The 57,671-nt window shown below is 48.5% G+C and carries 59 protein-coding genes and 2 other annotated features (2 of these 61 only partly in view); of the genes, 4 read left to right on the forward strand and 55 right to left on the reverse strand.

Features of this window, described 5'->3' with window-relative positions; all coding sequences use genetic code 11:
• The 6 genes from C7R91_RS18815 to C7R91_RS18840 form a co-directional block, all read right to left on the reverse strand.
• Positions 1 to 1,070, reverse strand: the 5' portion of a protein-coding gene (locus tag C7R91_RS18815; protein ID WP_083995164.1) for a LysM peptidoglycan-binding domain-containing protein. The gene continues 574 nt to the left of window position 1, outside the view; 1,070 of the gene's 1,644 nt are visible here — the first part of the coding sequence; its start codon is at positions 1,068 to 1,070; its stop codon lies off the left edge, out of view.
• Between the two features lie 115 nt (positions 1,071 to 1,185).
• Positions 1,186 to 2,049 (reverse strand): prephenate dehydratase, encoded by an 864-nt coding sequence (gene pheA, locus C7R91_RS18820; RefSeq protein ID WP_047072789.1) that lies wholly within the window; start codon positions 2,047 to 2,049, stop codon positions 1,186 to 1,188.
• Positions 2,050 to 2,071: 22 nt separating this feature from the next.
• Complete coding sequence (gene thrB, locus C7R91_RS18825) at positions 2,072 to 3,001, reverse strand: homoserine kinase (protein ID WP_047072791.1); 930 nt, start codon at positions 2,999 to 3,001, stop codon at positions 2,072 to 2,074.
• Positions 2,998 to 4,080 carry a threonine synthase gene (gene thrC / locus C7R91_RS18830; RefSeq protein WP_047072792.1) on the reverse strand — a complete coding sequence of 361 codons (1,083 nt, stop codon included), beginning with the start codon at positions 4,078 to 4,080 and terminating at the stop codon, positions 2,998 to 3,000. The genes thrB and thrC overlap by 4 nt, the downstream gene beginning before the upstream one ends.
• Positions 4,080 to 5,381 carry a homoserine dehydrogenase gene (locus C7R91_RS18835; protein WP_047072793.1) on the reverse strand — a complete coding sequence of 434 codons (1,302 nt, stop codon included), beginning with the start codon at positions 5,379 to 5,381 and terminating at the stop codon, positions 4,080 to 4,082. Before C7R91_RS18835 ends, thrC begins: the two co-directional genes overlap by 1 nt.
• A gap of 34 nt (positions 5,382 to 5,415) precedes the next feature.
• Positions 5,416 to 5,859, reverse strand: coding sequence for an ACT domain-containing protein (locus C7R91_RS18840; RefSeq protein ID WP_047072794.1), 444 nt, complete (start codon positions 5,857 to 5,859; stop codon positions 5,416 to 5,418).
• 185 nt (positions 5,860 to 6,044) lie between these two features.
• Here C7R91_RS18840 and C7R91_RS29425 point away from each other — a divergent pair, with 185 nt between their 5' ends.
• The gene (locus C7R91_RS29425) at positions 6,045 to 6,197 is read left to right on the forward strand and encodes a hypothetical protein (RefSeq protein ID WP_162837768.1); all 153 of its coding nucleotides are present in this window, start codon (positions 6,045 to 6,047) and stop codon (positions 6,195 to 6,197) included.
• Between the two features lie 59 nt (positions 6,198 to 6,256).
• On the opposite strand, the gene C7R91_RS18845 is transcribed toward C7R91_RS29425, so the two are convergent.
• The 9 genes from C7R91_RS18845 to C7R91_RS18885 form a co-directional block, all read right to left on the reverse strand.
• Positions 6,257 to 7,435, reverse strand: coding sequence for an NAD(P)/FAD-dependent oxidoreductase (locus C7R91_RS18845; protein WP_047072798.1), 1,179 nt, complete (start codon positions 7,433 to 7,435; stop codon positions 6,257 to 6,259).
• A gap of 43 nt (positions 7,436 to 7,478) precedes the next feature.
• Positions 7,479 to 7,934: a helical membrane plugin domain-containing protein gene (locus C7R91_RS18850; RefSeq protein ID WP_047072800.1), complete on the reverse strand. Its 456-nt coding sequence runs from the start codon at positions 7,932 to 7,934 to the stop codon at positions 7,479 to 7,481.
• A gap of 291 nt (positions 7,935 to 8,225) precedes the next feature.
• Complete coding sequence (locus tag C7R91_RS18855; RefSeq protein ID WP_047072802.1) at positions 8,226 to 8,888, reverse strand: PilZ domain-containing protein; 663 nt, start codon at positions 8,886 to 8,888, stop codon at positions 8,226 to 8,228.
• Between the two features lie 8 nt (positions 8,889 to 8,896).
• Complete coding sequence (obgE, locus tag C7R91_RS18860; RefSeq protein WP_047072804.1) at positions 8,897 to 10,174, reverse strand: GTPase ObgE; 1,278 nt, start codon at positions 10,172 to 10,174, stop codon at positions 8,897 to 8,899.
• A 13-nt stretch (positions 10,175 to 10,187) separates the two neighbouring features.
• The gene (locus C7R91_RS18865; RefSeq protein ID WP_047072806.1) at positions 10,188 to 10,772 is read right to left on the reverse strand and encodes a sporulation initiation phosphotransferase B; all 585 of its coding nucleotides are present in this window, start codon (positions 10,770 to 10,772) and stop codon (positions 10,188 to 10,190) included.
• Between the two features lie 201 nt (positions 10,773 to 10,973).
• Complete coding sequence (gene rpmA / locus C7R91_RS18870) at positions 10,974 to 11,267, reverse strand: 50S ribosomal protein L27 (protein WP_005832382.1); 294 nt, start codon at positions 11,265 to 11,267, stop codon at positions 10,974 to 10,976.
• A gap of 7 nt (positions 11,268 to 11,274) precedes the next feature.
• Entirely contained in the window at positions 11,275 to 11,625 is a 351-nt protein-coding gene (locus C7R91_RS18875) for a ribosomal-processing cysteine protease Prp (protein WP_012685564.1), read from the reverse strand.
• Positions 11,626 to 11,638: 13 nt separating this feature from the next.
• A complete protein-coding gene (gene rplU, locus C7R91_RS18880) occupies positions 11,639 to 11,950 on the reverse strand; it encodes a 50S ribosomal protein L21 (RefSeq protein WP_047072807.1) in 312 nt (103 codons plus the stop codon).
• Positions 11,951 to 11,960: 10 nt separating this feature from the next.
• Positions 11,961 to 12,039: a sequence feature (ribosomal protein L21 leader region), on the reverse strand.
• Positions 12,040 to 12,096: 57 nt separating this feature from the next.
• Positions 12,097 to 13,572, reverse strand: a complete 1,476-nt coding sequence (locus C7R91_RS18885; RefSeq protein ID WP_047072809.1) for an Rne/Rng family ribonuclease — start codon at positions 13,570 to 13,572, stop codon at positions 12,097 to 12,099.
• Positions 13,573 to 13,679: 107 nt separating this feature from the next.
• Between C7R91_RS18885 and aac(6')-35 the strand changes: the two genes are divergently transcribed.
• Positions 13,680 to 14,219 (forward strand): aminoglycoside 6'-N-acetyltransferase AAC(6')-35, encoded by a 540-nt coding sequence (gene aac(6')-35 / locus C7R91_RS18890; protein ID WP_047072810.1) that lies wholly within the window; start codon positions 13,680 to 13,682, stop codon positions 14,217 to 14,219.
• 10 nt (positions 14,220 to 14,229) lie between these two features.
• On the opposite strand, the gene C7R91_RS18895 is transcribed toward aac(6')-35, so the two are convergent.
• From C7R91_RS18895 to C7R91_RS19005, 22 genes are all read right to left on the reverse strand, one after another.
• Positions 14,230 to 15,066: a M50 family metallopeptidase gene (locus tag C7R91_RS18895; protein WP_047072813.1), complete on the reverse strand. Its 837-nt coding sequence runs from the start codon at positions 15,064 to 15,066 to the stop codon at positions 14,230 to 14,232.
• Positions 15,059 to 15,844: a M23 family metallopeptidase gene (locus C7R91_RS18900; RefSeq protein ID WP_047072815.1), complete on the reverse strand. Its 786-nt coding sequence runs from the start codon at positions 15,842 to 15,844 to the stop codon at positions 15,059 to 15,061. Before C7R91_RS18900 ends, C7R91_RS18895 begins: the two co-directional genes overlap by 8 nt.
• A 156-nt stretch (positions 15,845 to 16,000) precedes the next feature.
• Positions 16,001 to 16,201 carry a cold-shock protein gene (locus tag C7R91_RS18905; RefSeq protein WP_005832370.1) on the reverse strand — a complete coding sequence of 67 codons (201 nt, stop codon included), beginning with the start codon at positions 16,199 to 16,201 and terminating at the stop codon, positions 16,001 to 16,003.
• A 310-nt stretch (positions 16,202 to 16,511) separates the two neighbouring features.
• Positions 16,512 to 17,642: an FtsW/RodA/SpoVE family cell cycle protein gene (locus tag C7R91_RS18910; protein WP_047072817.1), complete on the reverse strand. Its 1,131-nt coding sequence runs from the start codon at positions 17,640 to 17,642 to the stop codon at positions 16,512 to 16,514.
• Between the two features lie 58 nt (positions 17,643 to 17,700).
• Complete coding sequence (gene minD, locus C7R91_RS18915; RefSeq protein WP_012685557.1) at positions 17,701 to 18,495, reverse strand: septum site-determining protein MinD; 795 nt, start codon at positions 18,493 to 18,495, stop codon at positions 17,701 to 17,703.
• 20 nt (positions 18,496 to 18,515) lie between these two features.
• On the reverse strand, positions 18,516 to 19,193 hold the full coding sequence (minC, locus tag C7R91_RS18920) for a septum site-determining protein MinC (protein ID WP_047072942.1): 678 nt from the start codon (positions 19,191 to 19,193) through the stop codon (positions 18,516 to 18,518).
• A 151-nt stretch (positions 19,194 to 19,344) separates the two neighbouring features.
• The gene (locus C7R91_RS18925; protein WP_047072819.1) at positions 19,345 to 21,777 is read right to left on the reverse strand and encodes a peptidoglycan D,D-transpeptidase FtsI family protein; all 2,433 of its coding nucleotides are present in this window, start codon (positions 21,775 to 21,777) and stop codon (positions 19,345 to 19,347) included.
• 21 nt (positions 21,778 to 21,798) lie between these two features.
• A complete protein-coding gene (gene mreD / locus C7R91_RS18930) occupies positions 21,799 to 22,323 on the reverse strand; it encodes a rod shape-determining protein MreD (protein WP_047072820.1) in 525 nt (174 codons plus the stop codon).
• Positions 22,323 to 23,282: a rod shape-determining protein MreC gene (mreC, locus tag C7R91_RS18935; RefSeq protein WP_047072822.1), complete on the reverse strand. Its 960-nt coding sequence runs from the start codon at positions 23,280 to 23,282 to the stop codon at positions 22,323 to 22,325. The genes mreD and mreC overlap by 1 nt, the downstream gene beginning before the upstream one ends.
• Positions 23,283 to 23,296: 14 nt before the next feature.
• On the reverse strand, positions 23,297 to 24,340 hold the full coding sequence (locus C7R91_RS18940) for a rod shape-determining protein (protein WP_016739188.1): 1,044 nt from the start codon (positions 24,338 to 24,340) through the stop codon (positions 23,297 to 23,299).
• Between the two features lie 156 nt (positions 24,341 to 24,496).
• Positions 24,497 to 25,195, reverse strand: coding sequence for a RadC family protein (gene radC, locus C7R91_RS18945; protein ID WP_047072826.1), 699 nt, complete (start codon positions 25,193 to 25,195; stop codon positions 24,497 to 24,499).
• A gap of 101 nt (positions 25,196 to 25,296) precedes the next feature.
• Positions 25,297 to 25,884, reverse strand: a complete 588-nt coding sequence (locus C7R91_RS18950; protein WP_047072828.1) for a Maf family protein — start codon at positions 25,882 to 25,884, stop codon at positions 25,297 to 25,299.
• A gap of 8 nt (positions 25,885 to 25,892) precedes the next feature.
• On the reverse strand, positions 25,893 to 26,132 hold the full coding sequence (locus tag C7R91_RS18955; protein ID WP_007726664.1) for a DUF4321 domain-containing protein: 240 nt from the start codon (positions 26,130 to 26,132) through the stop codon (positions 25,893 to 25,895).
• A gap of 159 nt (positions 26,133 to 26,291) precedes the next feature.
• Positions 26,292 to 27,584 carry a hypothetical protein gene (locus C7R91_RS18960; protein WP_047072830.1) on the reverse strand — a complete coding sequence of 431 codons (1,293 nt, stop codon included), beginning with the start codon at positions 27,582 to 27,584 and terminating at the stop codon, positions 26,292 to 26,294.
• Positions 27,585 to 27,702: 118 nt separating this feature from the next.
• Positions 27,703 to 28,137 (reverse strand): prepilin peptidase, encoded by a 435-nt coding sequence (locus C7R91_RS18965; protein WP_047072831.1) that lies wholly within the window; start codon positions 28,135 to 28,137, stop codon positions 27,703 to 27,705.
• A 113-nt stretch (positions 28,138 to 28,250) separates the two neighbouring features.
• Positions 28,251 to 29,246, reverse strand: a complete 996-nt coding sequence (locus tag C7R91_RS18970; RefSeq protein WP_047072833.1) for a ketoacyl-ACP synthase III — start codon at positions 29,244 to 29,246, stop codon at positions 28,251 to 28,253.
• Between the two features lie 462 nt (positions 29,247 to 29,708).
• The gene (gene murC, locus C7R91_RS18980; protein ID WP_047072835.1) at positions 29,709 to 31,091 is read right to left on the reverse strand and encodes a UDP-N-acetylmuramate--L-alanine ligase; all 1,383 of its coding nucleotides are present in this window, start codon (positions 31,089 to 31,091) and stop codon (positions 29,709 to 29,711) included.
• A gap of 1 nt (position 31,092) precedes the next feature.
• The gene (locus C7R91_RS18985) at positions 31,093 to 32,466 is read right to left on the reverse strand and encodes a bifunctional folylpolyglutamate synthase/dihydrofolate synthase (protein ID WP_047072836.1); all 1,374 of its coding nucleotides are present in this window, start codon (positions 32,464 to 32,466) and stop codon (positions 31,093 to 31,095) included.
• A 43-nt stretch (positions 32,467 to 32,509) separates the two neighbouring features.
• Entirely contained in the window at positions 32,510 to 35,182 is a 2,673-nt protein-coding gene (locus tag C7R91_RS18990) for a valine--tRNA ligase (RefSeq protein WP_047072838.1), read from the reverse strand.
• Positions 35,183 to 35,239: 57 nt separating this feature from the next.
• Positions 35,240 to 35,481, reverse strand: a binding site (T-box leader).
• Positions 35,482 to 35,539: 58 nt separating this feature from the next.
• Complete coding sequence (locus C7R91_RS18995; protein WP_007726674.1) at positions 35,540 to 35,866, reverse strand: STAS domain-containing protein; 327 nt, start codon at positions 35,864 to 35,866, stop codon at positions 35,540 to 35,542.
• Positions 35,867 to 35,974: 108 nt separating this feature from the next.
• A complete protein-coding gene (locus C7R91_RS19000) occupies positions 35,975 to 37,213 on the reverse strand; it encodes an ATP-binding protein (protein WP_047072843.1) in 1,239 nt (412 codons plus the stop codon).
• A 27-nt stretch (positions 37,214 to 37,240) separates the two neighbouring features.
• Positions 37,241 to 38,443, reverse strand: a complete 1,203-nt coding sequence (locus C7R91_RS19005) for a PP2C family protein-serine/threonine phosphatase (RefSeq protein WP_047072844.1) — start codon at positions 38,441 to 38,443, stop codon at positions 37,241 to 37,243.
• A gap of 250 nt (positions 38,444 to 38,693) precedes the next feature.
• Between C7R91_RS19005 and C7R91_RS19010 the strand changes: the two genes are divergently transcribed.
• Positions 38,694 to 38,876 (forward strand): YszA family small membrane protein, encoded by a 183-nt coding sequence (locus C7R91_RS19010; RefSeq protein WP_047072845.1) that lies wholly within the window; start codon positions 38,694 to 38,696, stop codon positions 38,874 to 38,876.
• Positions 38,877 to 38,915: 39 nt separating this feature from the next.
• Here C7R91_RS19010 and C7R91_RS19015 read toward each other — a convergent pair whose 3' ends face one another.
• From C7R91_RS19015 to C7R91_RS19065, 11 genes are all read right to left on the reverse strand, one after another.
• Positions 38,916 to 39,911: a YutH/CotS family kinase-like spore coat protein gene (locus C7R91_RS19015; protein ID WP_047072846.1), complete on the reverse strand. Its 996-nt coding sequence runs from the start codon at positions 39,909 to 39,911 to the stop codon at positions 38,916 to 38,918.
• Positions 39,898 to 40,896, reverse strand: a complete 999-nt coding sequence (locus C7R91_RS19020; RefSeq protein WP_047072848.1) for a YutH/CotS family kinase-like spore coat protein — start codon at positions 40,894 to 40,896, stop codon at positions 39,898 to 39,900. The genes C7R91_RS19015 and C7R91_RS19020 overlap by 14 nt, the downstream gene beginning before the upstream one ends.
• Positions 40,897 to 40,910: 14 nt before the next feature.
• A complete protein-coding gene (locus tag C7R91_RS19025; RefSeq protein ID WP_047072851.1) occupies positions 40,911 to 42,440 on the reverse strand; it encodes a LysM peptidoglycan-binding domain-containing protein in 1,530 nt (509 codons plus the stop codon).
• 94 nt (positions 42,441 to 42,534) lie between these two features.
• The gene (gene hemY, locus C7R91_RS19030; protein ID WP_047072853.1) at positions 42,535 to 43,944 is read right to left on the reverse strand and encodes a protoporphyrinogen oxidase; all 1,410 of its coding nucleotides are present in this window, start codon (positions 43,942 to 43,944) and stop codon (positions 42,535 to 42,537) included.
• Positions 43,945 to 43,956: 12 nt separating this feature from the next.
• The gene (gene hemH, locus C7R91_RS19035) at positions 43,957 to 44,889 is read right to left on the reverse strand and encodes a ferrochelatase (protein WP_047072855.1); all 933 of its coding nucleotides are present in this window, start codon (positions 44,887 to 44,889) and stop codon (positions 43,957 to 43,959) included.
• A 17-nt stretch (positions 44,890 to 44,906) separates the two neighbouring features.
• Complete coding sequence (gene hemE / locus C7R91_RS19040) at positions 44,907 to 45,944, reverse strand: uroporphyrinogen decarboxylase (protein ID WP_047072857.1); 1,038 nt, start codon at positions 45,942 to 45,944, stop codon at positions 44,907 to 44,909.
• Between the two features lie 138 nt (positions 45,945 to 46,082).
• A complete protein-coding gene (locus C7R91_RS19045) occupies positions 46,083 to 46,931 on the reverse strand; it encodes a DUF4097 family beta strand repeat-containing protein (RefSeq protein WP_047072858.1) in 849 nt (282 codons plus the stop codon).
• A 1-nt stretch (position 46,932) separates the two neighbouring features.
• Positions 46,933 to 47,484 (reverse strand): HAAS signaling domain-containing protein, encoded by a 552-nt coding sequence (locus tag C7R91_RS19050; protein WP_047072861.1) that lies wholly within the window; start codon positions 47,482 to 47,484, stop codon positions 46,933 to 46,935.
• Entirely contained in the window at positions 47,471 to 47,800 is a 330-nt protein-coding gene (locus C7R91_RS19055) for a PadR family transcriptional regulator (RefSeq protein WP_017247513.1), read from the reverse strand. The genes C7R91_RS19050 and C7R91_RS19055 overlap by 14 nt, the downstream gene beginning before the upstream one ends.
• Positions 47,801 to 47,907: 107 nt before the next feature.
• Positions 47,908 to 49,785, reverse strand: coding sequence for a bifunctional metallophosphatase/5'-nucleotidase (locus tag C7R91_RS19060; RefSeq protein WP_047072865.1), 1,878 nt, complete (start codon positions 49,783 to 49,785; stop codon positions 47,908 to 47,910).
• 88 nt (positions 49,786 to 49,873) lie between these two features.
• Positions 49,874 to 50,665, reverse strand: coding sequence for an alpha/beta fold hydrolase (locus C7R91_RS19065; RefSeq protein ID WP_047072866.1), 792 nt, complete (start codon positions 50,663 to 50,665; stop codon positions 49,874 to 49,876).
• Between the two features lie 110 nt (positions 50,666 to 50,775).
• Between C7R91_RS19065 and C7R91_RS19070 the strand changes: the two genes are divergently transcribed.
• Positions 50,776 to 51,456, forward strand: coding sequence for a hypothetical protein (locus C7R91_RS19070; protein ID WP_047072868.1), 681 nt, complete (start codon positions 50,776 to 50,778; stop codon positions 51,454 to 51,456).
• Here C7R91_RS19070 and C7R91_RS19075 read toward each other — a convergent pair.
• From C7R91_RS19075 to C7R91_RS19105, 7 genes are all read right to left on the reverse strand, one after another.
• Entirely contained in the window at positions 51,453 to 52,262 is an 810-nt protein-coding gene (locus C7R91_RS19075) for a hypothetical protein (RefSeq protein WP_236697947.1), read from the reverse strand. The genes C7R91_RS19070 and C7R91_RS19075 overlap by 4 nt on opposite strands.
• A 134-nt stretch (positions 52,263 to 52,396) precedes the next feature.
• Positions 52,397 to 52,873 (reverse strand): GyrI-like domain-containing protein, encoded by a 477-nt coding sequence (locus tag C7R91_RS19080; RefSeq protein WP_047072871.1) that lies wholly within the window; start codon positions 52,871 to 52,873, stop codon positions 52,397 to 52,399.
• Positions 52,874 to 52,998: 125 nt separating this feature from the next.
• Complete coding sequence (gene hemL / locus C7R91_RS19085; protein WP_047072874.1) at positions 52,999 to 54,288, reverse strand: glutamate-1-semialdehyde 2,1-aminomutase; 1,290 nt, start codon at positions 54,286 to 54,288, stop codon at positions 52,999 to 53,001.
• A gap of 7 nt (positions 54,289 to 54,295) precedes the next feature.
• On the reverse strand, positions 54,296 to 55,270 hold the full coding sequence (gene hemB / locus C7R91_RS19090) for a porphobilinogen synthase (protein ID WP_047072875.1): 975 nt from the start codon (positions 55,268 to 55,270) through the stop codon (positions 54,296 to 54,298).
• On the reverse strand, positions 55,254 to 56,066 hold the full coding sequence (locus C7R91_RS19095) for a uroporphyrinogen-III synthase (protein WP_047072876.1): 813 nt from the start codon (positions 56,064 to 56,066) through the stop codon (positions 55,254 to 55,256). The genes hemB and C7R91_RS19095 overlap by 17 nt, the downstream gene beginning before the upstream one ends.
• On the reverse strand, positions 56,063 to 56,992 hold the full coding sequence (gene hemC / locus C7R91_RS19100) for a hydroxymethylbilane synthase (protein WP_047072878.1): 930 nt from the start codon (positions 56,990 to 56,992) through the stop codon (positions 56,063 to 56,065). Before hemC ends, C7R91_RS19095 begins: the two co-directional genes overlap by 4 nt.
• A 24-nt stretch (positions 56,993 to 57,016) precedes the next feature.
• On the reverse strand, positions 57,017 to 57,671 hold the 3' portion of the coding sequence (locus C7R91_RS19105) for a cytochrome C assembly family protein (protein WP_047072880.1). Its footprint extends 164 nt past the window's final position; 655 of the gene's 819 nt are visible here — the last part of the coding sequence; the start codon falls outside the window, past its right edge; the stop codon is at positions 57,017 to 57,019.

Consider the following 57,671-nt stretch of genomic DNA (forward strand, 5'->3'; position numbering starts at 1 on the left):
TGCATCGGCCGCAACGGACTCACCCGTGGCGGTGGATAGTTGGGCTGCATCGGTTGCAACGGACTTACCTGTGGTGGTGGGTAGTTCGGCTGCATCGGTTGTAACGGACTTACCCGTGGCGGTGGATAGTTGGGCTGCATCGGTTGCAATGGACTTACCCGTGGTGGTGGGTAGTTCGGCTGCATCGGTTGCAATGGACTTACCCGTGGTGGAGGATAGTTGGGCTGCATCGGTTGCAACGGACTTACCTGTGGCGGTGGATAATTCGGCTGTTGGCAAGGTGGGCAAGCATATGCTGGCGGTCGTGTAGGCTGTAGTGGCAAGACCTGAGTCGGTGGTCTATATGGAATGTTGGGCACATTTTGATTCGGTGGAATCGCTGGTCGATAAATATACGGACTCACTCTGGTCGGAGGCGGAGTCGGTATGAGTGGACGTATAGGTACAGGCGGAACAGGAGGCAGCACATTTGGCTTGCCTGAAATGTTCGGTGGTTTATACGGTGTTGGCTTTTCAATCGGTTCTGCGGGTTTTTCGATTGGTTTTTCGATTGGCTCTGTGGGTTTTTCAATAGGCTGTGTTGGTGGTGGAGGTGGTAATGTTGGTGGTGCCGTTGGCCTGACTACCTCTGGTGAAACAGAAGGGACTGGTGGTCTTGGCGTTTCTTTGGGAGGTCTAGGCATCTCCTTGGGTGGTCTCGTAGGAATGGGAGCTGGCGGTAGAGTAGGTCTGGTCTCCTCCCTGGATTCGATTTCCACCTCTCCTGATTCTTCCGGCTCAATTGGCCGCCTTTCAATTTGTTGCGGTACCTCCATCTCTTCCTCTTCCGTAATCGGTCTTTCTTTCACATAAGGGGCCGCCTCACTCATTGGATGCGGGGGCGTCGTTCTTTGCGGTGGTCGTGGTCGGACAGGAACTTGTTTCGCCGGAATCTTGATTCTCGCTCCTGGATAAATTGTATCGGGAGTTTTTAATTGACTATTAAGGCGTAACAGTTCTTTGTAATCGACGCCATATCTTTTGGCGATCTTCCACATCGTATCGCCTTTTTGGACGATGTGTATTCTCAATGTTTTTCTCCTCCCTTGCACCAAACTCCCTAACATCGTATGCAGTCATGGGCGTTTTGCTCCTTGGCGCCATTCCTTTGTTGGGAGAGAGTAGAAAAAGAAAAAACCAATCCCTCTAGGAATTGGTCTGATGAATATAAAATGGATACGTCCCGAGCTGACGAACTTGACAACCAATGGCTTCAATCTCCGCAAACGCTCCTGGCAACAAGACATCGTCCATCTTCTGCTCAATGTCGATGACAAAATAATAGCTTCCGAGTGCTTTCTTCGTCGGACGTGATTCAATGCGAGACAAGTTGACCTTCCTCCAAGCAAAAGCAGCCAGCACTTGATACAATGCTCCCGGGAAATCTTCCGGCAGCGTGACCAGTATCGTCGTCTTTTCCTTACGGGAAACCGGCAGATCAAGACTTTCCAGACCGACGAGGACAAATCGCGTGTAGTTATTCGAATAATCTTGAATTTGTTCACGCGCAAATTCCAATGGATAGATCTCTACATTTAATCGAGTACCAACAGCAGCCCACGGCTCTTCTGGGTGCTCACTCACCATTTTTGCAGCCAATGCCGTACTGTTTACCGTTTCGATCGCTGCTTCCGGCAAATTCTCACGCAAAAAGTTGTGGCTTTGTGCAATCGCTTGAGGATGTGACAGCACTCTCGTAATCGCGGACAAAGGCAATGGGTGCTCTCTTTTTGCCACCAGCAGGTTTTGCGTAATCGGCAGTGCGAGCTCCGCCAAAATGGGCAGATCTACTTCGTGAATGAGCCAATCCAGTGTAGAATTGACCGTTCCTTCAATGGAGTTTTCCATTGGTACGACACCATATGCCACTTCCTTTTTGGATACAGCGTCTAGTACTTCAATAATACTTGGGTACGGAACGAAAGACAGCTTTTGTCCGAGCGACAATATCCTCGCTGCTTCTTCGGTAAACGTTCCACGCGGTCCTAGAAAAGCAAGTTTCTTCTCCATGGCTACTCCTATCCACTATAGTCTATCTCTGATGGATTTCTACCTGTACGCCATTTTCGTCCGGTTGCAAGATCATCACGCGGTACGAGATGTCGTGCCCTTTCATCACTCTGTCCACAAATGCACGTAGCTTCTCTAATTTTTCATCCGAAGAGAAGAAACAGAGAATCGTCGGTCCAGCGCCGCTTAAAGCAGCCCCCAGTGCCCCGTGTTCAGTCGCTTTGTCCAGGATTTCGTCCAAGCCAGGTACAAGCTTTGCTCGATACGGCTGATGCAGCCGATCCGACATTGCCCTTCCCATCAGGTCGAGTCTGCCCTGTGCTAGTGCAGCAACTAGCAAACTACTATGACCCACATTATATACAACATCCTCTCTGCTGTACACCTGTGGCAAGACGTTCCGCGCTTTTTCTGTCGACAACATGAATTCTGGGATCACGACGAGAGTTTGCAACCCCGCTGGAGCAGAAAACCGCACATAAGGAATGGGGTCCCCTGGTTTTTCAGGCATCGTCGCAACAATGATGCCGCCAAACATCGAAGCTCCTGCGTTATCCGGATGCCCTTCCAGGCGTGTTGCCTTTTCAAACAATTGCTCACGCGTAAATGGTTCGCCAGCGAGATGGTTGGCCGCTACAAGTGCACCGACAATCGCAGCGGCACTGCTCCCCAATCCTCTCGTCAGGGGGGCCTCACTGGAAGCACGGATCGCGAGCTCAGGAATAGCGAGACCAGCGTCTTGAAACAATCCCGCCGCAACCTTGTAAAGAAGATTGTTTTTGTCCGTCGGTGTTCCTTGTAGCTCCTTGCCCATCATCTCTACTGTCGTATGATCACTGATTTCCATTTCTACGACAGAATACAACTGGAAAGCCATGCCCAGCGCATCGAATCCCGGTCCCAGATTCGCTGTCGTTGCCGGTATGGTTACTTTTACACGCCGTCCATTCATGATACAAATTCTCTCCCACTTTGACGAACCAGCTCCATCACAGCTTCATGTGTCGCCGGAACAGAACGCGGCTCTTCACCTACCAGCTTCAAAGCGATATTAGGATCTTTTAGTCCGTTTCCAGTCAATACGCACACGATCTGGCTGCCAGATTGGAGCCTTCCAGCTTCATGCAGCTTGATAATACCAGCCAGCGATGCTGCCGAGGCAGGCTCACAAAACACACCTTCACTCTTTGCCAGCAAATGATAGGCATGCAAAATTTCTTCGTCCGTTACACTATCGACGAGACCGCTTGATTTCGAAATGGCATTCAAAGCGCCATCCTTGCTCGCCGGGTTGCCAATGCGAATAGCTGTCGCAATCGTTTCAGGGTTGGCTACCGGTTCGCCATGAACCAACGGCGCTGCTCCCGCTGCCTGGAATCCGTACATCTTAGGCAAGCGGCTCGATTTTTTGGCTGCAAAATATTCTTCGAAGCCCTTCCAGTATGCTGTAATGTTACCTGCGTTGCCAACTGGAATGGCCAATATGTCAGGTGCGTCCGTCAACGCATCGCACACTTCAAATGCCGCAGTCTTTTGTCCTTCAATCCGATAAGGGTTTACGGAATTCACCAGTGTAATCGGCTCTTTCGCTGTTATTTCGCGAACGATATCCAGTGCTTCATCAAAATTACCATCAATCGCGATGACTTCTGCACCATAGGCGATAGCCTGTGCCAGCTTGCCCAGTGCGATATTGCCGTTCGGGATCAGGACAATGCAGCGCAATCCTGAGCGTGCCGCATACGCCGCAGCTGCTGCTGATGTATTCCCCGTCGAAGCGCACATGATTGTGTTGCTTCCCTCTTCTACCGCTTTCGCTACAGCCATGACCATGCCTCTATCTTTGAAAGAGCCGGTCGGATTAAGCCCCTCGTATTTGATGTACAGCTCCACCCCCAATTGTTTGGATAGGTTCGGGGCATGGATCAGGGGAGTGTTTCCTTCATGCAAGCTGACCAGCGGAGTTTTTTCTGTAATCGGGAGAAATTCCCGGTAACGTGCCAAGATGCCAGACTGTCGATTAAAAGCCATTATTTGTCTCCCCCTTCTACACGGTAGCAGCTCTGCACAGTTGATACGATATCCATCTGTTCCATGTAAGCCAGGACCGCATCCATGTCACTTTTTGAGGACATGTGTGTAATCATGATAATCTCTGCTTCCCGTCCGTTGTTGAACGGTTGCTGGATGACCTGCTCAAGAGAAATATTTTTGTCAGCCAACAGCTGTGTGATTTGAGCAAGAACACCGCGTTTATCTGCAACTACGATACGCAGGAAGTATTTCGAGAATTTTTCGCTGTCTTCTTTCAGTACTTTTTCTTTGTATGGAGCAACCATTCCGCGTCCATTCACTCCTAGCTTTCTGTTTTTGACGACAGTGACTAGGTCAGACACAACAGCGGTAGCAGTCGGCAATTCACCTGCGCCCGGCCCGTAAAACATCGTTTCTCCTACCGCTTCCCCATGTACGTACACAGCATTAAAGACGCCATTTACGGAAGCGAGTGGATGAGATTTCGGAACCAGAGTCGGCTGCACACTCACCTCAATCGCCTCTTCGTCACGACGAGCCAATCCGAGCAGCTTGATTTCATAGCCCAGTTGCTTGCCATAGGCGATATCTTCCTTGCTCACGGAACTGATCCCTTTTACATCCACATCTTCGAGCTTCATCGGTACACGGAAGCCCAACGTTGCCAGAATCGCCATTTTGCGGGCGGCATCAAAGCCCTCCACATCGGAGGTTGGGTCCTGCTCCGCATAGCCCAGTGCTTGCGCTTCTTTCAATACCTCGCTATATTCTGCGCCCTCTTGACTCATTTTGGTCATGATGTAGTTGGTCGTCCCGTTGACAATCCCCATCATTTTCGCAATACGGTCTGAGGAGAACCCTTCTACTAATGCGCGCAGGATCGGTATTCCACCTGCCACACTTGCCTCGTAGAAAACGTCACAGCCCTTTTCTTGTGCCTTCTCTAAAATTTCTGCTCCGTGCAACGCCATCAGATCTTTGTTGGCTGTTACTACGTGCTTGCCTCGTTCGAGTGCACCCAAAATGTATTCTTTTGCAGGGTGAATGCCGCCAATCACTTCTACGATGACTTCAATTTCTGGATCATCCAAAAGACTAGCAGGGTCAGTGGTCAGCACACCCTCCATGGATGAAATATTGCGAGATTTTTCCGCGTCCTGAACCAGAATACGGGACACCTCAATACTGAGTCCGGTTTGCTTTTGCAAATCCTCCTGATGTGCTTGAATAATGCGTACGACACCAGTCCCGACTGTTCCAAATCCCATTAATCCCAATTTAATGCTCTGCTTCTCCATTTCTCTCTCCCCTGCCTTTTTTTGATTTTTTTGCTTAGCCTCTACCGACGATCATCGCTTTGCGAACGCCTGGGATTAGCTGCAAGTTATCCAAAAACTCCGTGCTAGATACGCGAAGATTAGCCATATCGACTGACATGGATATCGTAGCAATCCCTTGAAGTGGAATCGTCTGATTGATGGTCAATACGTTTCCACCTTGATCTGCTACATAGGTGAGCACTTTGGACAAGTAACCTGACATGTGATCCAAAGAGAAAGTAAATGTCATAATTTTTTCGCTCATCATCGCATTGAACGGAAAAATGCCATCTTTGTACTTATAAAAAGCACTACGGCTCAATCCCACCCGTTCAACCGCTTCATTCACGGTATCCACTTCGCCAGATTCCAGCATCTTCTTGGCTTCAATCGTTTTGGCAATCGATTCTGGCAGGATGTCAGATCGAATCAAGTAGAATTTTTCTTCCTTTTTCACGCGCTGTGTCCTCCTGAGAAAAACAGTTGTTTCTTCATAGAGGACATTATAACGGAAAGCATGGAATGTGACAATCCTTATCCGTCACTTTTTTTCATCGGATCATATTTGGTTTACTTTGATTACATGAGGGGAAGCTTCTTCGCGCACAATAATGCGTATCGTATGGAGGAGGTGAAAGACAAATGGCCGGACGTGGAAAATCAGATAAATCGGAGCGCCGTAACAATCACCCAGCGGGTAAGCCAAGCAGTCTCGATCAGTTTGGCAATGACATGCGTGGCAAAAAGATGGCTCAATCCCCAAATGTGATTGAAGATCCGAACGGCAACGGATAAACAAACACAAAAAACCCGGGCATCATGATCCCGGGTTTTCCTAATTCGATTAGATTCGATTAGTATGCCAAAGAGGATAGACCGTTGATATGAGTCAAGTAGCGAACGTTACTTGCTTCTTTCATCAAGGTTGCTGGCAAGCCTTTCAACTTCAGTTGGCTTGCACCAATTGTTCCAATCGCGTCTTTACGGCCCAGGCTACCCAATGTACCGGAGAATACTGGTTTGAAGGTATCCATTTTGGTGCCGTTGAAGTGTGCAAAGAGATTGTATCCAACAACCTCACCCATTTGCCATGCCAATTGCGCAGTTGGAGGGAATGGACGACCTTCTGGCCCCATTACGACCGCACTGTCACCTGCAAGGAATACATCAGGGTGAGAAGTGGATTGCAGGAATTCTGTAACAGTTGCACGTCCGCGGTTTACTTCCACGCCACACTCAGCTACTACGCGATTCCCTTGTACGCCACCTGTCCATACCATTGTTTTGGTTTCAATGGTACCGCCATCTTTCAGGCAAACCGTGGTTTCTTTCATTTCCGTTACAGGTACGCCTGTCAGGAATTGAACACGGCGTTTTTCCAAGCTCGTTTTCGCACGCTCAACCAGGTCAGGAGCAAAACCAGCCAAAATGGAAGGACCTGCTTCTACGCAGTAGATGGATACGTCTGCAAAGTCTACGCCGTGTTTGTGGCACAGATTTGGCAACATATCAGCGAATTCCCCAACCAGCTCGATACCTGTCAGACCGCCACCACCTACAACGAAGGTAACATCTGCTTTATTTTTGCTCGTCTTGTATTCAATCACGCGCTCTTCGAGGTGTGCACGCAGACGATTTGCTTCTTCTACAGACTTCAGTGTAAAGCTGTACTCTTGCAGACCCGGGATTCCGAAGAATGCGGTTTCACTTCCCAGCGCAATTACCAAAGCATCGTATTTGATGGACTCGCCGCTCGCCAGTGTTACGCGTTGGGAATCGAGACCAATATTTTCTACCGTGTCTACCACGAGGTTAATCTCTTTGCCACGCAGCAATCTTTCCAGAGGGAGCGCCACGTTTTGTTCAGACAGGTTTCCTACTGCCAAGCGGTGCAGTTCCGTAATGATTTGGTGAGTAGGAAAACGGTTTACCACCGTGATCGACGCTTCTTCAGCCGTCATGTATTTACGTGCAGTCAATGCGCTGAGCAAACCGCCATAACCGCCGCCTAGAATCAGAATATGCTTCGCCATGCCCAATCCTCCGTCCTTGTCTTACATCCAAGTAATAAAAATACTAACGTTTTTGTTGTTGACGTTCTGCTGTTACTTCCAAGAATGCTTGTGCGAAACGCAATGTTTTTTGTACTTGCGGATCTTTGAGCATTTTGAGAATACCGAACAAACCGATCGTAGACTCTTCTACATGAACACGGTCATTGGCTTCAATGGCTGCTTGCGCAATACCTTTCGCTTTGTCAGAGATCGGTTTTACGAACTCTTCCATTCCGCCTTTAATGTCGTCGATCAATACATGATCATTTGCTACCGTTTGTACCAAATCATAGGTTTTGGTCAAAAGAGTTGTCAGTTCCGCCAATTTAGGCAGGTTTGCCACCAATACGTTGAGTGACTCTTGGATTTCTGGTTTCATCAACTGATCGAGTACATCTTGTTGCTGCGCTGGCGCCAGAGTAGCAGTGCTTGCTACTTCAGCAGCAGCTTGAGCTTGTTGCGTAGTTGTTTGAGACATAAAAAAAACGTCCTCCTTTGCTTTGGAATAGAGGCCTTTCATTCTCGATGCCTGTTCATACGAGTAACGGCCGCTATTCTCCCTTGAAATCCGGTAAAAAATTGTTTGTAACATTTTTCACAAAGTAAAGCAGACAACGGATTCGAATAATAAAAAGTGAATGATTTCACAAGTATTTATTCAGGAAAGCGTACACAACAAATCATAAAGTGAACAGGCACGATTTAGAACTCTATGTACTCTACTATATACCTTCTTCACAGGAACATCAAAGGAAAAAAAACCGCTTCCTTAGGAAGAAGCGGTAGTTGAGAGCTTTTTATAGTAATCTTTGATGATTTCATGGTGCTTTTCATTGATATCCGTAAAGATTAATTCAATGATTGTTTGCTTGTCTTGGAACGTTTTTTCCACGATTTTCGCCATCATGACGATCTCCTGCGCTTGCTTCGGTATCTTGAAAGACAAATGGAGAAAATCGCCCTTTGACACATATCCGTCCGTTCCCAAAACAAGACGGGTAGGAGAGAATTTCAGCAACACTGCCTCTCCTTTTTCTTCGATCGGTCTAGCTCCCATCACCTTGTAAGGGACAGAAATACCGAGATCTGGGGAGATGGGATCCTGCTTGCGCTGTGTAATTTCTACCCCTACACTAATCGGAATCATCCCTAAAAGCTTGATCGGCCAAATTGTTTGCTCTGAAACTACTTCCAAATCAATGGTGTTCACTGCCGCATCTGTTTCCCAACGAATGCGTACGGTTGATCCGAGAAGCTCTGCTTTCGTTTCAGGCTTCATCTCATAGGAAACTACGAGATAATTGGTCTTTGCATGTTCAACCAAAACTTGGACAGGTGTCTTCACCTGCTTGGAGATGATTAGCGGTAGCGCCGCACCGCGTTGGAGTCGTTTATCCCCCAAAAATGGGTTCAGTGATGGGATATCAATCATGTTTTTTGTCACTCCACAAAGTCAAACTCTAATTTGCCGATCCGAACGGTATCCCCGTCTTTTGCTCCCAACTTTCGCAGAGCATCATCTACACCCATGCTGCGCATTTGTCTTGCAAAACGCTGGGCTGCATCATAGCTGTTCAGATTCGTCATTCGTACGAGCTTCTCGATCTTCTCACCGCTGACGACAAACACTTCGTTGTCACGCGTAATTTCGAATGCCTCTGGTTCTTTTTCTGCTCGGAACACTACGCGCTCTTCCACTTCCGCAACTTCCTCGACAGCAGGCTTGTCCGGAATCGTCGCCAAGGTATCCCCGATCGCATACATCAGCTCTTGTACGCCTTGACGAGTTGCAGCAGAGATCTCGTACACCTTCACACCTGGAGCCTTTTCCTTGAAAATACGCAGGTTTTCCTCTGCTCCTGGCAATTCCATTTTGTTCGCTACTACAATTTGCGGACGATCTTCGAGCTTCAGGTTATACATAGTCAGCTCTCTGTTGATCTGCAAATAATCCTCGTACGGATCGCGCCCATCTACCGCCGCCATGTCAATCACATGGACGATCAAGCGTGTACGCTCTACGTGGCGCAGGAATTGGTGACCAAGACCAACACCTTCATGCGCGCCTTCAATCAATCCTGGCAAGTCAGCCATTACGAAGCTCTGCTCGCCCAAGTCCACAACACCCAGATTCGGTGTCAACGTCGTAAAGTGGTACGCCGCAATTTTTGGCTTCGCCGCTGTTACACTGGACAGCAACGTTGATTTTCCTACACTCGGATAACCAACCAAGCCCACATCTGCAATCAGCTTGAGCTCCATGACAATGTAACGCTCTTGACCTGGCTCACCGTTCTCCGAGATGTGTGGGGCTGGATTCGAAGAGTTGGCAAAACGAATATTGCCTCGTCCACCACGTCCGCCTTTTGCGATCACTGCACGTTGTCCCTGCTCCACGAGATCGGCAATCACTTCTTTGGTATCATCATCAATGACAGTTGTTCCCGGCGGCACGCGCACGATCATATCTTCCGCGCCTGCTCCGTGCTGAGATTTGTTGCGGCCATGCTCTCCGCGAGGTGCTTTGAAATGTCGTTGATAACGGAAATCTACCAGTGTACGCAGACCTTCATCCACGACAAACACGACATCTCCGCCTTGACCACCATCTCCACCCGCTGGACCACCTAGCGGTACGTACTTCTCCCGGCGAAAGGAGACGGCTCCGTTACCACCGTCCCCGCCTTTTACATATACTTTTACCTGATCGACAAACATGGTGTCACCTCTTTCATTCCGCGAATGGGACCACCAATTTCAGGACCCATTCTTCTTCCGTATGTATCCACTCAGTGACCTCCACCGTACTCTGTTCGCTTTTACGTATCAGCTTTTCCAATTCTTCCATTCCGGATGCACGAAGTACACCGGCAAGGTCAAAACGAAAATGAACGCCACGGTCATCCATCTGCAAGCTTACTTGCATGCTGGCTGCTTCGTACCCGCTCTGGTCTACATGATCGTTCACTGTGCATAATATCTCTGACACCAACTGAAACAAGTCTTGCTCGTTCAAAACTACTCGCGTGAGATCCACATGATTGCACACGTCTACTTCTAAAAGCAATTCATTGTTCAGTGCGTTAAATGTCAAGAAGAAGACGGACAACAAGGAGCTATTCAATCGGGCAACCATCGATTCCTGCATCGCCATCTGTGCGATGCGTTTCAAATGTGCCTCTCCTTGTTCAGTACGGTTCAAATGCAAATAGCCGAGCAGAACCTGAACATGGTTCAACCAGTCATGCCGCTGCCTGTTCAGAACGGTCAGCAGTTGGTCTGTCTGATGCGTAAACAGCCTCCGCTCGTCCCCCATCACATTCACCCAAGTCGATAAGAATATCTTTCCCATCTATTGTACCATAAAAAAACCTCTTTCGAGGCAAAATCATAGAAGAGCGACCGCGTTTTACTGGAAGTTTTTATGCGCTCCGGAATTTTTAAATTCCTGCTCGTTAAAAAAGAGCCGGACAAAAAGAAAACCCAGCTATATCGCTGGGTTTTTCTTAACAAATATTTACGCTTCGGAAGCAACTGGCTCGATCACAACTTGTTTGCGATCACGGCCCAGACGCTTGAAACGAACAACACCATCTGCAGTTGCAAACAGAGTGTCGTCTCCGCCTTTCATTACGTTCGCACCTGGGTAAATCTTTGTTCCGCGTTGACGAACGAGAATGTTACCAGCAGTAACGAATTGCCCGTCGCCACGTTTCACGCCCAGACGTTTGGAAATGGAATCGCGACCGTTCTTTGTGGAACCTACCCCTTTTTTCGATGCGAAAAACTGAAGGTCCAAGTTAAACAGCATGTTCATATCAGACACCTCCCTGCCATTTACGATCATTTACTTTTACGTATTTACCGTAATTCGCCTCAACCGACAAAAGAGCAATTACCATGCTCTCTGCCAAAAGCTGTTGTTTCTCGCGTGCAGTCTCATCATCCGAAGAAGAAAGACTCCACTTCAAGAACCCACCGCCTTCTTGTGCGACAGCGACATCAGGAGTGATGCCCGTCAAAGGTTGGATGGCGTTTAATATACCAAAGCTGATGCCTGATACAGCAGAACAAACGATGTCTGCCCCATAGGCACCCGCATTGGCATGTCCGGAAATACTAATTTCATGGATACCGTGCTGCGCACGGCTCACGATCACTTCAATCATAACAAGTCACCAATTAAGCGTTGATCTTCTCGATCACAACTTTGGTGAATGGTTGACGGTGACCTTGCTTGCGACGGTAGTTTTTCTTGGCTTTGTATTTGTACACGATAATTTTTGCAGCTTTACCGTGTTTTTCTACTTTACCAGTTACCGTTGCACCAGCTACTGTAGGAGCTCCTGCAGTAACTTTGCCGTCTTTGCTTACGAAGAGAACTTTGTCAAAAGTAACAACGTCTCCTTCGTTGCCAGCCAATTTCTCGATGAAGAGAACTGCTCCCTCTTCAACTTTGTATTGCTTTCCACCGGTTTCGATAATTGCGTACACTGTGTGCACCTCCTATACTCAGACTCGCCTTTACAGGTGCGTCGACGAGCGACGGCTTATGTACCTGATTCGTGCGGTTACAGTATGCACGAGGCATATCTGCATGACAACCATTAGGTTATCATAGATATAATAGCCCAGTCAAGTTATTTCGATTGTAAACGCTGTGCCTCTGCCCGATTTCCGACGTATCCAATTCGATACTCGTCTGGGCTCATAGAAGGGACAAGCCGCATATAGACATGGACAGGCCATGTAATTGCTTCTGCCCTTTCCCACTCTTCTATCGTGTCCAGCAATCTTGGCGGCATGTCCACGAGAACAGCCTCCGCCTCTTGGCTCTTAGCCAATGCGAGGACTTCGGCGTACAAACGCCGGAACAGCTCGTCTACTCGCCAAACTCTCCCTCGACCCTTGCATGCCTCACACGGCTCCGTCAACCGCTCCATCAGGCTCGCACGAACTCTTTTTCGCGTCATCTCGACTAATCCGAGCGAAGTCATTCCGAGAACAGTCGAAGGCACAGGGTCCTTCGCCAGCTCTTGTTTCAATCGCGTGATCACTCGCTCCTTATTGCTCTCTTCTTTCATGTCGATGAAATCAATGATCACGATGCCGCCGATGTCTCGCAACCGCAGATGCCGGGCAATTTCAGCTACCGCCTCCAGATTGGTCGCCGTCACTGCCTGCTCCCGCTGTTGCCCTCCCCCACCAGTGAATGAGCCGGTGTTTACATCGATGACCGTCATCGCTTCCGTCCTGTCGATGACCAAGGACCCTCCACTCTTAAGCGGCACTTGTCGATCACGAGCACGAATCAACTCCGCCTCGACACCCACGTAGTCAAAGAGCGGTTGTTTCCCCTGATACCAGCGAAGCTTCTCTTGTACTTCCGGAGCAAAAGCTGCCAACGCCGCTTTTACCTGCTGATGAATCGCCGCACCTTCTACCAACAACTCATCCATTCCGTTCGCCAAGCCATCTCGGAGCGCTACCTCGATCAAGTCTGCATCCTGAAAAATCCGCCCGGTCGAGCGCAGTCCCTCCGCTGTTCGCAGCATGTCCTGCCAACGATTGCGCAAATAGGTCAGTTCACTAATGAGTGTCTGCTCCTCCGCTTCCGCTGCTTCCGTGCGCAGAATACAGCCCTCCCCTTGCTCTACTGTCGAAGAGATCACCTGTTGCAGTCGTTTCCTTTTGGCATCGTCGGATATTTTCCGCGAAAGCGATATGCTTGATTCAGTCGGAAGGTACACCAGGTAACGCCCCTGCAAGCTGATCCGCATCGTGATTTTTGGCGCCTTCATTTCCATCGCCTCTTTACTCACTTGAACCAATACCTTTTGCCCTACGTGAACGCGTTCCGCAATACTTGGTTTCGCTGCTCCACCCGAGTCCACACCAATAGTGTCATCTACGTACAAATAAGCATTTTGACCTGTACCAATATCAACAAAGGCGGATTGGATACCAGGCTTCACATCTGCGATCCGTCCTTGATAAATGTCACCAACGCTCGCGTGTGCCCCCGCATCCTGTGTACGCCATTCCTGCAATTTCCCGTTTTCCAAAAATGCGATGCGGATGCTGCCACCTTGTGCACTGATCGCTACTTGCTTCACTGCCTTCACTCCTTATTCCCCGTGCAAACATTGCCCAAAAGAAGGATAACCGGGCTCATAGGAAGTAATCTAACATAGCTACCAAGTCAAGGTAAAGGAGAGAAACCATGATTCATGCTGGTGATCTTAAAATAAGAGCATTATCCCCCAACGATACCGCTCACCTAGTCAAATGGCTTTCTGACGAGCGCGTTTTGGCCTATTATGAAGGTCGCGATCGTCCACATGACGAGTCCCTCGTGCAGCAAAGCTTTTTTCCGGAAGAGGACGGTGAAACCCGCTGCCTGATTTTGTACACGGACAAACCAATTGGCTATGCCCAATTTTATCCACTCGATGCCCCGGAAAAACAATTGTATGGGTATGCAAAAGACGATGTTGTCTACGGCATGGACCAGTTCATCGGAGAGCCTGCTTACTGGAATCGTGGAATCGGCACTCAGCTCGTTAAAGCCATCCTCCACTATCTCCACACGGAAAAACGTGTACAAAAAGTAGCGATTGACCCGCAAGCCTGGAATGAACGAGCCCTCCGTTGCTACGAAAAATGTGGCTTTCGAAAAGTAAAAGAGCTTCCTCTGCACGAATGGCACGAAGGAAGCATGCGTGATTGCTGGCTGATGGAATGGATCGCTCCTGCTGATTAAGGACCAAAGACTATAGGAGCTTGCCCACTGCGGCATCGTGCTTTTGCTCAAACAAAAGGGCATGCAAAAGCTGTTCCTCTGCCAAGAGACCCGCCCCTTGCACGTAGAAGAGATGGGAGCATCCCCGCCGCAGCTTGTGCGAGACAGCTAGTACCGTTTCCTCGGGATGCACGCGTATCGCTTGAACAGCAGCTTCTTCTCGCTGCCGGTCGTACTTTTCCACCAGGAAGCGAAAAAATTGATAAGGAAACCGTAAAAATGCCTGAATGTTCAACACCAATAAATAAATCCCGATAACTGCTATGTTGTACTTCAACTCCAAGCTGGACATCCCCACCATGATCCCTGCAAACAGCGTACTCCCTGTCATCGATATCATCGTTGCCTGCCTATACGACATAAACCAGCATAGAACAGCCAACAAGATTCTCCCGCCATCCAACGGCCAGATTGGCAACAGGTTAAACAGTGCAATCGTCAAATTGCTTACCAAGAAAAAGCGGGCCCACTCTTCTGTCCATATCCCCATAAACCAAAACAAATACGAGGCAGCCATCATCACCATATTTAAGAAGGGCCCTGCGAGTGCCACGACAATCTCATCCATTGGATCTGTTGCGTACGAGTCTTCCATTGTCGCTACTCCGCCAAAGGGCAGAAGCTGCACTTCTTTTACGGACCATCCGAGCTCACGCGCCATCGCTACATGCCCCAATTCATGGATTAGCACGATGACAAACAACGTAATGACCTCCAAAAAATGGCCTGTCACCACGGACAAGCCAATCACCGCCCAAAATAGCAGATGAATGCGAAACCGAATGTCGAGCCAGCCTCCCCTACTCAAACGGAATCACTTCCAGGGGATTGACAAATTGCTCATTCACTTTCGCCCCTACATACAGATGACGTGATGTCTGATCCATTACCCGAGCGGTTCCTATGACTTTACCAGGTGTAAGAACCTCGTCCTTCGTCACCCCTATACTATCGAGATTGCCCAGCCATATTTCCCGCCCTTTGGTTAGACGAACAATCACTGTCGTCCCATAATCAGGCTTTTCACCGACAAAAGCAACCCAGCCCGCTTCTCCGATCGTGATTTGATCGTTCATTCCTGTATTCAGGATCACATTTGCGCTCTCTGGATCATAGGATCTTACGATTTTCCAGCTACTGGGGAGCTTCCACACAGCACCTGCGTCCTTCGTTGTGCTCGTGGCTGGCACGGCAGGCGGATTGGTAGGTATCGAAGGAAGCATCGTCGGAATCGGACCAAATCTCGCTTCATACCAGTCCGCTACTCCTGAAAAATTAAAATCCCGTGTCATGACTTCCCTCGCGGAGCTTTTCCAAGAGGCAGGGATCAGCGTTGTTTGAAACAATACATAAGCAGCACCAATCAACAAGACAGATGCTAAAATTTGCACGCCCCACTTTTCATGGGACGGTGGCTGGTCCATCAGATCGTTCTCGCGCGGCGAGTAACTGAATGGGTTTGGCGTTTCTTCGATCGGATCTTTCCAATCATCAACGTACGGAGTGTAGCTGTCTCGTGACTGTGATCGGATTCGTTCCAAACGCTCCCTCCGTCTTTCTTTTACACGATCTACTCTTTCAAACATGTCCATCCCTCCGCAGGCCAAGCCTTTAGTATCATCCTATGACTTGTCTACCTGCTTTATGACGGCCGTCCCCCCTCTCCAATGCCCAGCGTATCGGGTGGAAACACGCAAAAAAGACAGTCTCCCTATTGAGAGACTGCCTTTGAATCGTTAATTTTACAGTTTAGTTACGCTAGCAGCTTGTGGTCCACGGCTACCTTGAACGATTTCGAACTCAACCTTTTGACCTTCATCAAGAGATTTGAAACCTTCTGACTGGATTGCGCTGTAGTGTACGAATACGTCGTCGCCACCCTCAACTTGGATGAAGCCGTATCCTTTTTCTGCGTTAAACCATTTTACGATACCTTGTTGCATGAAACAAAACCTCCCTGAACATTACGCCCCACGAGGCGAAAGAGTGTAGCGTTAACCTCTTTTTTACAGATAAGCCTTTTGCGTCAAGGAAAAAAAGTCATACGAATTGCGATTGACAATTGGTGACGTCACTCACAATACGTACGACTCCATACCAATCAATCAAACACTATAACTTGTAAAAATGGTTAACTTAGGATGATTTTAGCATAAGTATTTGCATTTGTCACGCATTTCGTGAGTGTTCAAAAAGTCTTCGATTCAGCACGGAGAAAGTGGCGAGAACCTGAAGACTTTTTAAACAAACTCTTTAATCAAAACGCAACTTGTCCTTGCGCATCCCAATGTTGAGTACCACACCAATGATCAGAAAGTTGGTTACAAGCGAGCTCCCTCCGTAGCTAATGAACGGAAGCGGAATACCCGTAATCGGCATCAACTGAATCGTCATCCCGATGTTCTCAAAGATCTGGAAGGTGAGCATCCCTACGACACCCGCGACAACGTAGGCGCCGAACGGATCTTTTGCCTCCATGGCAATGCGAATCATTCTGTAAATCAAGACGAAAAACAAAATCATCAGCAATCCTGCTCCGACAAAGCCCAGCTTTTCTGCAATGACCGTAAAGATAAAATCACTTTCTCCTACCGGCACCCATCCAAAGCTCGCTTGTGTCGGCGTTTCAAGCCCTTTTCCGAACAGTTGCCCTGAACCGATAGCAATTAATGCTTGCTTGAGCTGGAAGCCTCGTCCCATCGGTTCAAGATCGGGGTTCATCCAAAAGACGATCCGATCCCATTGATACGGCTTGATAATCTTGAAAAAGATATCCTGCTTGTATTGATACAATAGTGTCATAGCGGCAAAAAAGCTGCCGACCAGTCCACCCATATACAATACATGCTTCATCCGTATACCACCAACGATTAGCATAGTGGCAAGCATACCCGTATAGACCATTGCGGTACCCAAATCGGGCTGAACCAAAATCAAAAGCAATGGTACGCCAACCAAGGCCATTACCGGAATCAGTTTGTAAAAGTAGTAAAAGCGGTCCGGATCGTTTGCCCTCTTGGACAAGAAGCGGGCCACCGTTATGATCGTGAACAGCTTCATCGGTTCAGAAGGCTGAAACAAGATAATACCAAGGTTATACCAGCTCGTCGTATTGTTAATGGGCTTCGTTTGAAATACCCCGATCAAAAGAATCAGACCGAGTGCATATAAGACATAAGCCATGTTGTGGAATAGGCGATAGTCAAATAGCAATGTCACACCCAGCACAATAAAGCCAATGACATACCAAAGGACCTGCTGATGCGCCTTATCTACACCTGCCGCAGAACCGGAAATCCCCAGATAACTGAAGATACCTAGGCCTGCCAAAATCAAAATGATGGTCCAGTCAATTGTTTTTAAATGACGTTTTTCCAGGTCCATCCGTTTCCTCCTAGAAAACGTGACTCCCCTCTATAGAAAGAAGGGAGCCAAGTATTACCTATTTTAATCCAAAGAATTTACGCATTTTGTGGAACACGCCCGCTTTTTCTTCCAATGGTTGCAATGGAACAGCTTCACCCAAAAGGCGTCGGGCAACGTTCCGATAGGCGATGGAACCACGCGATTCATGGTTCATCACAGCCGGCTCACCTTGGTTCGCGGATTTAATGATATGATCATCATCCGGCACTACGCCAATTAAGTCAATGGCTAACAAATCCAAAATGTCTTCTACATCCAGCATGTCGCCATTTTTCACCATATGGGAGCGAACGCGGTTGATCACCAGCTTAGGCATTCCGATTTTTTCTCGCTCTAATAGGCCAATAATCCTATCAGCATCGCGCACAGCGGCTTTTTCAGGTGTAGTCACGACGATTGCTTGATCTGCTCCTGCCACCGCATTGCGGAAGCCTTGCTCAATACCCGCAGGGCAATCTATGATGACATAATCATATTCCCGCTTCAGCTGCGTAATGATTTCCTCCATTTGCTCAGGAGTTACTGCGGATTTGTCCTTGGTCTGAGCAGCCGGGAGCAATGCCAGATTTTCAAACCGCTTGTCTTTGATCAGAGCTTGTGGCAGTCGGCATGCGCCTTCGGCAACGTCTACCAGATCATAAATAATTCGGTTCTCAAGTCCCATGACTACATCCAGATTGCGCAAGCCAATATCGGTATCTACCATGCACACTTTTTGTCCCAACAATGCGAGCGCCGTTCCCAAATTGGCGGAAGTGGTCGTCTTACCCACGCCGCCTTTACCGGAAGTTATGACAATTCCTATCCCCACGTCCGTTCCTCCTCTTTCCCTCAACCCTCACGCTTTTTCTCACCCAATTCAGGGCGGATTCGCGACAAGTAGTTCATTTTCGCTACCAGCATGATCTCATTTTCCAGATAGGCAAATTCTGTGCCTCCAGAATTATTCGTCCATTCCTCACCCGGCTTGCTAATCACATCTGCAATCCGCAACTGTGTAGGACTCATGACTGCAGCCGCAATAATTACCTGTGAGTCACCGGAAATACCTGCGTGCGCGTACCCTCTGAGATGCCCCAGCACGTAAATGCTTCCTGTGCTGCGAACCGTCCCCCCGGGATTGACATCTCCCAATAAGAGCAAATCACCGTCAAACTCCAGAACTTGCCCAGAGCGTACCGTATTTACCTGTATGGAAAAATGGGTTTTCAGGCGTTCAGCCATAGCTTCTTCCCGCGTGATCAAATCAGATTCGATTGTATGGATCACCAGGTTGCCCTTCGTTCGAATAATTTGAGTCAACTGCTCTTGTTGCTCGGGTGAGCAGTATCGTTTTCCCAATTTTATAGATACCCGAATGAGTGGCCCCGACAAAATCTGTTGGTGGCTATGCTCTATTTTTTCACGCATATCGGCCAGCAGTTCGTCGAAGGAACAGGTATCATCCATAAAGAAGACGAGCCCCTCTTTAGTCCCTTTGATCGTGACCTTGCTTTTCACAGTCGTCACCGGTTTCACCTCGACCGATACCATTCGCCATGTAGAAAGATTTTTCCTGCTCTGCGTGAAAAAATTGCCGAATCGGGTCAGATGGTGGCGTTTTACAAGAGCTTGACTCGATTATTCGCTTGGGCTTAATTGCCCTGGACAACCATTGCGGTTACCTAGAGGACGGTGGATTCGGCTTCGGAACCCCACCAGTAAGGACACCTGGATTCAGTTCATTGTAAGCTTCGAGCAATCGACGCGAGATCGGACCAGTAGCATCAGAACTGGATGTACCATCTCTCAAACTGTTCGGCGCAACGACGACGAAAACCAGTTGAGGATTTTCATAAGGTGCAAAGCCGACAACCAGTGCGTTTTCCGCTGGCTGCGACGTTTGTGCCGTACCAGACTTGGCTGCAACCGTGAAAGGCAACCCATTGAATCGTTGAACGGTACCACCTGGCTGAGTTACCAACCGCATCCCTTCTTTTACCACCTGAATATACTTCGGATCGATATCAACCCGGTTGAGCACTTCTGGTTCAATAACCGAGAGTGTTTGACCTGGTTTCTTCGGATCGGTGGTTCCTTTGCGAATTTCTTTTACAAGATGGGGGCGTACCCGATATCCTCCATTGGCAATGGTCGATACGTATTGACCCAGCTGCATCGGCGTGAACAGGTCATATTGACCGATCATCACGTCGGCCAAGTTCCCGAAGTACAAGTTCTGGTTTTCCCAACCGGTATGTTCATTCGGCAGATCCACACCCGTTTTCACACCAAGACCAAACTGGGCATTGTAGTAATCATAGACAGAGAACTGCTTCTCCCAGCCATCTTTCCCTTTTCTTGATAAACGAATCGCCATTTCGTACATATACGTATTGTTGGACACCTGCAAAGCACGACGAGCGTTAACAGGTCCATGACCACTTGCTTTCCAGTTGCGTTTATACGTGTTACCGACTTTCAAGCCGCCTCGGTCATAGATGACTTCGTTCGGTGTAGTCAGCCCCTCCTGAAGCGCAATCATGACAGACAGTGGTTTGTAGGTAGAAGCAGGTGGGTACGGTGTATAAATGAATCGGTTTGATTCGTTCGGCAAAATAAGCGAGGCGTAATTCTCGTTGAATTTCTTGCGGTCGTAATACAGATTCAAATTGTAATCTGGATAACTCGCCATCGCCAATATTTCGCCCGTATTTGGATTCATCACCAATACATGTGCGTCTTTAAATTCTTTTGGTGTAGACGGACGCTTCTTGAATGCTTCAACCTCTTCTTTCAAGATGGCCTCTACCTTGCTTTGATAACGCCAGTCCATAGCCAAAACAAGATCGTTTCCAGGTTCAGGGTCTTGGCGCATCTGCTTCTCTACCGTCTCCGAATTTTTGTTCACGTGCACTTCCATAATCCCGTTTTTGCCGCGCAAATAACGTTCATAGGAGCTCTCCAGCCCGGTTACACCGACACGGTCGATAGCGTTGTAGCCTTGTGCCTGATATTCTTTCAAGCTCTCAGGACGAATCGCATTGATGTACCCGAGAAAGTGAGTACCAAATGCCGAACCATCTGGATCTTCGAAAATTTGGCGAACAGGCTCCAGCTCCACACTAATTCCCGGCAGCTCGGTTCGTCGTTCTTCGATTTGGAACATTTCTTGCTCAGTGATGTTGACCTTGACACGTCTCGGAATATAGCTGGCCATCTGCGGTGAACGCATCTCCTGCAGCAAAGAGAGCTTGTGCCACTGAAATTGGCGTTGCTGCTCTGTCAACGGCAGTTTGATATCCATGTCGAACAATGAGGCATAGCGCAACAAATCCATGTCAGACTTATCTGCTAAGCCTTGGGGTGTTGGCAAAGCTCCGATCTGCTCCTTCACTTTTTTGGCGAGCTCATTGCGATCTTCTTTGTCCAATTTCAGAGCGAGGGTCATATTGGCGTTTATCGCCATTTTCAGCAGCTCGAAGTCCGAAGTGTTCGCTTCCGTAATAGCGGGTGTACCTGGCTTGGCTGCATTCAGTTTCTTAAAAAGGTCTGCTCTCTCCTTGTCATCAAAAGGAGAACGAACGCGCATCCCCAGATATACGGCAGTTTTTACCAGATCAAAATCAGACATCTGATCGACGGTCTCTACTTTCGGAACGACTTTTAACTTCCCTGCAACCTTTGCCTTGAGATCGTTTGTTTCTTGCGCATTGAAAGCAACTGGCAAAGTTGATCTCAGTTCAATCGTCTTTTTTAACAGTTCCTTGTCCGTACCAATTTTGCCGCCATCGGGGATGAGGATTTTTGCCAGACGATCCGCGACTTTCTCTTCATCAATGTCCTGCCCTTGTTCTTCAACGTATTGAACAGTGTACACAGGCTTATTCGAAACGAGTACCTCGCCATTTTTATCCAAGATGCGGCCGCGAGGAGCGGAAATCGGCAGTTCACGAATACTGAACTTTTCCAATTCATGCTTGTACTGTTCACCTTCCACCAGCTGCACGAAGGCCAGCCGCAAAATAACGGCGGCGAAGAACATAAATACAATCACAAACAATATATTGAGCCGAATAGGTATGTCTGATTTCGGTTCTTTAACTTCTTCCACGAACTCTCCTCTCCTTTGTCCTTACTGCATGTGCATTTCCTTCTTCGCCAGAATCTTGTTGCATACATTCTTGATCGGAAAGTATACCAGTAAGCCAAAAGCGAGATTAAACAGCACACTAGGCAAAATTTGATGCGTCAAAATCCATCGAACATCGAAGGGGGCAGCGGAAAACAAACGGAATAACGAATACAATAGCCACTCATGTCCGAACAAAATCAGGAAGCTAGTAATGAAAACCATCCCGAATCCTCTCTGGAACAAAAGAACGATCATCCCTGCAAAGTAGCTGGCCACCATCATGGACATGGTATAGATTCCAATTAATTGCCCAAATAGGACATCTTGTAAAAATCCAAAGGCGATCCCGTAATACAAACCTTCGCGCCTGCCGAGATACATCGAAATAAAAATGCAGCAGACAAGCGCAAACCGGGGTACCGTCATCCAAGACAGACCCCATGTATCAGGTGAAAATACTTGCATCACAGTTCCTTCCAAAACAAACATAATCACGACGCCCAACGTCAATAAAAACCGAGCCATTACTGACCACCCCCGCTTGCAGGTGGAGCCGGAGGCACAGTTGTCTGTGTTTGTTTCTGGCCGGCTGGCTGTTGCGGGATCAATTCACCATTGGGAGCGATTGTGAAGTCTCGTTCCACAACCATGACTTCATTCAATTGTGAAAAATCAGCGCTTGGCTGGATGTAGGCGGTTTGAGTCAAGCCGTAATCATCCGGTTGGACGCGAACAATATAGCCAATTGGCAAATTGCGAGGGACAACTCCTCCCAAACCTGATGAAATAACTTGCTGATCTTTTTTAATTGCCTGTCCCCAAGGGATTTTGCGCATGACGAGCAATCTTTCTTGCGGATCATATTCTTCGATGACACCACTAACTTGACGGTACACAGGCTTGCCGTCGACTATTTGCTCCGTCAAAATATCCGCTGAGATGTGGTCACGTCGCTCGTAGCTCGTCAACAATTCAACCGTGGCTGAAAAATTGGCAACACTTTGTACGCGCCCAATCATTCCTTTGGCTGTAATGACAGCCATATCCTTTTTGATGCCACTTTTTAATCCTTGATCGATGGTAACGACGTTGTTCCATGTATCAGGGTTTCTCGCCACGACTTCCGCAAAGTGAAGGTTGTAAGATCTAAGTGAATCTTTTGCCCCCACCATTTCTCGAAGGCGATCATTATCTGCCTTGAGTGTGTGCAATTCGGCACTTAGACGGGCGTATTGATCCAAGCTTGCCTTAAGCGCCTTATTTTCTTCATATACGCCGTACGCTTCTTCTATTTCCTGAAAAAAGCCAGAAACAGCCTGGGCAGGGCGATAGAAAAAGCCCTGCACCACGCTGAAGGTATCTTTAAAGAACATTTCTGGCCAGGTCAGGCTAACCCGTTCACGAGAAGTGAAGCCCACGACGGAGATAAGCAGGACCAAGCCTACAAGTACAATGATAAGCCGCTTATTCCCGAAAAACGACATGCCCTACCCTCCGTTTATTTACCCCGTTTTAGTCGGGAAGAGGTGATGCCTTGCTTGGATTTGAACAGGTGAATGTTCTCCAATGCACGACCTGTTCCAATCGCTACGCAATCCAGTGCGTTTTCCGCGACATGTACGGGCATACCCGTTTCCTTACTTAACAGGCGATCCATGTTACGCAAGAGCGCACCGCCGCCTGTGAGTACAATTCCACGATCCATGATGTCCGCCGCGAGCTCAGGCGGGCTTTTTTCGAGTGTTACCTTCACTGATTCCACGATAGCAGAAATGGTTTCCGCCAATGCTTCCGCAATCTCTGTGCTGCTTACCGAGAGCGTTTTTGGCAATCCGGTTACAAGGTCACGACCACGAATGTCAACGTTTTCGACCTCATCAGGAGCAATCGCAGAGCCGATCTCCAACTTAAGGGTTTCTGCTGTCCGTTCCCCGATCATCAAGTTGTAACGGCGCTTGATGTACTGAATGATCGCCTCGTCCATCTCATCCCCGGCCACACGAATGGAGCGGGATGTAACAATCCCCCCGAGAGAAATGATTGCAACTTCTGTCGTACCGCCGCCAATGTCAACGACCATACTACCAGTCGGTTCCCACACTGGCAGGTCTGCACCGATCGCTGCTGCAAACGGCTCTTCAATCGTATATGCTTCCTTCGCTCCAGCCTGCTTCGTAGCATCTTCGACCGCGCGTTTTTCCACCGCAGTAATTCCCGAAGGTACACAGACCATTACGTTTGGACGTCGTGTAAACAGCCCTTGATTTTTTTGTGCTTGATTGATGAAATAGCGCATCATTGTCGCAGTTGTATCAAAGTCAGCGATAACCCCGTCTTTCATTGGGCGAACCGCTACGATATTACCTGGCGTACGACCGATCATACTTTTCGCTGCATTCCCTACTGCTTCAATGGAATTGTTATTAGTACGAATCGCTACAACAGAAGGCTCACGCACCACAATTCCTTTCCCTTTCACAAAAACAAGTGTATTGGCAGTGCCGAGGTCAATCCCCAAGTCACGTGTAAATCCACCAAACATAAAAAAACTCCTTCCAAATATTAATCCAAATGACAAGCATAAGAGAACCTCTTTCGAGGCCTCTCCAAGGTAGAGCGACCGCGTTTTTGTGGAAGGTTTTCATTCGCACAAGAATTCATAGACGTATCAATGATATGTCTTGCACGTAAAAACATGCTACAAGTACCCTTGCTCTTTGAGACTAACGTACTTGCCTTCCCCGATAATAACATGATCCAACAATGAAATCCCCACCAGTTCACCGGCGTCACGCAATGTATGCGTAATCGCGATGTCTTCCCTGCTAGGTGTCGGATCACCGCTCGGATGGTTATGTAGGCATATCACCGATGCGCTGCTACGACGGATCGCTTCTTTAAAGACTTCTCTCGGGTGTACGATGGAAGCGTCCAGACTGCCTACAAAAATCGTCTGCTTGCCAATCACGTGGTTCTTGGTATTCAGAAAGAGACAGACAAAATGTTCCTGTGTCAAATGAGCAAGCTCTGGCGACATCAAATCTGCTACGTCCCGTGGTAAACGGATAGAAGCCCTATACTCTCGCGGCACTCCCATCAATCTACGCCCAAGCTCAAACGCAGCATGCAATTCAATCGCTTTGACTGGACCAATTCCTTTTAGCTCTGTTAACTCAGCATGAGAGGCTTGGGCTAAACCACGCAGGTCTCCAAACCTAGCTAACAAGCGCTGAGCCAGCTGATGAGCCGTCTCTTGTTCCCTGCCTGTCCGCAGTAAAATGGCAAGAAGTTCAGTATCAGACAGATGGACCGCTCCTTCGCGAAGCAGTCGTTCACGTGGACGGTCATAGTAAGGGACGTTTTTCAACAACGTTTTGTTACAGGTATTTGTTGCCATTTTAATTCCGCCTCCAGCCTTATTCACATTATCGAAAACGGCTGACATGGAGATGTTCATGAGGCGTATGGCCGTCGCCGCTTGCTTCAAGCATGACAACTTTACAATATAGGCATCCCAAAACGTGTCAAAAGAGCAGACGTTAGGCCTAACGGAAGACCAACAACAGTGAAGTAGTCTCCGTTTATTCCTTCCACGATCGTGGCTCCAATACCCTGAATGGCGTATGAGCCCGCCTTATCCATCGGCTCACCTGTCGCAATGTACGACTTGATTTCTTGCTCGGTTAAAGCTCGAATTCTTACGTGTGTAAGACTATGTGAGACTTCCGCACGGCCTGTCTCCACATCTATCAAGGCGACTCCACTATAAACGGTGTGCTCTTGCCCCTGGAGCATGGACAGCATACGATATGCGTCCATTTCATCAACAGGCTTGCCCAGTATTTGGCCATCAAGAACGACTACCGTATCAGATCCTAAAACGACGCCTTCCGTCAAGCGAGAAGCCACTTCCTTGGCCTTGCGCAAAGACAATTCTTCTACTACTTCGCTCGCAGATAAATGCTCTGCTGTCGTCTCATCTACATCACTGGTGATGACGGTAAATGATAAGCCTAAAGTTTGCAGAAGCTCCCTTCGACGCGGCGAAGATGAAGCCAGAATGAGAGGAACATTTTTTTTCGTCATTTTTCAACCTACTTTATTCGTCGATGTATCCAAAATGCGAGGGCTAAGCCTCCGATACTGGCTAGATTTAGTTTTACCTGAAAGTTCAGTTCGTACTTCAAAATTTCTAAATCTGCCGCAGGCGACCAAGTAATCTCTTTGCTCTTGGTCAAAAAAGGTAGCCAGGGACTTAAAATCTCCCCGATGATGCTGCCAAACAAAAGTCCACTCACCAACAGAAACACGAGAGTAAGCGTTTCTTTCCCCATTTTCCCAACTCCCTTTTTATAAGGGATTCTCTTTTTGCCAAACATAAGTTTAGCAAATGGGGAGAAGCGAAACAATCCCTGATTGCTCTTGGTAGTTACTGTATAGAAAGAAAAGGCCTCCTGCAAGAAAACCTTGCGGAAGACCATATAAACATGCATTTATGTGGATGAACGAGCATTTTGAATCCAGCTGGCATAGCTCTCGAAAAAGGCAAGGACACCCGCCTGCACTTGCCACGCATAGGATTCAGCGCTTTCCACCTTTTTACCCGCGCTCGCTTCTGCCATTTTGTCCCTGGCTGCAAGTGCTTGATTCACCCCATTTACCATCCCATCTAGCAATGGCTTCCAGGCTTCTTTTGCTTCCAGTTTACGGCTTTCCTCCAGAAATTGGCGGTGAATTTCTTTTAATTCTGCTGTTTCTTTTGCCGTTGGCGATAGTTGACCCGTCGTAATGATCAGCCCTGATTGCGCTGAAAGTGTTTGGACGAGCTTGACTCCGTGGGTGAAAAACGCATTCACGTTAGGGTCACCAGATGCGTTGGCAGCTTTTCCGACAGGGACAGACCCTTCAAAAGCGGGAAAGGAAAATTCTTTGACGTATATATCCATGCCTTTGTTTTTCAAGCTGGCAGCAAAGCCTAGCACAGCATCTCTTGTGGGAGCAGCAGCGGCAAACATGTACTGCTTGCTTGCGTCCTTATAAAGCAGGTGAGGAATACCGGCCTTCTCCAGTGGTTCTACAGCAGTTTGTGGCGATGCATCCGGCTGAAATACTCCTGCCTGTGCAACATACATGTTAACGGCTGGCAGTTGTAGCGCTACCGCTGTTTGACCCACTGCGTTACCATTCGTCGACGCACCTTGCTTTTGGTGACTTTCATTAGGCAAAGCGGGACCTGCTACGCCATTTTTCCCAGCCGTTTGTTCAGGGCTTGCACCTGGCGCGGTCAGTGTCTGAACCGTTTCACTCAGAACATTGCCGTAAGACTCGGAAAACTCCTTTTGGGAAAAGACCGTCAAAACAAGAAATCCGAACAAGAGGCCAATTGCTACAGCCCCACCTGTTGTTAAAGTCGTGCGCCAAAAGGGCCCCTTTGGCCATAACGATGCGATTCGACTCATCGGACTACTCCTGTATGCCTTCTCTTCGGTATCCTCGAAGGAATAATCGGATTCATTGGAGGCGTTTGACGTTTGATCGAATTCAATATTCGGCTTTGTTTCTTTCGCCGCAACTCCACGTAGCTGCATCATGCGCTCCCATGCTTCGTTGCCCTTCTCTTTAAACGGGTCAGTAAACGGTAAAGGAGGAGCTTGAAAACGAACGCGTGGGGTATCATCCTTTGGGGTGCGCTTTCTACTCGCTTCCTTTGGGATGTCGTCCCGCTTTTCATCCCAGAACCTTCCGTTCATTTTGACCGTCACACGATTTTTATTTTGTCCGCTCATACGCTTGCCCTCCTAGTCACAGGCTCTTTGTACTAGCATACGTTTGGCTCGGACGGGTTATGACTTCTATCTAGTGATTCTATCGAATTTGTTTCTACTAGCTATTCTCCATGCCAGTTCAAGAGGTTTCGCTCATAAACAAAAGGACAGCTAACCCAATTGTCACAAAAGGCGCAAACGGCACTTCGCATTTTATACTTCCTTTTCGTATCAGCAGCCAAACGAGGGACACGAGCAAGGCTGCCAAGCTCGCAACCGTAAGAACAACTACAAAATCGCGAACCCCAAGTCCATAGCAAACGAGAGCGAACAGCTTCACATCCCCCATCCCAAGTGCGAGCGGCCTGTACCAGCTGATCCATCCAAACACCAGTAAACAGAGAATCGCAAAAAATCCAGCCATCAGCCATTCCATCGGTGAAGAAAGAACATACTCCATAATCGAAATCAATACTAACCCTGCACCTAATGCACGATTAGGTATTCGTTTGTGACGCAAGTCTACCCATGAGAGGTAAAGGCAGAGCCCGAATAATATCGCAGCGTTAGGCATTTTTTCTTCCCCCAGTCGAAAAATGTCCTTAAAGGATATCTACCATTCTTGGGACAAAAAAACTGCCCAGAACAATTCTGGACAGCTTCTCTATTTTCGATTTACGATCTCTTTTACGGATTCCAAGTGAACAAAAGACCTCCGTGGACGAGACCACCACCAAATCCATACATCAGGATCGTATCCCCTACTTTTACTTTGCCTTCCTTGATCCCCAAGGCGAGCGACAATGGGATGGTAGCCGCTGATGTGTTCCCGTAATGCGTCAGGCTGTACAATGTCTTATCGAGAGGGAACTGACTCTTCTCACAAATGGATTCAATCATGCGCAAATTGGCACTGTGCGGGATGAACCAGTCGACATCTTCGAGCGTCTTGCCCGCCCGGCTCACTACCTCCTGCATTCCCTTTGGAACAGTTGTTACTGCCCACTTGTACACTTCTCTCCCGTTTTGGACCATGCATCCATTCCCGCTCAATTCTCGTCCGTCCATATGCGTTGACAAGCCCGATCGATATACATGAATCCCACCGTCCCCCTTTGAGCCTAAATAGGCGGACAAAAATCCAGAAGCTGTAGGGTCCTGCTCAACTAGCACCGCACCCGCTCCATCCCCGAACAGGATGCACGTCGTACGATCCGTGTAATCAGTTACTTTTGTTAGCGTTTCTGCGCCGACCACCAACACTTTGCGATGCAAACCAGAGCTGATGAGCGCATTTGCCGTATGAAGGGCATACGTAAATCCTGCACAGGTAGCGGAGAGGTCCATGGCTCCCGCCTGTTCGACTTGAAAATGCGCCTGGATTTGACTTGCGACACTTGGGAATGGATAGTCTGGCGTACTGGTCGCCACCAAAATCATATCGACATCACGGACATCCTTCCCGTAATTCGCGATCATATCGTGGATAGCAGCGATAGCCAGATCACTGGTAAATTCATCTTCCCTTGCCATACGGCGCTCATGAATACCCGTTCGTTGCAAAATCCACTCATTCGATGTATCCACTAGCTTTTCCATATCTGTATTGGTAAGAACGCGACTCGGCACATACGTACCGATGGCGGTAATTCGCGACTTGAAGGGGCTTGCATTTGTCATCATCGGATCATCACCTTCCGTGTTTTATGATCTGATTATAACACTAGATATTAGTATCTGGTACTAATTTTTTTCGGAATAATGGCATTTTGGTTTGAGTCAACATAGGGGAGGAGAAGAAAAAGCACAGTTCTCTTCGACTCTGACACGCCCACAAGGGGGGATTCACTGGGCGTCTCCACTACAAAAAGGGGACCGTCGAGCCAAAGCCACCCTACGGGCGGAAGTTTCTCAAGGAAGAAGTGTTCGACAAGCGTGGTCCCCTTTTTGTAGTTCCGACTGGGTAGGCGTTGTCAAGGTCTGCGAGCCCTGTGCTTTTTCTTCTCACTAGCTTGGTTGGTTGGTTTATCGACGCCTTTTAAAATATAGGTAGATCATTCTTAGTAGTATTTCGCAAAAACTTTACGATAGTAAATAAAAAGACTTGAAACCCGTAGGTTCCAAGTCTTCATACGTCTTTATCCGTTATTTTTCTAGCTTTTCAGCCAGCCAGTAAGCGGATTTCCAAATATCTCCCGCACCCATTGTCAACACGAGATCGCCCTCTTGCAATCCTTTGAAGACATGCTCTTGCATTTGTTCCTTCGTCGGAATGTACTGCGCACGCGGGTGGCTGTTGGTGCGGATTTTTTGCACCAACACCTCGGAGGTTACTCCTTCGATTTTTTCTTCTCCCGCTGGGGAGTAGATATCCGTGATGATCACTTCGTCTGCTTCTGCAAAGGCACGGCTGAATTCATCCATGAGGAAATACGTGCGTGTGTAGCGTTGTGGTTGGAACACTGCGATCACACGTCTGCCCGATGCCCTTGCCCCGCTTAGTGTAGCGATAATTTCCGTCGGATGATGCGCGTAGTCGTCTACGACAAGGACTCCTCGTGCATCCCCGATAATTTGAAATCTGCGCTTGGCACCGCTAAAAGTAGACAGTGCCTGTGCAATTTTATCAAAGGAAAGGCCAATATCCAGACAAACAATGATCGCAGCCAGTGCATTTGCAATATTATGCTTGCCTGGGACTACGAGACACAATTCACCCAACCGCTCATCCTTGTGATAAATCTGACACGTGCTGCAACGATCTCCACATTCAATCGAAGTGGCAGAAAACTGTGCTTGTGCCACAAAGTTTGGATCGACTGCATACGTCACGACCGTTTTTTCGACGGACGGCATGACTTCGCGCACATGTGGATCATCGATGCACAGGATCGCTTTTCCATCCGGTTTGAGATGGCTCAAAAACTGGACGTACGCCTGTTTCAAATTGTTGAAGTCGCCATCGAAATGCTCCAGATGATCTGGTTCGATGCTCGTCACAATTTCATACATCGGTCTGTATTCCAAAAAGGAACCGTCGCTCTCGTCTGCCTCGGCAATGACATAGTCACTGGCACCTGCCTTTGCGTTGGTACCAGCACTCATCAATTCACCGCCAATGATGAAAGTCGGGTCTACACCACACTCTTCCAGCACGTGAGAGATCATCGATGTCGTAGTTGTCTTGCCGTGTGCTCCGGCTACTGCTACTCCTGTGCGTTCATTCAATATGCGAGCAAGCATTTGGGAACGGTGCATGACCGGAATTCCTAGTGCTTGGCCTGCGATCACCTCAGGATTGTCTTTGGAAATACTGGTGGAGTATACGATGCTGTCTGCTCCCTCCACGTGGGCAGCATTATGGCCAATATGAATGACCGCCCCTCTTGCTTCCAGCTTTTTCGCCAAATCGTTCATGGCGACATCGGAGCCGGTTACCTTGTATCCAAGGTCGATCAAGACGCGGGCAATGGCACTCATGCCATAACCGCCGATGCCCACAAAGTGGACGTGTTGGGCCTGATCCACCCTATTCACCTGCCTCTTCTACTATAGTGGGAAAGAATGCGCGTACTTGGGCGATGAAGTAGAGCGAACCGCAGACGACCAACCAGTCATCCGCCTTCGCTGATTGCTTCTCCCGCATCCAAGAAAGGAGAAACGCCCGCCAGTCTGGGACTGCATCGAGAAACTCTCGCTCCCAGCCACCGGCTAAAAACGACTCTTGTAAGCTATTGGCTTCGGCTGCACGCGGGAAGTCAAAGGTTGTCACATGCAGCTTTTTGATTTTTGACTTTACTGGCACGAGCGACTCTGCCATTTTGGCAAGCGGCTTATCTGCCAATCCAGAAAAGAGTAAATGCAACTGTACTCCATCCGGTAGCAACCGATCCAGACTGCTTACAAGTGCCTCCATTCCTTCCTGATTGTGTGCCCCATCCAAGATAACCATTGGTCTTGGAGAGATGACTTCTAGACGACCAGGCCAACGCGTTTGTTGCAAACCGCGAGATATTTCTTCTTCCTCCAGCAAGAAAGAGAAGTAATTTCGCAGGACATCGATGGTCATTAAAGCAACGGCTGCATTGGTTGTTTGGTGAATGCCATTCATGGTAAGACGGTAGGATGCTTCCTCACGACGGTGAATGCTTCTGTAACGAAACTGTTGGTCACCCAGCTGCTCCTGTACCTGTTCTGCCTGAAAATGCTCACCTATATGGTATAGCGTACTCTTCGTTTGTCTCGCGCGCTCCTCAAAAACCGCGAGAAGTTCCGGCCTACCCTCACCTGTGACTACAGGAACACCCGGCTTGATAATCCCCGCTTTTTCCCGGGCAATTTCTTCCAGGCTTTCTCCCAACACTTGTGTATGGTCCATGCCGATATTCGTGATGACTGAAACAAGCGGAAGGACGACGTTCGTCGAATCCAATCGCCCGCCCAGTCCCGTTTCCCATACGACTACCGCTGGTCTCGCCACTCTTGAAAAATAAAGAATGGCGATCAGCGTAATCACTTCAAATTCGGTAGGAGAACCGAACTCTGTTTCTTGTTCGCATCGTTGCACCCATACCTTGACTTCATTCACCAGCTGCAATAGGTCTTCTTCCGCGATCATGCTTCCGTTGTAACGGATACGTTCACGGAAATCAACCAAATAGGGAGAGGTAAATGTACCTACACTATATCCGGCTTCCATCAGCATTTGCGTCAGGAATGCGCAGGTTGATCCTTTTCCATTGGTGCCAGCCACATGAATAAATGGGATTCTCCGCTCAGGATGTCCTAGTTGCTCTAAAACCCACTGCATTCTCTCAAGCCCCGGCCGCTGACCGAACCTGAGCAGTCCATGCAGCCAGTCGAGCGCTTGCGTGTATTCTACAAACCCTTCTTCTGCATGCATACCACAATGCTCCATTCTCAAAAATATGCGATGGTATGGCGGATCATTCGCCCTTCAATTCAGCAAGTCGTGCAATCACCTTATCCCGTTTATCCATGTAGTCTGCCATCTTCGCTTTTTCCTCTTCGACTACTTTTTCAGGTGCCTTGGCCATAAATCCGGCATTGTTGAGCTTTTTCTCAATGCGCTCCACTTCGCCGTTGAGTGTCGCTACTTCTTTTTCCAGACGCTTCAGCTCTTGCTCGATATCGATCAAGCCTGCCAGTGGAAGGAACAATTCTGCTCCCGTGATCACAGCAGACATCGCTTTATCAGGCGTAGCCAGATCCAAGCTGATTTCCAGACGCTCAGGGTTGCAGAAACGAGTGAGATAGTGCTCACCGCGTGTCAGTCGCTCAGCGGACAATGCATCGCTTGGCTTGATCAAGAGCTCGATTTTCTTGGACATCGGTACGTTTACTTCTGCACGGATGTTGCGTACGCTGCGGATGATATCCATCAACTGGTTCATTTCGCTTTCTGCTTCCGCAAAAATCCATTGCTCGTTAACGATTGGCCAAGGCGCCACTGTGATGCTTTCGCCTTGGTGCGGCAATGCCTGCCAAATTTCCTCCGTGATGAACGGCATGAACGGATGCAACAGCTTGAGCGTTTGATCCAGAACCGTTACCAGAACGGATTGCGTGGTTTTCTTTGCCGCTTCATCTGTACCGTACAGCGGCAGCTTCGCCATCTCGATATACCAGTCACACAGGTCATCCCAAATAAAGTTGTAAAGCACACGGCCTGCTTCACCGAATTCAAATGCGTCAGACAGACGGGTTACATCTGCAATTGTCGCTTGCAGGCGGGAGAGAATCCATTTGTCTGGTGTAGACAGCTCACCGCTCAAATCAATTTCCTCGTATTTGAAGTCAGTCAGGTTCATCAAGGCAAAACGGGACGCATTCCAAATCTTGTTCGCGAAGTTGCGGTTTGCCTCGACCTTTTCCCAATAGAAGCGTTGGTCATTCCCTGGGGAGTTCCCGGTCGCCAGTGTGTATCGCAGCGCATCCGCTCCGTACTTCTCAATTACTTCCATCGGATCGACACCGTTGCCGAGTGATTTGGACATTTTGCGGCCCTCGGAGTCGCGAATAATGCCGTGGATCAAAACGGATTCAAACGGACTTTTCCCGGTAAATTCAAGACCAGAGAACATCATGCGAGCTACCCAGAAGAAGATGATATCGTAGCCTGTTACCAGGACATTCGTTGGATAGAAGTATTTCATGTCCTCGGATTCCTCCGGCCAGCCCAGTGTCGAGAACGGCCATAGACCAGAGGAGAACCATGTATCGAGAACATCGTTATCCTGCTCCAGCTTGTGGCTGTGGCAGCTTGGGCACTCAGTCACATCTGTGCGAGATACAATCGTCTCGTTACACTCTCCGCAATACCATGCAGGAATTCGGTGCCCCCACCAAAGCTGGCGGGAGATGCACCAGTCGCGGATGTTTTCAATCCAACGCAGGTAGTTTGTCTTGAAGCGCTCTGGGACGAATTTCACACTCTCAGGGCTATTTGCATTAGCCAGTGCTTCGTCAGCCAAAGGCTGCATTTTTACGAACCATTGGGTAGAAAGGTATGGTTCTACAACTGCATCACTGCGCTCACTATGTCCAACCTGATGAATATGCTCCTCAACCTTGAACATAACACCTTGCTCAGTCAAGTCTTTGATGATTTGCTTGCGGCATGCAAAGCGATCCAAGCCCTTGTAGATACCTGCCAGCTCATTCATCGTGCCCGTCTCATCCATGACAACGATTTGTGGCAACTGATGGCGAAGACCCAATTCAAAGTCATTCGGATCGTGTGCTGGCGTAATTTTTACTGCGCCAGAACCAAACTCAGGATCAACGTACTCATCGGCTACGATCGGAATTTCGCGTCCTACGATTGGCAAAATCACGGTTTTGCCGATCATGTCCTTGTAACGCTCATCTTCCGGATGTACCGCTACAGCCGTATCACCGAGCATTGTTTCAGGACGGGTTGTAGCTACTTCGATATAACCGGTGCCATCTGCCAATGGGTAACGCATGTGATGCAGCGCACCTTTTACTTCCTTGTAAATTACTTCAATATCGGACAGAGCCGTGCGAGCAGCAGGGTCCCAGTTAATGATGCGGTTACCGCGATAGATCAAGCCTTTTTCGTACAGGCGAACAAATACTTCGCGTACAGCTTGGGACAAGCCCTCATCCATGGTAAAACGCTCGCGGGAGTAATCCAGGGCAAGACCGAGCTTTTCCCACTGTTCACGAATATGCGAAGCGTAAATGTGCTTCCACTCCCATACCTTTTCCACGAATTTTTCGCGGCCCAGATCATGACGAGAGATGCCTTCTTCACGCAAGGTAGCTTCTACCCGTGCTTGGGTTGCAATACCAGCGTGGTCCATTCCTGGCAAGAACAAGGCGCTGTAGCCTTGCATACGCTTGGTACGCGTAATGATATCTTGTAATGTCGTATCCAGTGCGTGGCCTAAGTGCAATTTACCAGTTACGTTCGGTGGCGGGATAACAATGGTAAACGGACGTTTATTCGGGTCACGTTCTGCCTTGAAAAATTGTTTTTCGATCCAATACGGATACCATTTGTTTTCTGCTGCTTTTGGATCATAGTTTTTCGGCAGCAATTGGTCGATGTCGGTTGTTGGCTGTGTAGACATGTACGACTCCTCCTATTCGCATAACTTGCTTTGCAAAAAATAAAAAAACCCTTCATCGCAAAGGACGAAAGGATTATTTTCGCGGTACCACCTTTGTTAACACACAATAAACGTCATGCTTAGGGTGTGTTCACTCTGACAAGATAACGGTTGCGAACCGGTCTCGGCTAGGCACATGCTTTCACCGAAAAAACTCCTGGGCGACCTTCAGCCATTCATGACCTTAGAGAATCTCGCAGCTACTGATTCTCCTCTCTGCCAAGGTGTCCTGACTTACTCTTCCCACTCATCGTTCATATCGTATGTAGTTGTCTTATTGTTAGCTTTCACTATTATATACAATCACGCTGTTTGGCGTCAAACCCGGGTTTCGCCCACTTTTCCAACTGCAATGCCCAGTGCTTCGGTAAAACCGAGAACGCCCAAAATATCGAGAATTTCTTCTCGGACATTGACGATTTCTACCTGTTTGCCCATGGCCAACAGTTCTTTCGTGGTAAAAAACAGGCTTCCAATACCGGAAGAATCTACAAAGGAGACACCTTGAAAATCGACGGTAACGGATTGATTTCGCCCTCCATACTGCTGGAGCAATTCACCTACTCGATCTCCTACAGCCATGTCCAACTCTCCGACGAAAAACAATGTAGCCTGTCCGTTCGCCTCTGTTGCGCGGTAGTCCATGCTCAAACTCCTCTCAATAGGTATCGGTACACCCAATCTGCTCGTCCTTTTACTATATTACCCATTTTCATTCACTTGCAAACATTTGGCTTTTTGGAAATCGTTGCTTTAACGAGAAAGGCTACATTCAAGAATAAGCTTTGTCCCTGCCAGCGAGCTGCTCAAATAAACACGATCACAGTATTGCAGGATCACGTGAAAACCGGCCCCAAGCGAGTGGCGAGTAGAAAATCCTTGCTGTAGGGTAGCCCGCGGAATGTCCTCGAGCAAAATTCCTTGCCCTTCATCATGGATCACAGCCCGGCACATCTGCCTGTCATTCGATAAGTATAACGTGACCACACCGCCATTTCCGTGCTTCAACGTATTGGAAGCCGCTTCGTTGACCGCAACGAGAAACTGCAGCAATCGTTTATCCGAAATGCCTAGTGGCTCCAAGGCTTGCTTGAACAATTTACGCAGTTCTGCAAGTTGCTCCGGTAAACGGATATCGATCGCCAAGAGCTTATTCCCTTCCCGAAGCAAGAAAAATAATTCTTCATCACTAAGCAGCAACAGCTTACCTTCTGTGACCACACCGAGAATATCTCTGTATATCTCCCATTCCCGTCTTTTGCGTTTTCGTTCTTCTGCAATGACAGCGGTGACATCAATCAAAGCGATTCCACAGGTCCGATCCGGCAATACAGATGTGTATAAATCGAACACCTTTGTACCATCCGTTGTGACAATCTGCTCCCTCACAGGTCCACCCGTTCCAGCCGCTTCTTCAACCAGTCGTTGCATTTCTCGCTCTACTTCCACATTCGCACGAGCGTCACCGAGCGGACGCACTTGCCCTTCATCGTAAAGATAGAGGAAAATGGTCTCGATCTGACGCAGTATGGATAACTTCTGAATCTCTTCTTTTATTAATCGCCCCCGCTCGTCGTCTCGATCCTTCCAATGTAACAAGACGTCTGTAGGGTCCAATTCGCCACTCATGTGCCACGTGTGAAATTCTTCCAGGAGCAATCGCTCCAGGACATCTTCCCGTCGCAAAACTTTTTCGATATCGATAATGTGGTACGGATCACCTGCTATACCACGCAATCCGCTACCGATAATTCGGAAATCATAGGCGAGCTCTATTTCTATGCGTCCGTGCAAAACATGATCAGAACTGCTTAACCCAATGGTCGTCCGACTCACTGCTACCAGCTTCGCCTGGAACGATTCCATCGTTGCTAGGTTCGTCACCTTTACAGTGCGAGGCGGAACTACTTTATTCGCTGCACCGCCAGAACGTAGCGCGACAAGGCAATTATCACAAGTGGGATTGTCCGGACAACGCTCACACAAAATCACAGTTCATCCTCCTATTCACTGACGCAACTACACGAGGGCTATACTCTCTTCAGGCTCAAATTGAAGAATCAACACAGAAATATCATCTGTTTGTTGTCGCTGCTGTGTTATCTCCATTAAGTAGGACTCAACTCGATTCATCGACTCCTGCTTACTGTCACCAGGCGCATGTAATAAGGAGGTTAGTTCTTCTAGCCAATGCCTGCTGCCTCGAAACATATCTTTTCTCCCTATATCCATTAAACCGTCTGTGTAGAGTAATAGCATGCCCTCTTCTTCTAAGGGTACCTCCTCCATTTGGTACGTGCTATCGGGCGAAAGCCCTAGGCCTACCCCACCCTTGCAGGCTAAAACGGTTTGATTCGATTTGGACAAATAAAAAGGCTGTGGATGTCCTGCCCTGCTAAATCGAATTTTGTGTTCCACTTCATCATAGACAGCAACCAGCATCGTAATGTAAGAACGGGTTTTCACCAAATCTGCATAAAGCAACTGGTTGAGTCTTTCCAAAATCTCATCCGGCAAATAGCTGGACTGCAAAACCTGCCGTACGGCAATCCTAATCCCCGTTGCCCAAATACTGGCCAAAAAACCGTGCCCAGACACATCCGCAATGATAAAACAGGTGTAGCGATCATTGATTTGTCTATAATCGATGTAATCGCCGCCTACATAATCGACTGGTACGTAAACCGTTCTTGTTCGCAAACTGGTCAACTGCAATTCTTCTGTGGGAATGAGCATCGACTGCATGCGTCTAGCCAGCTTCATCTCCATCTCGATTTCTCGCTGTCCTGATGACTGGTCCTGTTGACATCTGAGGATCAACGCCCGAATGTTCACGAGGAGCAGCCCATAAAAAGATTTCTCCAGTTCCTTTAGATCACGGTCATTGACGTTACTCTTGGCGAACAAGCGTACATAACGCGGTGCTTGAGCGGTATCACAATGCTCCGACACAACAATGCGCTCCTCTACTTCACGCTGCACTTTTGTGCTTTCTTTGTTGCCACGCTCGATTCGAAAATAGACAACGCCTAGAGCTGATTCAAACGAGATCGACAGAAAGCACGGCTTGTCCATTTTCACGAACCACGTATCGACCAACTCTTCTATAAATGGCATGAGACTCTCGTAATTGACTTGGCGCTTGCTTTGCTCATTGCTGGTCATCACGAGATACTCGTAATTCTGTTTCAATTCCATTAGTTTGACCAATTGATGATTCATCCCCGGGCCACTCCCATACACACTTTAGCATAATTCTTTCTTTCGGGAATTGCGAAAAGGGTTTTGGCAATTTTCAAAAACATTGTGATCACCTTTATTCGTTTCGTCCTAGCCTTCCTGCCCTACACCTTCCCTTTTCGGGCACCATTCAAACCACTATCTACTTTCCATGAAAATGTTTTAGGCGTTTTCGCAAGGTTGTAGACACTGTCCAAAGTTGCCGCGCATATGCTGGAATGAGGTGATTGTGATGAATTTTCGTTGGAAGTATAACCCCACGTATTTACGGATTAAATACGGTTGCAAACAGGTGCTGTTTCCGCTTTTGGTTTTTCAGTTTGTCCGAACGGTTGTGTTTCCTACCTCTTTTGATGTCATCCTTCTCGGTTTGCTAGCCATGCTCTACGTTGCCATCACTCTTGAATGGTTATAAAAAAGAAAAACAACGCCCCACGCGGTGAGACGTTGCTCGTTAAAAGGCTTGCTGGACCCAACGATGCAGGCGCATCAGGCGGTCCATATCTTTTTCAAAACGTTGGACAGCGTAAAACTCGCTCCACTCGCGGGGATGATGATAATAAATATCCAAGTCCCGCATGATCCTCTCCGGGTAGGACAGAAACGAAGCCATCAGTTCAATTTCTTCCGGTTGCAGCGGAAATATCTCGGCGTAGCGATGAAATAGTTGCGAAGCCCCTGCCTCATCCCCCGCCATTTGAAAATAAGTACGATAAAATAGTGTTAAATCACGCACTGGTGTATCAAAGCTGGCACGATCAAAATTAAGCAGCCGTCCTTTTCCCGATCGATCTGGCACAACATGTTCTGGATTCGGGTTACCATGGATCAGCGATAAGCGAAAATGAGCATGTGTCTCATGGCGTTCTCGCCAATCGGTCAACAAGTCTGTCGCTGTTTGGGCCATTTCCTCAATAAACTCCTTGTTTGCCAAAAACACCAGATCAAAAGGGGAAGGATATTTGCGTTCCTGGGCAAGGGTTGCCGCCTTATTCATTTGGTCTTGCCAATATTGCCAACGGTTAAGCAAGGAGTCGACAAGTGGCTCTACCTGTCTCGGATCATCGTAGCGATAGTTTTGTGTCAGTTGATGAAGCTCCGCCAAACGCTCCAAGGCAGGGGGCGCCCAAGACAAGGGCTGTTCGGCCCACTCCTCGCTTCCTGGCTGCCAGGGGGTTACGTAAAAGGCAGTGCTACCCTGTTGAACAAACGGATCATCGTATTTCGTGTACGTAAAAGGAACGGCCCCATCCCATCCGCGGTGCTGCAATTGACGCAGCATATCGCTGATAAAAATAAGACGTTGAGCAGGTATTTGCGCTCGTTTGCATACGAAGGAGCCGTAGGGAGTCGTCGCCTTAAATACATTTGGTTCCTTTAAAACGTCAATGCTCTGGGCATACATGTCATACTCTTTGAACAAAGGAGCAATCTCATCATACCGACTCATAGACTCCCTCCCTCCTCGAACGCTCGGCCCGCTCTGCAATATGCCGGAGCAGCAAGTCAACAGATTGTTGGCTCTTCAAGGCGTGCTCAATACCAGTGATCGACGCTTCTTGATCCAGCGATACGCGTTTCACGTACGATTCGATACTCCTGTACACTTCACGAGGACGAGCCATAAAGGCGAGTATCAACGAATAGTTTCCATAGGTGAGTGGCTTGATCTCTTCATAGCCGTCAAAAAAAGCGTCAATCTGCTCCATATCCTTATGGGTTAAAAAGTGATCGCGCAAAAAGGTGGCAACGTCGCGTTGCTGGACAGAAATCACCGGCCTGAAAAAGCCTCTCAAGTACAGCTTCCCGTTTATCATTCCCCAGTTGTCACGCAAAAGGTCCCGATGGGATACAGCGACAGCCTCCGGAGTAATTCGCTCATGGGAAAGCATCGCAGCGGAACGGTCCATTCTTTGCAGCATAGGGGTCATGAGTTCCGATACCCAACGATTTTCCTTAGAATCCCGCCCAGATTTGGCTCGAAATGATTCGACCAGCTCTTTGGCGCGTCTTCCTTTTTCTTCTACTTGCTGCATTTCCTGTTTGAGCAAATCACGTCCGGACAGTAAAGGACTTTCCTGCTGAGACTGATGCATCATCGCGATCACGCGTCCACATTGCCTCGCAATGTCTTGGCCGGGCTGATAGTCTTCGAATTGTCGGTGATGGTCGGTCATAGTAACGCCGCGTTTACCCAAGATCAAAAATGGCTTGGTGTCTCTCGTCCGAATAAACCGCTCCACTTCTCGAAACCCCTGACGAGCCAGTCGTTCGCGCCAGGCAAACGACCAGCGCATCACATCTACACGCGGCCAAACGTGGAGTTCTTTGGGGCCCCGGTTTGTCTCCAGTAAATAGCAATCATCAAGGGGCGTAATTCGGATTACGCGCGCCCGATATTGCTGGCAAACCTCGGAGAGATCAATTTTATCCACGGTCCCCCACTCCTCTATTGTGGGATGTACAAAATCTGCCCTGCTACAAGCTGGTCGGAAGCTAATCGGTTTACTTCCACAATTTTGGAAACAGGCAAGGAGTATCGTTGTGAAATTTGCTCTAACGTCTCATCTCTTTGAATAATGCACATTTTCAGCTGACTGGAACGCTCTTCTTTTCTCCGAACAAACGACGTGAGGTTTTGCATGGCCTCCATCGTAGAAGGGCTTGCATTCGCCGCAGACCCATGTCGCGAAGAGCTAGATGAAGATTCCGCCTCCAGCGCCATCGCTTCCTGTTTGGCACGACTCGCTTGTGAGAAGATGGAAGTAATGTTCACGCTGCTTTTTTCTTCCTGGGAGGGTTTCCCTGAAATCGCCACTCGCACTTCTACATCTTCCGCGGCAGCCTCTGTTTGTGCAACGACTAGTTCTGCTTCTTGCTCAGGTTCTGGCGCGGATACACCACTGGCTTCCACCGCTTCTTGCACTGCTTCCTGCGGCACTGCTTCCTGCAGCTCTGCTTCCTGCAGCTCTGCTTCCTGCAGCTCTGCTTCGACAGACGAACCAGTAGATTCATTGGAAACTTGCTGGTATGCGATTGCCTGTTGATCGTGTATAGCCAGTATAGGCTCCTCAAGTCCTTGCTCTTTTTCGGCAATTTCCCTCATCTGCTCTTGCTCATCTGCCAATACTGTCTTCTCGGAATAGGAGTCAGAAGAATCGTACGAAGAAGATTGTTTGGAATCGAAGTCATACGAAATAGGAGCAGTCTCCCAGGACTCCGGAGGATGGGACTGTGTCACTTCCAGCACATCACCGTATTGCTCGTGGTATTCACCTTCATCGGATTGAGCAATAGCCGGAGTGTCGAACATGGAAGGAGATTCGGTTGATTCATAGGATGCTGGCAATGCCTGCCGCTCCAATTCCTCCTCCAGTGCAGTCAGCTTTTGATCGATGTCATCGAGGGACGTCTGTTCCGTAAATTCTTGCCCATCATCCCCAGCAGCGAAGGTGTATTCCCATGCGTCTTCGCCTGGACTGGCAGCCTGTGTTTCAATCTGCTCCGCTTTTTCAGCTCTATCCCCAAGGACGATTCCCAAAATCTTCAGATCCGCATCGATTAGCATTTGATGTGGTGATTCCAGTTTGTAGTCAAAGCTGTCCACAATTGCGTAGATGTCTCCGATCTCGGTAATCCGATCCAATGGAATGGTAATGTTTAACGGAATGCGATGACCGATCTGTTCCTCCCAGCCATAAAAGGCTTGATCCGATGCTTCCTGGCGAAAGGGGGTAAAAGTCATGGCCTCAACCAGAGATTCTCCTTCGCCGCCTGTCGCTTCTGCGGCTTCCCTGATTGGCTCGTACTTCCCTACTAATTGCAAGCAACCCGTGATCGAGATGTAGGAATCGTTTTCCAACACCTCCACATCTGGAACCAATTCCAGCTCTTGCAATTCACCTATTCCAGCTCTATCGGATGAGAGGAAAATGGTCTCCTTGATGGCAAAAGAGAGTTGCCCATCCTGTAATGCCATTCGTGCTCCTCCTTTCAAGTGCAGGACATTTCCCTATACTATATGGACAGGACGAGCCGTTTAGCACCGAAAAAAAAGGAAAAACCGGGGGTATCTATCTCCCCGGTTTTACAGACGCAATCCATTCTGCTATTGCTTTTTTCCCCTGATCGATACAATCTGGTACACCTACGCCACTGTACGACGCACCTGCCACGATTACACCAGGGAGTTTTTCTTTTAGCTGATTGTTCACATCCTGCACCCAAGCCTGATGTCCGACAACATATGGTATGGCATTTTGCAAGCGTGATACGTTATAAAAATCCGGCTCTGCTCGAATCGTCATAATCTTGCGCAGATCGCGGAGGACAACCTCCAGAATTTCCTCGTCTGTCTGCTCCATGAAGGATTGCTCTCCTGCTCTCCCTACAAAGCTGCGCAGCAAGGCTTTGTTTTTCGGCGTCGTATGCGGCCATTTTCGATGCGCCCACGTACATGCGGTAATTTTTGCGCCAGAATTCCGCGGTACAATAAATCCTGTCCCTTCCATCCCTAAATCAATGGCTGACTCTGGAAAAGCCATCGCGATGGTTGCAACCATATGCGGCTTCGCTTGTGGCAGGGTAGGAACTTGTACATAAGGACGGAACAATGGCTCTGCAACAGCATGTGGTACGGTAAACAGTACCGTATCCGTCTCCATCGTTTCTCCATTTTTCAATACCAAGGTGTACTTCCCGTCTGGCCGTTTCACCAGTTCTTTGACACCGGTATTCTTCGAGATGACTTCTTCAGGCAAGCTCTTCTCGATTGCCTCAACAAAAGACTGCAAGCCGTTCTTCAACGTCAGGAAGATGCCTTTTGGCTTTCCTTGCGTTTTGGCTTGCGGGCGAGAATGCTTCATCGCTAAAATCAGGCTGCGATGTTGTCTCTCCATTTGGGCGAATTGAGGAAAACTCGCAAGCAAGCTGAGATTGTCGAGATCCCCAGAGTAGACACCGGACAATAAGGGCGCTATAAGATTATCAATAACTTCATTACCTAGCCTACGCCGGAAAAAGTCACCCACAGAGATATCGCCGTCTCCTTTTGAGGCAGGAAGAACGAGATCCAGAGCGGCTCGAAGCTTGCCTGGCCAAGAAATGAGATCAGTCGTGACAAAAGGCATGACCTTTGTCGGTACACCCATGACCGCCCCTTCTGGTATAGCCTTCAGGCGATCCTGATGCCAAATATAAGCTTGGCCTGTACTGTTGCGAACGAGATCATTCGCAAGCCCCAAGTCCACTGCCAGCCCAGCCGCACTTGTTTTCCGTTCGAGAAATGAATCGGGACCTTGCTCAATTACAAATCCTTCGTGACGCCATGTCTTGATTTTCCCACCAAGTCGTCCTTGCTCTTCAAGCAGTTGAAAACGGATGGGCAGGCCTTTTGCTTCGATTTCCTTTTGTAAGTAAAAAGCAGCGGCCAACCCTGTGATGCCGCCGCCTATAATCGTAATATGATAGGTATTATCGCTCATATGATCGATCCCCTAATTCGCCAGCTTCTTTCCGACTGCATCAGCCAGACAGGAAATGAACGCAGGTCTGGCGTTAGGCATCGGTGGACGATAGTAATGTACCCCTAGCTCATCTGTAACCGCTTTGCATTCCACATCATTATCAAACAGAACTTCCAAATGCTCCGCAATAAATCCGACAGGACAGTAAACAAATGCTTGGTAGCCTTTTTCTTCGTACAGCTCTCTGGTCAAATCCTGTACATCTGGTCCCAACCACGGATCAGGTGTATTTCCGGCGCTTTGCCATCCGATTGCATAGGAAGCGATCCCTGCTTGCTCGGCAATGAGCTTTGCGGTCTCTTCCAGTTGCATCGGGTACGGATCACCAGACTTCAAGATTTTTTCCGGCAGGCTGTGAGCGGAGAAGATCACGACTGCTTGTCCACGCTCTTCATCCGTCATCGTAGCAAATGTCGCTTGAATAGCATCTGCCCAATATCCGATGAAGCCTGGTTCCAAATACCAGCTCTCAATGCTGTGGATGACAGGTCCGCCGATTGCCGCGGAATGCTCCTGTGCTCGTCCATTGTATTCTTTAACACTGTAGCTGGAATAATGAGGCGCCAGAACAAGACTGATCGCTTCCGTAATTCCATCGCGTTTCATTTGCTCTACTGCGTCTTCGACAAACGGAGCGATATGCTTCAAGCCAAGGTACCCTACAAATTCACGGTCTGGGTAGCGTTTGTTCATTTCCTGCTCGAGAGCGCCCACCTGCTCATCCGTAATGTCTGCAAATCGATTCAATCCATCTACAGCCTCGTAACGCGCCATCAAATCATCGAGCAGTTCTTGCGGTGGCTTACGACCACGGCGAATGTGCGTATAATATGGTTCAATCTGTTCAGGACTGCGTGGCGTTCCATACGCCATTAACAAGAGTCCGATCTTCTGCTTTGACATGTAAGCGCCCCTCCTGATTAGACGTCCCTTTTGTAACTATGGATGAACTTCGTCAGTTGTTGCAGTGTTTCTACTTTCGCGTCAGGGAATACGCCGTGTCCCAGATTGAAAATGAAGCCTGGCTGTTTTGTGCCTTCATCCAAAATTTCCTTCGCCTTCGCTTCGAGCTTCTCCCAAGGAGCCAATAGCAGCGTTGGGTCCAAATTGCCTTGCAGCGTCTTCGTCACACCCATTTCACGAGCTGTTGTAATCGAAGTACGCCAGTCCAGACCAACCACATCAACAGGCAAGCGGTTCCAATCCATCAAAAGATGACCAGCGCCGATACCAAAATAGATCGTTGGCACGCCAGTATCTTTTAGCGCGTTGAAGATACGCGTCATGACTGGTGTAATGTACTCGCGGTAATCTTCGTCATTCAATGCACCAACCCACGAATCAAATACTTGCACAGCTTGTGCGCCTGCTTTGATTTGCGCTTTGAGGTAGGTGATCGTCATATCGCCCAGTTTTTCCATCAGCGCCTGCCAAGCAGCTGGCTCAGTATACATGAAAGCTTTTGTCTTATGATAGTGCTTGGAAGGGCCGCCTTCGATCAAATAGCTAGCCAGTGTAAATGGTGCACCTGAAAAGCCGATCAATGGAACAGATAATTGCTGACGCAAAATTTTAATGGACTCAAGAATGTACGGCACATGTGTTTCCGGATCGAGCTCAAGCAGACGCTCAACATCCTTCAAGGATTCGATTGGGTTTGCGATTACAGGACCGATCCCCGATTCGATATTCACATCCACGCCAATCGGTTTTAGTGGCGTCATGATGTCTGCAAACAAGATTGCAGCGTCAACACCCAATTGCTCAACGGGCAGACGTGTCACTTCCGCGCAAACTTCCGGTATGTAGTTCATTTCAAAAAAGCTATGCTTCGCGCGGATGGCGCGGTATTCTGGCTGATAACGCCCTGCCTGACGCATGTACCAGACCGGAACATGCTCTGTCGCTTCACCGCGACATGCTTTCAAAAACGTATCGTTAAAAGTTTTTGCGGTCATGAATAAACCTCGCTTTGCACAATTATGTCTCCTTCAATATGATACCATTCGTCATTCGACAAGTAATGTCTCTTTTGTGTCAAAATCTTTTCGTTTCTCTCATTTCCAATCCTATCCATCAGTGTTTCCAAAATTCTCCTATTGAATGCGAACGTCTCCACTAGAACTCCGCACAGTCATTTTGGGTCCACCTGATCCAATCGATGCCTTCACATTGTATTCCTCGTCCTTTTCAAAGGTAAGGTTAGACCAGCTGGTTTCGATGGAACCTGTATCTGTCGTAACTTCCAGCTGTGCCGCAGCAGGCTCCTTGGCTACTGTCACTCGAATATCCCCCGTATCCGTTCGAATGGAAACGTCATGGGTCAGCTCAGGCATTGTCAGTTTATCAATCTCGCCTGTGGAGCTTTCGATTACAACGGCCGAGCGAACATTCGCCAGATTGATATCACCTGTAGCTGTCTGGACGTCAAGCGCTTCTCCTTCATAGCCCGACACGTTCACATCTCCATTGCCGGTGGAGATTTTCGTGTTCTTTGCACGCAGCATTCCACTCTTGATATCCCCTGTCATCGTTTCAAGCTGGACGCTCTCATACACTTTTTCTGGCAGGAAGAGCTCCAGCTTTACCTTCCCGTTTCGAGGATAAAACATATTAACATGAGGGCGTTCACGAAGTTCTACGAGCAGCGTACCATCTGGTGAGACTAAACTCCGAAAGTCCAGTCGCTCCTGCTGTTGTTCGGATACTTCCCCGACCATCCGTACGCTCGCTTTTGGTTGCTTGCTTGCCATGATTTCCACATCAGCCGCTTCCGTCAGCAACTCAATCGCTTTTACCTCTTGTTCGATCACCCGCTCTTCATTGACTTGTTTTAACGAAAAGGAGAAATTTTCTTGCTTCGTAAAGAGCCAGATGATTCCACATATACCGATGATGAATAAAAGAAGACTTATGCCAAAGAGTCTTTTTCCCAAATTTCGCATCTCATTTCCCCCTGATCATCTTCACGTTGAACTGGAGATAACGCAAGAACTGGCGATACAGCCATTTCGTCAATCGCAGCAAGCCGATGGCAAACATTCCGCCCAATCCTACGGAAACCATACTGGAGAACAACAAGAAAAGTCGCTCTTGAGAGGGGGCAGGAATCCCGTAATCCAAAAATATTCCTACTGGCGCGACCAATAGCGCAGCAGTCATCGCATACAACCCCATCAATATGCCGATCAGGCCTAAAAATGGCCCCAAAACGAAGACGAGATTGAAAAATCCCAAGCTGATCGTCGCGACAATCGCTCTCGTCATATTCCCTACCGATGCGTTGGACTGTGCCTGATCAATTCGGTAGCCAGCCAAAAGCTCGCGTGCCACTAGCTTCGGACTTCCCAATCCTTCCGCAATTTCGTGCTCCGTCTTTCCTTGTTTCATTCCCAAGAGAAAATGCTCTGTATAATCGGCAAGGATGTCTAAGCGTTCTTTATCGGGCAAAGCGCTAAGCAAAGCATTTAACTCATCCATAAACTCACGCCTTGTCATATCCGAGTCCCTCCTCTATGATCTCATTTACCCCGCGGTTAAATATTCGCCACTCCAAAACGAGGTCATTCATGTATTGACGGCCGCGATTTGTCAGCTGGTAATATTTCCGTGGGGGTCCCTCTTGTGATTCCGCCAAATAGGTCGTAAAAAATCCTTCCTGAGTCAAACGGCGAAGCAAGGGGTAAACCGTTCCTTCAGAGATATGGAATTTTTCTGAGATGCTTGCAACCAGTTCGTAGCCGTATCTGTCCTGCTTAGCTGTCAAGACGAGAACACACAGCTCCAGAACCCCTTTTTTAAACTGTACGTTCATCAACATCACCCATGTCAAAGCTTACCAAAGGGCTACTATATATTGCAAGGTACTTCATAATAAAAGATGGACAGGGAGGTTTTTCTCCACCCCTGTCCGGTCAAACCTTATTTTTTTACTTCAACAATGCGGTTTTCTACTTTTGGATTGACCGTTTTACGCTTGATCAGGCCTTCCTCCACAATGCTGTACATGGACAAGCCTGTGTTGAAGAATGGCTTTTTCAACGATTCGTAACCATCTCCACCTGCTGCCAGGAAGTCGATCGTTGCCAATTTATACGTTTTGGTCAGGTCAAGCGGCTTGTCGCCAACTTTTACTTCTACTACGCGCTCGCCAGCGGGCTTGGATGGGTTGTACGTGAAGCTCATGCCGCTTACTTGCGGGAAGCGTCCTGCTCCCTCTTCTACCTTGCTCACGCCGTTTTCGAGGGCTTTCTTCAACTCTTCGCCTGTTACTTCTACGACCGCCAGTGTATTGTTCTCGAATGGCAGGAGCGTGTACAGACCTTTTTTCGTGATATCGCCTGCTGGCAGCTGTGTACGGATTCCACCGCCGTTCGCCAGTGCTACATCTGCCTCATAGCCTTTGATGGACTGCGTGCGCTCCAGCATGATATCTGTGATCAGGTTACCTACGTTTGTTTCCTTCGTACGGACCAGTGCACGGTCGCCATCGAGTGGCACTTCGGATTTCGCAATGACAACATTCATTACCGTATCGATCTTGCTCACGATTTCTTTTACCATCTTGTCTACTTCTGGATCAGCCACAACCGCTTCATCGTACTCTTTCAAACCGCCGCTGAATGCTACCAGTTCTTTGCCGAGGTAGTAGAGGTCAGCGCGTCCGAGAGACTTGCCGTACTCCCAGTCTTGTACGATGTACGTGCCGTTTACGAGTTCAGGTGCTTTCAGCGGAGTATGGGAGTGACCGCCAACAATCAGGTCAATGCCAGGAACGTTTTTCGCGATTTCACGGTCTACGTTCACTCCGATATGGGAAACAACAATCACGTGATCTACTTCTTTTTTCAGCTCAGGTACAAGTAATTTTGCCACTTCTACCGGGTTTTTGAATGTCAGTCCTTTTACGTTGTCAGGGTGAGTCAATACAGGTGTGTCTTCCGCTACGAAACCGACAAAGGCGAATTTCTTCCCGCCAATCTCTGCTTTGAAAACAGGTGGCAGCAATTCTTTTCCATCTGCCTTGAACACGTTAGCAGAGATGACTGGATGCTCGAGCATGTCACGCAGCTTGAGCAATTGCTCATAACCGAAGTCAAACTCGTGGTTACCTGCAGCCATTACGTTGTAGTCGAGGCTGTTGAGGATCGGAACAACAGATTCGCCTTTGAATTGGTTCACGAAAACGGTACCTTGGAAGGTATCACCAGCGTCCAAGAGCAAGAAGTTTTCGTTCTCTGCACGCCATTCCTTGAGCAAGGTTGCGATTTTGGCAAAACCGAATTCTTTCTGGTTCTTGTCTTCTTGAATATGACCGTGTGTATCGTTGGTATGGGCAATCGTTACATGTGTGGTAGCCGCATCACCCAATGCTTGGAAAAATTCACCGCGCGTTACAGTCGCCTTGTTGTCGAGCTTCACTTTGTAGCCAAGTTTGTCAGCCATTTGTGTAAGCTTGGCAGATGTTACCGCTTGCGCAGGGTTTTTATAGTCGTCTTGTGTGAGAGCACCTTGGCTCTTTGCCCATTCGAAGTAAGGAGTAGACCAATGAGCACCTTTAGCGGCAGCTCCCACTTTTGCCTCTTTCAATTTGGAGAAAACAACAGTAGCTTCTGCGAGAGTCACAGCTCGATCCAAAGCAAGATCGCCATTTTGACCCGCTGATACAATTGCCTTTTTCACCATCCAGTCAACGTGCTGTACGGGATGCAAGGGTGCTGCAAAAGCTGAGGAAGACATCAGCGATGCAAAAACGATGGATGCAAATGCTGTCATCGTAATTCGACGTGCCTTTTTCATGTGTATTTCCCCTCTCGTCTATGTATAAATAAATAGGATAACGTTTTCATTATAGCAAAATTTGCTAGGACTATGGTGTGATTATTGTTTACTTTCTGTTTAGAAAGCTCTTGAAGGCCTCTGCCATTTTCTCTGGTGCCTCTACCATGCCCATATGCCCAACATCAGGCAACAGCACTTGCTCGACGTTATTTTTATCTACTGTAAAAGTTTTTTCAGAAGGAATGATCTGGTCCTCTGATCCTGCGACTAATAGCACAGGCAAGGTCGTTTCTTGCAGCACATGATTGCGATCTGCTCGATCACGCATGGCGATTAATGTTTGGATGGCTCCAACCGGGCTCGTCGCAAAACCGATCTCTTTTGCTAGCTGGACTTCTTCTCTCAACGTGTCGATATGGGAAGGTGCGAACAGCTTCGGTACGAGGGCTTTGATAAACGGCTCCATTCCATTTTGGCGGATGTTGTCTGCGCCTTTATCGCGATTGGCTTTGGCAGCGTCGTCATCCGGATATGGCGTCGAATGGACCAAGCCAAAGCTCGCCAGCTTGTCCGCGTATTGATTTGCAAACGCCAGGGTCACATACCCACCGAGCGAATGTCCAAACAGATGAATCTTCGCTAAACCCAGCTCATCTACAAGCAAAGCCAGATCGTCTGCAAAGCGCTCGATCGAATACGGTTCATCAGGCGCCGAGCTGTTGCCATGACCACGCAAATCGATTGCAATGACATGATGCGTTTTAGACAGGAGCGGCACTAGCTTATGCCAGTAAGCTGAACTCCCGCAAAAACCGTGGATCAAAACAAGCGATTCCCCCGCTCCTTCTTCTACATAGGCTATTTTGATGCCGTTACTTAGTTGGACTTCCTTTTTCATCGAATCATACTCCTTTATTGTTTGTTAAATTTCTTGTCAAGAAGCGCTACGACCCGTAGGATTGGAAAATAACCCTTGTTCCAAAAACATGAAAGAGGTGCAGCTAGTAGATGGTATACCCAAAAACAGGTTCCGTGATCGTCAAAGACGGCAGAGAAATGACGTACACGCACATTCAGGCAAATCAGACGCCATCTCGCTCCGTCTGTTTTTTCTTTCCCGGAGCCAGCTATTCGTTCGACAGGCCTTATCTGTATTATTCTACCATGCTTTTTTTGAGCAAACAGATCGATCTCGTCCATGTGCACGCTGTGTATGGAAAAGACATTCCCGATTTCGAAACCAGCTCATTCGCAAAACGCAGCGCTTGGATCAGCGAGGATATGCAAACGGCTGTCTCCCAAGTACTAGATCAGCAGGAGTATGAACGTGTTTTCTTTCTCGGGAAATCACTCGGAACGGTTCCCATTGTATGCTCTTTGCTCAAGGAACCTCATTTTTCCCGTTCGTCTGCGATCCTGTTGACTCCGTTGCTGAGGGAGGATTTGGTCGTGGCAGACTTGCTTGCGCTGGAGCAAAATGTCTTTCTCGTCTCAGGAACTGCCGATCCCCACTACCATCAGCCTACTCTCGAAAGAATCATTACTTCCAAACCAAATATTCATCAGTATCTGCCACAAAACGCAAAGCACTCCCTAGACATCGGTCTGCAGGTTGACCTTTCCTTACAAGTCTTACAGTCTATCATGGATGAACTGGGTTGTTTTTTGGACAAGTCGCTGGACATTTAAGCAAAACGCTTCGATACCCGCTTTAACGCTTTTTTCATTTGCTTGCGTCTGCATTGCAACACTTTTTGGATGAATTTTTTTTCGGACTTTTTCAAACACCCTTTCGGTACCCGTTTGATCGCTTTTTTGATTTCTGAAGTAGGCAAAGATTGGATTTTTTTCACCATCTTGTCAAGCTGTTTTCGGTTTTCCCGCGTGAACCGCTTCAATCCGTAGGGAATTCGTTGCTTCTTTTTGTCTCCGGTATGCAAGCAAAATTTGTATGCTTTTTTACAGGAGAACTTTTTCTTTGCTTTGCGAAGATTCCATTTATCAGGATTGCCAAACAATGATATGCCGTGATCGATGCCATACCATTTGTATTTCTTCCATGATTTTCTTCGGTAGAGAATCAAGTTGCGATTCGAACGGTCTGGGTTAAGAATCCATGCATCGAAAGCCACCAAACGTGCTAATTTTTTGGCATTCTTGATATACTTTTGCGGTTTTTTCTTTACGTAAGACTTCGCCTTTTTCCAAGGAATAACCTTCCTGGCATTGGCTTTGACAGAGACAAGACCGCGCTTAATATACCCTCGTGGTCCTCTAACACGAGCCTGTAATACTTTTGCAACGGGTAACCCGAGTTTTTTGGCCAAGTATGCAGCGATGTATTCGTTCGCGACTAGAATGCGATAACTCTTGCGATGATGTGCCCGGACATTCGATTTAAAGTATCCTTTCCGATTTTTCCGTTTGCGAACAATCCAAATCAACCGACCGTAACGCTTGCGCAAGTGCTTTCGATAACGCCATTTCAATTTCACCACACTTGTCACCCCTGTCCTGTTTTTTACAGTATACGAGTCTGGATTCCAATTGGTGAAACCAAACAGCCAACACCTCCCGCATTTGGGTTTAAAAGGTGTTGGCCGTTTAGAGGTGCTGCTTCGCTGTTCCTTTACCGAAGCGGGATTAAAATTTCGTACGCGTTCTCGACCCAAGCAGACTCATGCACAGAAGGAACGTACCGTTGATCGTAGCGCTCCATTCGAAGAGCATGCTCATCTACCTGATGGTCGCTTCCGTTGAGCCAACCAAACAAACTGTGATACGTGTTTTGGACCTGTTCTATTGGACCTGTGTGGGTAAAGCGGGCATATGTCTTCGCTGGAATGGTGAAACCCACCATGCCCTCAGGAATATGCTCAAAACGCTCTACCTCTACCACAATGTACTCGGTATACATTTGGTACGTCCGATTCTCGGCGCTGATGTCGTAACGAACATCTGGTGAAATCACGAGAGGAATCTCATCCTGACGCTTCAAAAAAGTCTCCCAAAGTTTGGGCATGTATTCGACAAGCATCGGAAAAGAACCGGAGAAGCTAAGCCCAATCAGATGTTTTTGCGGTACGTGAACAATCGTCCCTTCCATCTCTCCACCTCATTCATCTGCATTTTCCCTCGTATTTTGACAGGAGGTGGAAAAATCCTGCAAGAATCAAAAAAAAGCACCTCCCGCCAAATAAGACAGGAAGTGCTTTCTCCTTTTCGTTGCTTTTATTCAAACGCTTTTTTCACCGCTTTGTAGCTTGCTTCAATCGTCCGTTCGATATCTTCATCAGTATGAGCCAGGGAAACGAACATACCCTCAAACTGGGAAGGCGGGATCATGATGCCTTCCTCCAGCAGATAGCTAAAGTACGCTGAGAAACGCTCCAGGTCGGATGTTTTCGCTGTTTCGTAGTTGATAACTGGCGTCTCTGTGAAAAACAGACAAACCATGGAGCCTACGCGATTGAGCGTGTGCGGAATGCCCAGCTTCTTGGCATTGTCAGCCAAGCCTTCAGCCAAACGAGCAGACATCTTCTCCAAGCGCTCGTACGCGCCTGGTTTGCTGAGCTCTTGCAAGGTAGTCAAGCCAGCAGCCATCGCCAAAGGATTTCCTGACAGCGTACCTGCCTGATAGATTGGTCCTGCCGGAGCCACTTGCTGCATGATCTCCCGTTTGCCGCCGTATGCACCTACTGGCAAGCCACCGCCGATGACTTTCCCCATCGTTGTCAAATCCGGAGTAATGCCGTACAGCTCTTGTGCGCCGCCCAATGCTACACGGAAGCCAGTCATGACTTCATCGAAAATCAGCAGTGTCCCATGCTTCTCCGTAATTTTACGCAGTCCTTCGAGGAAGCCTGGCTGTGGAGGAACGACTCCCATATTGCCGCCGATTGGCTCCACAATAACTGCTGCCAGATCATCGCCAAACGCTTCAAATGCCAGTTTGACGCTTTCCAGATCATTGTAAGGAACCGTTATCGTGTTGTGTGCTGTTCCTTCAGGTACGCCTGGGCTGTCTGGAAGTCCTAGTGTAGCCACTCCGGAGCCTGCTTTGATCAACAGGCTGTCAGCATGTCCATGGTAGCAGCCTTCGAACTTCATGATTTTGTTGCGTCTGGTATAGCCACGCGCGAGGCGCAGAGCGCTCATCGTCGCCTCTGTACCGGAGTTCACCATGCGCACGACTTCTACAGATGGCACGATCTCACAAACGAGCTTTGCCATTTCTGTTTCCCGCTCAGTCGGTGCGCCGAAGCTCGTTCCAAGCGTAGCCACTTCCGTAATTGCTGCAAGGACACGCGGATGCGCATGACCCAAGATCAATGGACCCCACGAGCCGATGTAGTCAATATAGCTGTTTCCATCCACATCAAAAATGCGGGAGCCTTCTCCTTTTGCGATGTAAACAGGATTGCCTCCAACGCTCTTAAAGGCACGTACCGGACTGTTTACTCCGCCTGGTATGTAATGCTGTGCTTCTGCAAATAACTGAGTAGATTTTTCTCTATTCATCTCGTGCTCACCTCGCCAGCCATTTTGCAACATCTTTTGCATGGTACGTAATGATCATATCTGCACCTGCTCGCTTGAAGCCAACCAGTGTTTCCATGACGATACGCTCTTCATCGATCCAGCCATTCAGCGCTGCCGCTTTTACCATGGAATACTCGGCACTCACATTGTAAGCCACGATCGGCAGGTTGAAGTTCTCACGCAGACGAAGAACCATGTCCATGAAGGCAAGGCCTGGCTTCACGATCAAGAAGTCCGCGCCTTCTTTTACATCGGAAGCTGCCTCGCGCAGACCTTCACGTGCATTGGCCGCGTCCATTTGGTAGCTTTTGCGATCGCCAAATTGTGGAGTCGAGCCTGCGGCATCGCGGAACGGCCCGTAGAAAGCAGAAGCGTATTTCACCGCATAGGACATGATCGGAATGTGCTCAAAGCCAGCCTCGTCCAAAGCTTCACGGATGGCAATCACGAAACCGTCCATCATGTTGGAAGGTGCAATAATATCTGCTCCAGCTTTTGCTTGGGAAACGGCGGTCTGACCCAAAAGCTTCAATGTTTCATCATTCACGACTTCCCCTTCGTGAATGACACCACAGTGGCCATGATCGGTGTATTCACACAGGCATGTATCCGCAATCACGATCATTTCCGGATGGGCTTCCTTGATCAGACGCATCGCCTGCTGGGTAATCGCATCATCATTGTACGCCTCTGTTCCGCATGCGTCTTTATGCGTGGGCACCCCAAACATCAAAACAGCTTGAATTCCCAGCGCTACGATTTCCTTCATCTCTTCGGCCAGTGTGTCCAAGGAGAGCTGATACACGCCTGGCATGGACGGAATCTCATTCTTAATTCCGGTTCCTTCCACTACGAACAACGGATAAATCAAGTCTTCCACCCGTACGTGGTTCTCCCGCACCAGATTGCGCATAGCCGCGCTTTTGCGAAGACGGCGATGACGGTCAAATGATTGTGCCATGTCGATTCCCTCCCAGATTCTCTATAATAGCTGCTAGTAATCCTTCCACGGTGTACTCACTCGCTACCGCATGAACAGAAAGCCCGTTTTGTTTTGCTGTGTCTGCCGTTATTGGTCCGATACAGGCTATCTGAACGTGCTTGAGCCAGTCTAACGATGCATAGGGCTCCATCGCTGCCATGAAATGCGTCACCGTTGAAGAGCTGGTAAACAAGATAATATCGATGAGACCTTGCTGTAGCTTTTCCGCTGCCTCTGGAGCATGCTCTGCATCAATGACAGTGTGATATACATCTACCTCTGTCACAGCTAGCCCCAAGCGAGCCAACTCCTTTGGAAGTGCCTTGCGGGCGATATCTGCACGAGGCAGCAGAACGCGCTGACCAGGGAGAAGCTGATCATACAAGCTCGACAGCAAGCCCTCTGCCACGTAATCAGACGGGATGACAGCTACTTCGAGCCCGTGATGCTCGAGCTCCTTGGCCGTCTTCGGACCGACCGCAGCAATTTTACCAGTGAACGCTTCAAGTCCTACCCTGATCTCGCGCATGCGCTCCAAGAAGAAGCGCACGCCATTCACACTCGTGAACACCACCCAGTCGTATGTTGGCAACTGGGTGATGGCTTCGTCGAGCTTTGCAGTGTTTGTCGGCGGCATCATTTTTAACAGGGGAAATGCGTACGCTTCTCCACCTAACCGCTCGATATGTTCAACGAGCTCGCGAACTTGATTTCTTGCCCGCGTGACCATGATGCACTTGCCAGTCAGCGGCTTGTGCGATCCGTGGACAATCATTGCTCATTCTCCCGCAATACTTGCGCAAGTACGTCTCCCGCTCCTTGCGCCAGGAGAGCTTCCGCCACTTGAATGCCCAGCGCTAACGGATCTTGGCCAGTCGCCGTGTTTTTGAACATTTGCTTCCCATCTGGGGAGCCAACCATTCCGGTCAAAGTAATTTCATTGTTCTCTCCAACTGTCGCGTATGCGCCAATCGGCACCTGACAGCCGCCTTGGAGCTTGTGCAGGAAGCTGCGCTCTGCAGTTACCGCCAAACGAGTCGGCGCATCATCCAGCTGCTTCAAGAGAGCGAGTGTCGCCTCATCGTCTGCACGGCATTCGATGGCAAGCGCACCTTGACCGACTGCTGGCAAGCTGATTTCAACAGGCAGGAACTGCGAGATGTCCCCTTCAAAATTCACGCGCTCAAGTCCAGCCGCAGCGAGGATGATCGCATCAAAATTACCTTCCGCAAGCTTACGCATGCGAGTATCAATATTTCCGCGAAGAGATTCAATCTGAATGTCAGGGCGATGTGCGAGAATTTGTGCTGAACGGCGCAAGCTACTGGTCCCTACCAAAGCTCCTTGTGGCAATTCATCCAATGTCTTGCCGTCTTTGGAAAGCAGGACATCCCGGGGATCAACACGCTTCGGAATCGCGCCGATTACCAAGCCCTCCGGCAATTCAGCCGGCATATCCTTCAAGCTGTGCACGGCAAAATCGGTTTCCTTATCGAACAAGGATTGCTCGATTTCTTTGACAAACAATCCTTTTCCGCCTACTTTGGACAAAGTCACGTCGAGGATTCGATCGCCTTTTGTCACGATTTCATGCAATTCAAAATCAGCTTCAGGTGCGAACCCCTTTAGTTTATCAACGACCCAATTCGTTTGGGTGAGCGCCAATTTGCTGCGACGCGTTCCCACTTTCCATTTTCCCATGACAGCCTCCTTGATGAACAGCCCCTACCACCAGTCGTGAAATGTAGAAGTAGTGAAGCCTAAAAAATTGATAAGCAGTAACAAAAACGCCAGGACGTTCCACTGCGCAAGTCTGCGCATTTGCATCGTATCCCGATAGCGTTGGTACAGCCACAGCGAGTAAATCGCAACGACCAGCACGGAGAGCACTACTTTTGAATCTAGCAAAAATTTCTCCGGCAAAACCATTTTACCCCAAATGATCCCTAATACAATCGAAAGCAAGAGCATAGGCACACCCAGCATGTTCATTCGGTACGCGTAGCCTTCCAATTGATCGAGGCTAGGCAAACGTCTGAGCAACGGCGACCAGCGTCTTCCCTTGAGCATTTTGTGCTGGAGCAGGTACATGGCTGAGAAGATCATGGAGAGCGAGAACGCCCCGTAGCTGAACATGGCCAGTGTCACATGCGTCAGCAATAGCTCAGAGGTCAAGATGCTCGATACAGCTTCAATCGGTGTTTCCGGCAAAAACATCGACATGACGAGCACAACGAACCCGATAATATTAGTAAAAAAAACCAGCAAATCAATCCGAAAAAAATAGTGAATGGCAAGCGACAAGCCTACCAGCACCCATGAATAAAAAAAGAGCGTCTCAAACAGCGTAATGACTGGAAAATACCCCTTCATGACGGCT

The sequence above is a fragment of the Brevibacillus formosus genome (genome assembly GCF_003013405.1).
Classification (GTDB): domain Bacteria; phylum Bacillota; class Bacilli; order Brevibacillales; family Brevibacillaceae; genus Brevibacillus; species Brevibacillus formosus.

Coding starts and splice junctions, on each gene's coding strand:
- pheA (WP_047072789.1), bottom strand. CDS start 2,049: ATGGAGAAGAAACTTGCTTTTCTAGGACCGCGTGGAACGTTTACCGAA.
- thrB (WP_047072791.1), bottom strand. CDS start 3,001: ATGAATGGACGGCGTGTAAAAGTAACCATACCGGCAACGACAGCGAAT.
- thrC (WP_047072792.1), bottom strand. CDS start 4,080: ATGGCTTTTAATCGACAGTCTGGCATCTTGGCACGTTACCGGGAATTT.
- C7R91_RS18835 (WP_047072793.1), bottom strand. CDS start 5,381: ATGGAGAAGCAGAGCATTAAATTGGGATTAATGGGATTTGGAACAGTC.
- C7R91_RS29425 (WP_162837768.1), top strand. CDS start 6,045: ATGGCCGGACGTGGAAAATCAGATAAATCGGAGCGCCGTAACAATCAC.
- C7R91_RS18845 (WP_047072798.1), bottom strand. CDS start 7,435: ATGGCGAAGCATATTCTGATTCTAGGCGGCGGTTATGGCGGTTTGCTC.
- C7R91_RS18850 (WP_047072800.1), bottom strand. CDS start 7,934: ATGTCTCAAACAACTACGCAACAAGCTCAAGCTGCTGCTGAAGTAGCA.
- C7R91_RS18855 (WP_047072802.1), bottom strand. CDS start 8,888: ATGATTGATATCCCATCACTGAACCCATTTTTGGGGGATAAACGACTC.
- obgE (WP_047072804.1), bottom strand. CDS start 10,174: ATGTTTGTCGATCAGGTAAAAGTATATGTAAAAGGCGGGGACGGTGGT.
- C7R91_RS18865 (WP_047072806.1), bottom strand. CDS start 10,772: ATGGGGGACGAGCGGAGGCTGTTTACGCATCAGACAGACCAACTGCTG.
- rpmA (WP_005832382.1), bottom strand. CDS start 11,267: ATGCTGTTTAACTTGGACCTTCAGTTTTTCGCATCGAAAAAAGGGGTA.
- C7R91_RS18875 (WP_012685564.1), bottom strand. CDS start 11,625: ATGATTGAAGTGATCGTGAGCCGTGCGCAGCACGGTATCCATGAAATT.
- C7R91_RS18900 (WP_047072815.1), bottom strand. CDS start 15,844: ATGTTTGAAAGAGTAGATCGTGTAAAAGAAAGACGGAGGGAGCGTTTG.
- C7R91_RS18905 (WP_005832370.1), bottom strand. CDS start 16,201: ATGCAACAAGGTATCGTAAAATGGTTTAACGCAGAAAAAGGATACGGC.
- C7R91_RS18910 (WP_047072817.1), bottom strand. CDS start 17,642: ATGGACCTGGAAAAACGTCATTTAAAAACAATTGACTGGACCATCATT.
- mreD (WP_047072820.1), bottom strand. CDS start 22,323: ATGGCTCGGTTTTTATTGACGTTGGGCGTCGTGATTATGTTTGTTTTG.
- mreC (WP_047072822.1), bottom strand. CDS start 23,282: ATGTCGTTTTTCGGGAATAAGCGGCTTATCATTGTACTTGTAGGCTTG.
- C7R91_RS18940 (WP_016739188.1), bottom strand. CDS start 24,340: ATGTTTGGTGGATTTACACGTGACTTGGGGATTGACCTCGGCACTGCC.
- radC (WP_047072826.1), bottom strand. CDS start 25,195: ATGGCAACAAATACCTGTAACAAAACGTTGTTGAAAAACGTCCCTTAC.
- C7R91_RS18950 (WP_047072828.1), bottom strand. CDS start 25,884: ATGACGAAAAAAAATGTTCCTCTCATTCTGGCTTCATCTTCGCCGCGT.
- C7R91_RS18955 (WP_007726664.1), bottom strand. CDS start 26,132: ATGGGGAAAGAAACGCTTACTCTCGTGTTTCTGTTGGTGAGTGGACTT.
- C7R91_RS18960 (WP_047072830.1), bottom strand. CDS start 27,584: ATGAGCGGACAAAATAAAAATCGTGTGACGGTCAAAATGAACGGAAGG.
- C7R91_RS18965 (WP_047072831.1), bottom strand. CDS start 28,137: ATGCCTAACGCTGCGATATTATTCGGGCTCTGCCTTTACCTCTCATGG.
- C7R91_RS18970 (WP_047072833.1), bottom strand. CDS start 29,246: ATGATGACAAATGCAAGCCCCTTCAAGTCGCGAATTACCGCCATCGGT.
- C7R91_RS18985 (WP_047072836.1), bottom strand. CDS start 32,466: ATGCATGCAGAAGAAGGGTTTGTAGAATACACGCAAGCGCTCGACTGG.
- C7R91_RS18990 (WP_047072838.1), bottom strand. CDS start 35,182: ATGTCTACACAGCCAACAACCGACATCGACCAATTGCTGCCGAAAAAC.
- C7R91_RS18995 (WP_007726674.1), bottom strand. CDS start 35,866: ATGGACTACCGCGCAACAGAGGCGAACGGACAGGCTACATTGTTTTTC.
- C7R91_RS19005 (WP_047072844.1), bottom strand. CDS start 38,443: ATGAATCATCAATTGGTCAAACTAATGGAATTGAAACAGAATTACGAG.
- C7R91_RS19010 (WP_047072845.1), top strand. CDS start 38,694: ATGAATTTTCGTTGGAAGTATAACCCCACGTATTTACGGATTAAATAC.
- C7R91_RS19015 (WP_047072846.1), bottom strand. CDS start 39,911: ATGAGTCGGTATGATGAGATTGCTCCTTTGTTCAAAGAGTATGACATG.
- C7R91_RS19025 (WP_047072851.1), bottom strand. CDS start 42,440: ATGGCATTACAGGATGGGCAACTCTCTTTTGCCATCAAGGAGACCATT.
- hemY (WP_047072853.1), bottom strand. CDS start 43,944: ATGAGCGATAATACCTATCATATTACGATTATAGGCGGCGGCATCACA.
- hemH (WP_047072855.1), bottom strand. CDS start 44,889: ATGTCAAAGCAGAAGATCGGACTCTTGTTAATGGCGTATGGAACGCCA.
- hemE (WP_047072857.1), bottom strand. CDS start 45,944: ATGACCGCAAAAACTTTTAACGATACGTTTTTGAAAGCATGTCGCGGT.
- C7R91_RS19045 (WP_047072858.1), bottom strand. CDS start 46,931: ATGCGAAATTTGGGAAAAAGACTCTTTGGCATAAGTCTTCTTTTATTC.
- C7R91_RS19050 (WP_047072861.1), bottom strand. CDS start 47,484: ATGACAAGGCGTGAGTTTATGGATGAGTTAAATGCTTTGCTTAGCGCT.
- C7R91_RS19055 (WP_017247513.1), bottom strand. CDS start 47,800: ATGAACGTACAGTTTAAAAAAGGGGTTCTGGAGCTGTGTGTTCTCGTC.
- C7R91_RS19060 (WP_047072865.1), bottom strand. CDS start 49,785: ATGAAAAAGGCACGTCGAATTACGATGACAGCATTTGCATCCATCGTT.
- C7R91_RS19065 (WP_047072866.1), bottom strand. CDS start 50,665: ATGAAAAAGGAAGTCCAACTAAGTAACGGCATCAAAATAGCCTATGTA.
- C7R91_RS19070 (WP_047072868.1), top strand. CDS start 50,776: ATGGTATACCCAAAAACAGGTTCCGTGATCGTCAAAGACGGCAGAGAA.
- C7R91_RS19080 (WP_047072871.1), bottom strand. CDS start 52,873: ATGGAAGGGACGATTGTTCACGTACCGCAAAAACATCTGATTGGGCTT.
- hemL (WP_047072874.1), bottom strand. CDS start 54,288: ATGAATAGAGAAAAATCTACTCAGTTATTTGCAGAAGCACAGCATTAC.
- hemB (WP_047072875.1), bottom strand. CDS start 55,270: ATGGCACAATCATTTGACCGTCATCGCCGTCTTCGCAAAAGCGCGGCT.
- C7R91_RS19095 (WP_047072876.1), bottom strand. CDS start 56,066: ATGATTGTCCACGGATCGCACAAGCCGCTGACTGGCAAGTGCATCATG.
- hemC (WP_047072878.1), bottom strand. CDS start 56,992: ATGGGAAAATGGAAAGTGGGAACGCGTCGCAGCAAATTGGCGCTCACC.